51 protein-coding genes and 1 tRNA gene (1 of these 52 cut by a window edge) are annotated in these 55753 nt (G+C 67.8%); 25 read left to right on the forward strand and 27 right to left on the reverse strand.

The genetic code is table 11. The features are described 5' to 3' along the window. The first annotated feature begins 176 nt into the window (after positions 1-176). Positions 177-425: a hypothetical protein gene (locus RQI28_RS16475; RefSeq protein WP_311222384.1), complete on the forward strand. Its 249-nt coding sequence runs from the start codon at positions 177-179 to the stop codon at positions 423-425. Positions 426-534: 109 nt separating this feature from the next. Here RQI28_RS16475 and RQI28_RS16480 read toward each other — a convergent pair whose 3' ends face one another. The 5 genes from RQI28_RS16480 to RQI28_RS16500 form a co-directional block, all read right to left on the reverse strand. Beyond that, on the reverse strand, positions 535-714 hold the full coding sequence (locus tag RQI28_RS16480; protein WP_311222385.1) for a CsbD family protein: 180 nt from the start codon (positions 712-714) through the stop codon (positions 535-537). A 233-nt stretch (positions 715-947) separates the two neighbouring features. Then, a tRNA-Ser gene (locus tag RQI28_RS16485) sits at positions 948-1037 on the reverse strand. 59 nt (positions 1038-1096) lie between these two features. After that, the gene (locus RQI28_RS16490) at positions 1097-1609 is read right to left on the reverse strand and encodes a DUF1993 domain-containing protein (RefSeq protein ID WP_311222386.1); all 513 of its coding nucleotides are present in this window, start codon (positions 1607-1609) and stop codon (positions 1097-1099) included. Positions 1610-1720: 111 nt separating this feature from the next. Beyond that, positions 1721-3037: a serine--tRNA ligase gene (gene serS / locus RQI28_RS16495; RefSeq protein ID WP_311222387.1), complete on the reverse strand. Its 1317-nt coding sequence runs from the start codon at positions 3035-3037 to the stop codon at positions 1721-1723. A 44-nt stretch (positions 3038-3081) separates the two neighbouring features. Continuing rightward, positions 3082-4023: a threonine/serine dehydratase gene (locus RQI28_RS16500; RefSeq protein WP_311222388.1), complete on the reverse strand. Its 942-nt coding sequence runs from the start codon at positions 4021-4023 to the stop codon at positions 3082-3084. Positions 4024-4223: 200 nt separating this feature from the next. Between RQI28_RS16500 and RQI28_RS16505 the strand changes: the two genes are divergently transcribed. Beyond that, the gene (locus RQI28_RS16505; RefSeq protein ID WP_311222389.1) at positions 4224-4901 is read left to right on the forward strand and encodes a CBS domain-containing protein; all 678 of its coding nucleotides are present in this window, start codon (positions 4224-4226) and stop codon (positions 4899-4901) included. An 82-nt stretch (positions 4902-4983) separates the two neighbouring features. On the opposite strand, the gene RQI28_RS16510 is transcribed toward RQI28_RS16505, so the two are convergent. From RQI28_RS16510 to RQI28_RS16520, 3 genes are all read right to left on the reverse strand, one after another. Then, a complete protein-coding gene (locus tag RQI28_RS16510) occupies positions 4984-6339 on the reverse strand; it encodes a hemolysin family protein (protein ID WP_311222390.1) in 1356 nt (451 codons plus the stop codon). 185 nt (positions 6340-6524) lie between these two features. Then, a complete protein-coding gene (gene ispH / locus RQI28_RS16515; RefSeq protein ID WP_311222391.1) occupies positions 6525-7523 on the reverse strand; it encodes a 4-hydroxy-3-methylbut-2-enyl diphosphate reductase in 999 nt (332 codons plus the stop codon). A 4-nt stretch (positions 7524-7527) separates the two neighbouring features. Further along, complete coding sequence (locus tag RQI28_RS16520) at positions 7528-8022, reverse strand: FKBP-type peptidyl-prolyl cis-trans isomerase (protein WP_311222392.1); 495 nt, start codon at positions 8020-8022, stop codon at positions 7528-7530. Positions 8023-8073: 51 nt separating this feature from the next. On the opposite strand from RQI28_RS16520, the gene radC reads away from it, so the two are divergent. From radC to RQI28_RS16535, 3 genes are read left to right on the forward strand one after another with little or no spacing between them, the layout of a single operon-like run. Continuing rightward, entirely contained in the window at positions 8074-8772 is a 699-nt protein-coding gene (gene radC, locus RQI28_RS16525; protein WP_311222393.1) for a DNA repair protein RadC, read from the forward strand. Positions 8773-8783: 11 nt separating this feature from the next. Next, positions 8784-9929, forward strand: a complete 1146-nt coding sequence (locus RQI28_RS16530; RefSeq protein WP_311222640.1) for an esterase-like activity of phytase family protein — start codon at positions 8784-8786, stop codon at positions 9927-9929. 23 nt (positions 9930-9952) lie between these two features. Next, positions 9953-10621 (forward strand): Smr/MutS family protein, encoded by a 669-nt coding sequence (locus tag RQI28_RS16535; RefSeq protein ID WP_311222394.1) that lies wholly within the window; start codon positions 9953-9955, stop codon positions 10619-10621. Positions 10622-10739: 118 nt separating this feature from the next. Here the strand turns inward: RQI28_RS16535 and RQI28_RS16540 are convergent, their stop codons facing one another. The 3 genes from RQI28_RS16540 to RQI28_RS16550 all read right to left on the reverse strand — a co-directional run bounded on the left by RQI28_RS16540 (position 10740) and on the right by RQI28_RS16550 (position 13691). Continuing rightward, positions 10740-12131: a sensor histidine kinase gene (locus tag RQI28_RS16540; RefSeq protein WP_311222395.1), complete on the reverse strand. Its 1392-nt coding sequence runs from the start codon at positions 12129-12131 to the stop codon at positions 10740-10742. Between the two features lie 151 nt (positions 12132-12282). After that, positions 12283-12957, reverse strand: coding sequence for a response regulator transcription factor (locus tag RQI28_RS16545; protein WP_311222396.1), 675 nt, complete (start codon positions 12955-12957; stop codon positions 12283-12285). Next, on the reverse strand, positions 12957-13691 hold the full coding sequence (locus RQI28_RS16550; protein ID WP_311222397.1) for a PepSY domain-containing protein: 735 nt from the start codon (positions 13689-13691) through the stop codon (positions 12957-12959). Before RQI28_RS16550 ends, RQI28_RS16545 begins: the two co-directional genes overlap by 1 nt. Positions 13692-13814: 123 nt before the next feature. Between RQI28_RS16550 and RQI28_RS16555 the strand changes: the two genes are divergently transcribed. Beyond that, positions 13815-14459 carry a PepSY domain-containing protein gene (locus RQI28_RS16555; protein ID WP_311222398.1) on the forward strand — a complete coding sequence of 215 codons (645 nt, stop codon included), beginning with the start codon at positions 13815-13817 and terminating at the stop codon, positions 14457-14459. A gap of 119 nt (positions 14460-14578) precedes the next feature. Here the strand turns inward: RQI28_RS16555 and RQI28_RS16560 are convergent, their stop codons facing one another. Continuing rightward, on the reverse strand, positions 14579-16651 hold the full coding sequence (locus tag RQI28_RS16560) for a bifunctional 2',3'-cyclic-nucleotide 2'-phosphodiesterase/3'-nucleotidase (protein WP_311222399.1): 2073 nt from the start codon (positions 16649-16651) through the stop codon (positions 14579-14581). 134 nt (positions 16652-16785) lie between these two features. Here RQI28_RS16560 and RQI28_RS16565 point away from each other — a divergent pair, with 134 nt between their 5' ends. Both RQI28_RS16565 and RQI28_RS16570 read left to right on the forward strand, forming a co-directional pair. After that, positions 16786-17163 carry a hypothetical protein gene (locus tag RQI28_RS16565; protein ID WP_311222400.1) on the forward strand — a complete coding sequence of 126 codons (378 nt, stop codon included), beginning with the start codon at positions 16786-16788 and terminating at the stop codon, positions 17161-17163. 138 nt (positions 17164-17301) lie between these two features. Beyond that, positions 17302-19473 (forward strand): TonB-dependent siderophore receptor, encoded by a 2172-nt coding sequence (locus RQI28_RS16570; RefSeq protein WP_311222401.1) that lies wholly within the window; start codon positions 17302-17304, stop codon positions 19471-19473. A gap of 36 nt (positions 19474-19509) precedes the next feature. On the opposite strand, the gene RQI28_RS16575 is transcribed toward RQI28_RS16570, so the two are convergent. The 8 genes from RQI28_RS16575 to apbC all read right to left on the reverse strand — a co-directional run bounded on the left by RQI28_RS16575 (position 19510) and on the right by apbC (position 31817). Further along, positions 19510-19917, reverse strand: a complete 408-nt coding sequence (locus RQI28_RS16575; RefSeq protein WP_311222402.1) for a group II truncated hemoglobin — start codon at positions 19915-19917, stop codon at positions 19510-19512. A 107-nt stretch (positions 19918-20024) separates the two neighbouring features. Continuing rightward, positions 20025-22547 carry an FtsX-like permease family protein gene (locus tag RQI28_RS16580; protein WP_311222403.1) on the reverse strand — a complete coding sequence of 841 codons (2523 nt, stop codon included), beginning with the start codon at positions 22545-22547 and terminating at the stop codon, positions 20025-20027. A 99-nt stretch (positions 22548-22646) separates the two neighbouring features. Then, positions 22647-23537, reverse strand: a complete 891-nt coding sequence (gene fdhD / locus RQI28_RS16585; protein ID WP_404976921.1) for a formate dehydrogenase accessory sulfurtransferase FdhD — start codon at positions 23535-23537, stop codon at positions 22647-22649. Positions 23538-23881: 344 nt separating this feature from the next. Further along, a complete protein-coding gene (locus RQI28_RS16590) occupies positions 23882-26215 on the reverse strand; it encodes an FdhF/YdeP family oxidoreductase (RefSeq protein ID WP_311222404.1) in 2334 nt (777 codons plus the stop codon). Between the two features lie 69 nt (positions 26216-26284). After that, the gene (locus RQI28_RS16595; RefSeq protein WP_311222405.1) at positions 26285-27814 is read right to left on the reverse strand and encodes a methyl-accepting chemotaxis protein; all 1530 of its coding nucleotides are present in this window, start codon (positions 27812-27814) and stop codon (positions 26285-26287) included. Between the two features lie 12 nt (positions 27815-27826). After that, a complete protein-coding gene (locus tag RQI28_RS16600) occupies positions 27827-29500 on the reverse strand; it encodes an OFA family MFS transporter (RefSeq protein ID WP_311222406.1) in 1674 nt (557 codons plus the stop codon). Positions 29501-29758: 258 nt separating this feature from the next. Further along, positions 29759-30703: a LysR substrate-binding domain-containing protein gene (locus RQI28_RS16605; protein ID WP_311222407.1), complete on the reverse strand. Its 945-nt coding sequence runs from the start codon at positions 30701-30703 to the stop codon at positions 29759-29761. A 22-nt stretch (positions 30704-30725) separates the two neighbouring features. Further along, positions 30726-31817, reverse strand: a complete 1092-nt coding sequence (gene apbC, locus RQI28_RS16610; protein ID WP_311222408.1) for an iron-sulfur cluster carrier protein ApbC — start codon at positions 31815-31817, stop codon at positions 30726-30728. A gap of 151 nt (positions 31818-31968) precedes the next feature. Between apbC and RQI28_RS16615 the strand changes: the two genes are divergently transcribed. The 3 genes from RQI28_RS16615 to metG all read left to right on the forward strand — a co-directional run bounded on the left by RQI28_RS16615 (position 31969) and on the right by metG (position 35993). After that, entirely contained in the window at positions 31969-32538 is a 570-nt protein-coding gene (locus tag RQI28_RS16615) for a restriction endonuclease (RefSeq protein ID WP_311222642.1), read from the forward strand. A 35-nt stretch (positions 32539-32573) separates the two neighbouring features. After that, a complete protein-coding gene (locus tag RQI28_RS16620; protein WP_311222409.1) occupies positions 32574-33824 on the forward strand; it encodes a patatin-like phospholipase family protein in 1251 nt (416 codons plus the stop codon). 84 nt (positions 33825-33908) lie between these two features. Further along, positions 33909-35993: a methionine--tRNA ligase gene (gene metG / locus RQI28_RS16625; protein ID WP_311222410.1), complete on the forward strand. Its 2085-nt coding sequence runs from the start codon at positions 33909-33911 to the stop codon at positions 35991-35993. Between the two features lie 66 nt (positions 35994-36059). On the opposite strand, the gene RQI28_RS16630 is transcribed toward metG, so the two are convergent. Continuing rightward, positions 36060-36689 (reverse strand): YitT family protein, encoded by a 630-nt coding sequence (locus tag RQI28_RS16630; RefSeq protein ID WP_311222411.1) that lies wholly within the window; start codon positions 36687-36689, stop codon positions 36060-36062. Positions 36690-36788: 99 nt separating this feature from the next. Further along, entirely contained in the window at positions 36789-37283 is a 495-nt protein-coding gene (locus RQI28_RS16635; protein WP_311222412.1) for an outer membrane protein assembly factor BamE, read from the reverse strand. 202 nt (positions 37284-37485) lie between these two features. Between RQI28_RS16635 and RQI28_RS16640 the strand changes: the two genes are divergently transcribed. The 11 genes from RQI28_RS16640 (at position 37486) to RQI28_RS16690 (ending at position 46582) form a co-directional block, all read left to right on the forward strand. Continuing rightward, positions 37486-37689 carry a DUF3460 family protein gene (locus RQI28_RS16640; protein WP_311222413.1) on the forward strand — a complete coding sequence of 68 codons (204 nt, stop codon included), beginning with the start codon at positions 37486-37488 and terminating at the stop codon, positions 37687-37689. Between the two features lie 73 nt (positions 37690-37762). Then, positions 37763-38614, forward strand: a complete 852-nt coding sequence (locus RQI28_RS16645) for a ScpA family protein (protein ID WP_311222414.1) — start codon at positions 37763-37765, stop codon at positions 38612-38614. A gap of 97 nt (positions 38615-38711) precedes the next feature. Beyond that, positions 38712-40325 carry an L-aspartate oxidase gene (gene nadB, locus RQI28_RS16650; RefSeq protein WP_311222415.1) on the forward strand — a complete coding sequence of 538 codons (1614 nt, stop codon included), beginning with the start codon at positions 38712-38714 and terminating at the stop codon, positions 40323-40325. Positions 40326-40355: 30 nt separating this feature from the next. Further along, positions 40356-40736, forward strand: a complete 381-nt coding sequence (panD, locus tag RQI28_RS16655; protein ID WP_311222416.1) for an aspartate 1-decarboxylase — start codon at positions 40356-40358, stop codon at positions 40734-40736. 113 nt (positions 40737-40849) lie between these two features. Continuing rightward, a complete protein-coding gene (gene bioA, locus RQI28_RS16660) occupies positions 40850-42220 on the forward strand; it encodes an adenosylmethionine--8-amino-7-oxononanoate transaminase (protein WP_311222417.1) in 1371 nt (456 codons plus the stop codon). After that, positions 42217-42897, forward strand: coding sequence for a dethiobiotin synthase (gene bioD / locus RQI28_RS16665; RefSeq protein WP_311222418.1), 681 nt, complete (start codon positions 42217-42219; stop codon positions 42895-42897). Before bioA ends, bioD begins: the two co-directional genes overlap by 4 nt. Positions 42898-42899: 2 nt before the next feature. Further along, positions 42900-44150, forward strand: coding sequence for an 8-amino-7-oxononanoate synthase (bioF, locus tag RQI28_RS16670; protein ID WP_311222419.1), 1251 nt, complete (start codon positions 42900-42902; stop codon positions 44148-44150). Continuing rightward, a complete protein-coding gene (gene queE / locus RQI28_RS16675) occupies positions 44147-44785 on the forward strand; it encodes a 7-carboxy-7-deazaguanine synthase (RefSeq protein WP_311222420.1) in 639 nt (212 codons plus the stop codon). The genes bioF and queE overlap by 4 nt, the downstream gene beginning before the upstream one ends. Before the next feature lie 154 nt (positions 44786-44939). Then, positions 44940-45302 (forward strand): 6-carboxytetrahydropterin synthase, encoded by a 363-nt coding sequence (locus RQI28_RS16680; protein ID WP_311222421.1) that lies wholly within the window; start codon positions 44940-44942, stop codon positions 45300-45302. Positions 45303-45348: 46 nt separating this feature from the next. After that, complete coding sequence (locus tag RQI28_RS16685; protein WP_311222422.1) at positions 45349-45708, forward strand: 5-carboxymethyl-2-hydroxymuconate Delta-isomerase; 360 nt, start codon at positions 45349-45351, stop codon at positions 45706-45708. A gap of 196 nt (positions 45709-45904) precedes the next feature. Then, the gene (locus RQI28_RS16690; RefSeq protein ID WP_311222423.1) at positions 45905-46582 is read left to right on the forward strand and encodes a tRNA-uridine aminocarboxypropyltransferase; all 678 of its coding nucleotides are present in this window, start codon (positions 45905-45907) and stop codon (positions 46580-46582) included. Here the strand turns inward: RQI28_RS16690 and RQI28_RS16695 are convergent. The 3 genes from RQI28_RS16695 to nadC form a co-directional block, all read right to left on the reverse strand. Then, complete coding sequence (locus RQI28_RS16695; protein ID WP_311222424.1) at positions 46527-48374, reverse strand: chorismate-binding protein; 1848 nt, start codon at positions 48372-48374, stop codon at positions 46527-46529. The two genes, RQI28_RS16690 and RQI28_RS16695, sit on opposite strands and share 56 nt — an antisense overlap. 59 nt (positions 48375-48433) lie before the next feature. After that, positions 48434-49576 carry a quinolinate synthase NadA gene (gene nadA / locus RQI28_RS16700; RefSeq protein WP_311222425.1) on the reverse strand — a complete coding sequence of 381 codons (1143 nt, stop codon included), beginning with the start codon at positions 49574-49576 and terminating at the stop codon, positions 48434-48436. A gap of 65 nt (positions 49577-49641) precedes the next feature. Then, a complete protein-coding gene (gene nadC, locus RQI28_RS16705; RefSeq protein WP_311222426.1) occupies positions 49642-50535 on the reverse strand; it encodes a carboxylating nicotinate-nucleotide diphosphorylase in 894 nt (297 codons plus the stop codon). A gap of 171 nt (positions 50536-50706) precedes the next feature. On the opposite strand from nadC, the gene RQI28_RS16710 reads away from it, so the two are divergent. From RQI28_RS16710 to panC, 3 genes are read left to right on the forward strand one after another with little or no spacing between them, the layout of a single operon-like run. After that, positions 50707-52434, forward strand: coding sequence for a diguanylate cyclase (locus tag RQI28_RS16710; RefSeq protein WP_311222427.1), 1728 nt, complete (start codon positions 50707-50709; stop codon positions 52432-52434). A gap of 31 nt (positions 52435-52465) precedes the next feature. Beyond that, complete coding sequence (panB, locus tag RQI28_RS16715; RefSeq protein WP_311222428.1) at positions 52466-53350, forward strand: 3-methyl-2-oxobutanoate hydroxymethyltransferase; 885 nt, start codon at positions 52466-52468, stop codon at positions 53348-53350. A 44-nt stretch (positions 53351-53394) separates the two neighbouring features. Beyond that, positions 53395-54267, forward strand: coding sequence for a pantoate--beta-alanine ligase (gene panC, locus RQI28_RS16720; RefSeq protein WP_311222429.1), 873 nt, complete (start codon positions 53395-53397; stop codon positions 54265-54267). A gap of 240 nt (positions 54268-54507) precedes the next feature. Here panC and RQI28_RS16725 read toward each other — a convergent pair whose 3' ends face one another. Continuing rightward, positions 54508-55518, reverse strand: coding sequence for an NAD(P)H-dependent glycerol-3-phosphate dehydrogenase (locus RQI28_RS16725; RefSeq protein ID WP_311222430.1), 1011 nt, complete (start codon positions 55516-55518; stop codon positions 54508-54510). A 62-nt stretch (positions 55519-55580) separates the two neighbouring features. Then, on the reverse strand, positions 55581-55753 hold the 3' portion of the coding sequence (gene secB, locus RQI28_RS16730) for a protein-export chaperone SecB (protein WP_311222431.1). 289 nt of this gene lie beyond the right edge of the window; only the last 173 of its 462 coding nucleotides appear in the window; its start codon lies beyond the right edge, outside the window; the stop codon is at positions 55581-55583.

Here is a 55753-nt window from a genome sequence, read left to right on the forward strand (position 1 = left end):
CACGTCTGTTTGCCCCAGTCCTCATGCCAAGCTGCGGCGCCCTTTTTAAGCGGGCGTTCAATCTGGTCATTGCCATCCTGCCAACTACCAATGGGTGATACTGACAGTTACCAATACCCGATGGCCGGCTACGCCGTTTGAGCGCCCGGTGACTGCAACGTCGCGAATTCCGCGTCATGCACATCGCAGGCGTGAAACTGCTGCATGCCCTGTTCAACTGCAGCGTGGGCGGTCTTGAAAGCGCCTCAGAACACGCCGTAGTGATATGCAAAGAAGAGCGCCGCGAGCGCGCCAAAAACGGAAAGAAAAGTCATCAATTTGACCATGAACCAATTCTTGAACGTGATTTTGAGATAACGGCCAACATAAACACAACCGGAGCTAGCGCTAGCTACTCCTCATTCAACCCGGCATGCGTTGAATAGTCACCTTGTGGTGTTCGCTAAAGATATTCACAAAACAAAGAGCCCCTGCACATCACTGCGCCGGGGCTCTTGTTTCAGCCACTGTTAAAGCGGCTAGTCCAAACACCGATTACTTAGTGGCGTCCTTGATGTTCTCTTTCGCATCACCGTAGCTCTTTTGCGCGGTGCCTTCTACCTGCTTAGCGATTCCCTTGGCTTGCTGCTCTGGGCTGTTGACCAGTTCCCCCGTCTTTTCCTGAACCTTGCCAGCTGCATCCTTCAAAGCGCCCTTGACTTGATCGGTGTTCATATTCTTGACCCTTTCGATTGATGTAGTGTGCGCATGGCAAATAAGCGATGCATCACGGATTCGATCGTAGGCGGCCGAAGAATCAGTACCGGAAAGAAGAAACCCGTTCAAGTAGTAAGCGCGGGACTACAAACGACAGAACGGAAGTGACTTACGCATTCCAGCCAAACGAAACCGCACACCAAAAGAAAAAGCCCCGCGCTATGGTTTAAATAGCATCGGGGCTTTGTCAGTGGCGGAGAGGGTGGGATTCGAACCCACGGTAGTGTTGCCACTACGCCTGATTTCGAGTCAGGTACATTCGACCACTCTGCCACCTCTCCTGTGTGTCGAAGCCGGGATTCTAGCAGGAAGTTCGTCGCTTCCCGCGCTTCCCGATGGCTCAGTACTTCCCCATGTAGTCGCGCTTGCCCAGTTCCACGCCGTTGTGTCGCGCGATGGCGTACGTGGCATTCACGTGGAAGAAAAACTGCGGCAAGCCGTAGTGCAGAAGGTAGTGCTCACCAGAGAACTGCTTCTCGCGCGCCGTGCCGGGCTGCAGCGTGATCTGGCGCGAGGCGGCGTCTTCGAACGCGGCCGCTGGCAGGCCATCCATGAACGCCAGCACAGCGTCGAGCCGCGCTTGCAGATCAGCGAAACCGGGGCGCTCGGCATCGGGCAGCGACGGGACTGCAGCGCCAGCCAGTCGTGCGGCGATGCCTTTGGCGAAGTCGCATGCCACCAGAACCTGCCGCGCCAACGGGAACATGTCAGGGAACAGCCGCGCCTGCAGCAGCGCATCCGCATCGATCTTGCGCGCGGTGACGTGTGCTTCGGTCTTGGAAAGCACGTCTTTCAGCGAGCCGAGCATCTGGCGAAAAACGGGGACGCTGGCGGTGTACATGAAGGCAGTCATTGCGAATCGATTCTGAAAGAAAGGGTGCCGGCAAAAAACCGGCAGAGAACAGGGCGCAGGCAGCACGGAGCGGATGCCTGCGTACGCATTCTGACGAAAGCTTCACAGAGCTCAGGGTGCCAGCACGGCCATGCCGCCCAAATAGGGACGGAGAATTTCCGGAATCACCACACTGCCATCAGCCTGCTGGTAATTCTCCAGCACCGCCACCAGGGTACGGCCCACGGCCAGGCCCGATCCGTTCAGCGTGTGCAGCAATTCGTTCTTGCCTTGCGCATTCTTGAAACGCGCTTGCATGCGGCGCGACTGGAAGGCTTCGCAGTTGCTGATCGAGCTGATCTCGCGGTAGGTGTTCTGCGCGGGCAGCCACACTTCCAGGTCGTAGGTCTTGGCGGCGCCAAAGCCCATGTCGCCGGTGCATAGCAGCATCACGCGGTACGGAAGGCCGAGCTTTTGCAGCACGGCTTCTGCGTGAGAAGTCATCTCTTCCAGCGCGTCGTAGCTCTTGTCGGGGTGCACGATCTGCACCATTTCGACCTTGTCGAACTGGTGCTGGCGGATCATGCCGCGCGTGTCGCGGCCGTAGCTGCCGGCCTCGGAGCGAAAACAGGGCGTGTGCGCCGTGAGCTTGAGGGGCAACTCGGCCTCGGGCACGACCAGGTCGCGCACGAAGTTGGTCAGGGGCACTTCGCTGGTGGGAATGAGGTAGAGCGCTGCGTTGTCTGGCACGGGCTCGCCGTCCTGCCCACCCTTTTTGGCAGCGAACAGGTCGCCCTCGAACTTGGGCAACTGGCCGGTGCCCTTGAGCGAATCGACGTTGACGGCGTAGGGCACGTAGCACTCGGTGTAGCCGTGTTCGCTGGTCTGCACGTCGAGCATGAACTGCGCCAGAGCCCGATGCAGGCGGGCGATGCCGCCCTTCATGACCGTGAAGCGCGAGCCCGACAGCTTCACGCCCATGTCGAAATCCAGCCCCAGCGGCGTGCCCACGTCCACGTGGTCTTTTACGTCGAACTCGAACGTGCCCGGCGTGCCCCAGCGGCGCACTTCGACGTTGCCGTGTTCGTCGCCGCCCACAGGCACGCTGGCATGGGGCAGGTTGGGAACGGCCACCAGCATGGCCTGCAGTTCTGACTGGATCTGCTCCAGGCGGGTGGCGGACTGCTCCAGCTCCACCTTCGACGCTGCGACCTGGGCCTTGGCGGCTTCCGCGCCGTCCTTGTCGCCCCGGCTGATCAGCATGCCGATCTGCTTGGACAACTGGTTGCGCTGGGATTGCAGCTCCTCGGTGCGGGTCTGCAGCGTCTTGCGTTCAGACTCCAGCGACTGGAACGCCTCCACGTTCAAAAAAGCCTGCGGCTTTTTGCGGGTTTCCAGCCGCGCGATGGCGGAATCGAGGTCTTTGCGAAGAAGGAGGATGTCGAGCATAGCCGGCGATTTTAGTGGCCCGCGGCGCCCTGCCCTTCACGGCCTCAGGCAATGCCGGCCGGGTCGCAGTTGGCACCGCACAGGATGAGCGCCACGGTTTCATCGGCGCGCGGGCGATAGGCGCCGCTTTGCAGCGCGGCCAGCCCCAGGGCGGCGGCGGGTTCCACCGCCAGCTTGAGTTCGCGCCACAGCCACTGCTGGGCGGCGCGGATGGATGCATCGGTCAGCAGCAGCGACTGGTGCACATGGCGCTGCGCCACGTGCCAGGCGATGTCGCCGATGCGGCGCGCACCCAGCGAATCGGCGGCAACACCGCCCACCTCGACATCGACGGGCTGCCCTGCGGCACGCGCGCTGTGCAGCGTGGGCGCGCGCTCGGGCTCCAGGGCCACCACTTGCGCGCGGCTGTCGACCCAGGCTGCCACGCCGCCGATGAGGCCGCCGCCGCCAACGCTGACCAGCAGCGTGTCGGGCAGGCCGCCGGCCTGCTCTTCGATTTCCAGGGCGAGTGTGCCGGCGCCCGCGACGACCTCCGGCTGGTCGTAGGCATGCGTCAGCAGCGCGCCAGTGGCCTGCTGGCGTTCCAGGCAGGCTTGCAGCGCCTCGGAATAGGCCGCGCCACGCACCATCACCTCGGCGCCCAGGTCACGCAGCCGGGCGCGTTTGGCCTCGGGCGACACCTCGGGCACGAAGACCTCGCAGCGCACACCCAGCGCGCGGGCAGCGGCCGCCGTGGCAATGCCCGCATTGCCGCCCGACGCAATGATCACGCCGCTCTGCGGCAGCGTATGGGACGCCAACCGGTTCATCATGCCGCGCGCTTTGAAGCTGCCGCCAGTCTGCAGGTGTTCCAGCTTGAGCCACACCTCCTTGCAAGGCACGCCCAATGCGGCGCCGTTGAGCCGCCACAGCGGCGTTGTGCGCAGAAAGTCGGAGTACGACGCCAGCCGTGTTCTGGCGGCAGCAATGGCAGAGCGATCAGACATTCAATCCTTCCTTGGCACTTGAGCGAACCCAGCAGTTTAGAAGACTCGGATCGCCGTCGCAGCCACATCCGCAGCCCCTCTGCAGTGCTTGGCGCACAAGCGGATACACAGGCGTCCTGCAGCGCCGGCCAGGCTGGTCGATAACATGGCTTGAAGCGCTGGCCAGGGCGAGCGCCCTTTTGCCAACCGGAGGTCAGTCGATGTTCTTTGTATTTGGGCCGTCAGGGCAGATGTACCGCGGTGGCCCGGACAAGCTGGGGCAGGTGGCGCCCGTGCGCCGGGTGCAGCGCCCGCAGGCCCTGCGCACGCGCGAGCTGGACGAGCCGATTCCCGACCCGCTGCCAGCATCGGCACACCAGGCTGCCTCCGCCACACCGCCCGTGGGCATGCTGGCGCAGGCGGTCGCCGCCTATGTCCAGACCGAGCAAGGCCCGCAGGAGCCCCGCCAGCCGCTGTCTCGCGTCAAGGATGTGATGACCGAGGGCGCACTGACCGTGCCGCCCGACGTGCGGGTGAACGATGCCTGGCAGACGATGGCCGAGCAGCATGTGGCGCAAGCGCCCGTGGTCAATGCGCAAAAGCAGGTGGTGGGCTTGCTGCTGCGGGCCGACATGGCGCCGCTGGATCTGCTGCCCGAGCCCGGCGCGGTGAAGGACGCCATCGCCTTGGCCCGGCGGCCGGTGCATGAAGTGATGGTGAGCCCCGTGCCCACGGTGTCCGAAGAGACAGACCTGCGCCGCGTGGCGGCCGTGTTGCTCGATACGGGCCTGCCCGGCCTGCCGGTGACTGACGAATACGGCACGCTCAGCGGCTTCATCTCGCGCACCGACATCCTGCGCGCCGTGGCGGCCGACCCGCCGCTGGATCTCTGGAGCTGAAGCGGCAGCGCCGACTCAGCAAGGCCTGCCGGGGCCGGCCGAATCAGCGGCGCGCATCGCCTTCAGTCGGTGTCGGTCGCTCTCAGTCGTTCAGCGCCAGCGAATTCTCGGCAATGTCCATCGTCGGCATCGGGCTGGCCAGCACCTTGTCGATGGTCTTGCCGTCCATGTCCACCACCTCGAACTGCCAACCCTGCCACTGCACGGTGTCGGTCACCTTGGGCAGTTTGCCGGTCAGCAGCATGACCATGCCGCTCAGCGTGTGGTAGCGGCCACGGTCTTCTTCGGGTACGGACGCCAGGTCCAGCCGGTCTTTCAGTTCCGGCACGGGGATGTGGCCGTCCAGCAGCCAGCTGCCGTCTTCGCGCTGCACGGCCCAGGAGGTTTCAGGGTCCCGCGCGTGGAATTCGCCGGTGATGGCTTCGATCAGATCCTGCAGCGTGACGATGCCCTGCACCTCGCCGTATTCGTCGATGACGAAAGCCATGTGCAGGTCGGACTCGCGGAAGTTGTCCAGCAGTTCCATGCCGGTGATGGTTTCCGGCACGTACAGCGCCGCCTGCAGCGGCTGCGCCGACAAATCGCGCCCCTTCGTGTGCGCGTCACCCACGATCACGCCCTGCCCTTCACGCAGGGTGCGCGTCAGCCACTGGCGCGCGTTCAGCACGCCCAGCACGTTCTCCATGCCGCCGCGCACCACCGGAAAGCGGGCGTTGTCGGATTCTTCGATGCGGCGCAGGTTCTCCTCGAACGGCTCTTCCACGTCCAGGTAGGCCACGTCGGCGCGGGGCACCATCAGCGAGCCGATCTGGCGGTCGTCCAGCCGGAACACGTTGCGCACCATCTGGTGTTCATGCGACTCGATCACGCCGGCGCTGGTGCCTTCGGCCAGCACCGCATGGATCTCGGCCTCGGTCACGGCGCTGGCGCCGTTTTCCTTCACGCCCAGAAGGCGCAGCAGCGCCTGGGTAGAGGCGGACAGCAGCCGAACGAAGGGCTTGGTCGCTATCGCCAGCCAGTTGATGGGACGTGCCACCAAACGGGCCAATGTTTCGGGGTAACTCTGGCCCAGGCGCTTGGGCACCAGTTCACCGACGACGATGGAGAAATAAGTGATGACCATCACGACGACGCCGGTGGCCGTGTAGCCGGCGGCCTTGTCGGACAGGCCCAGGGAGCGCAGCCATTCGCCCAGGGGTTCGGCCAATGCGGCCTCGCCGACGATACCGTTGAGCACACCGATCGAGGTGATGCCGATCTGGATGGTGGAGAGAAAACGGGTGGGGTCTTCGCCCAGCTTCACGGCGGCCAGTGCGCCGCTGTCGCCCTCATCTATCAGCTTCTGCAGCCTGGTCTTGCGGGCCGAGATCAGAGCCAGCTCCGACATGGCGAAAAGGCCATTCAGGAGGATGAGGGCGAAAAGTATTGCGATTTCCATAAAGGGGAAGCGAGCGGCTTCCTCGGAGTCAGACAGATGCAAATTGTAAGAAGTCTGACGCCGCCCGGGGTTTTCAAGGGCTCTGCGCCCAGGCGGGCTGTGCGCCGCCTGGCAGCGGAAATACAAGCCAAATAAGGCTGAAGCGCTTATGCATCAAGCGCAAGCAGCTATCATTTATATAGCAATCAGCGTGCAGCCGGCCCGGTTTCTGGTGTGCGCACGCTGATCTCCAGGCCCGTCGCCGCGTCGATCTTCAGGCCCTTGGGCAGCGGGAACTTGATCGACTCCTCGATGCCGTCCATCTTGCGTACCGATACCGCGCCCATGGCCTTGATGCGATCCACCACCTCGCGCACCAGCACTTCCGGGGCCGACGCACCGGCCGTCAGGCCCACGCGCGCCACGCCTTCGAACCACTCGGGGCGCAGTTCGGCGGCGCTGTCGACCATGTAGGCCGACGTGCCCAGCCGCGCGGCCAGCTCGCGCAGGCGGTTGCTATTGGAGCTGGTGGGGCTGCCCACCACGATCACCAGGTCGACCTGGCCGCTGAGCACCTTCACCGCGTCCTGCCGGTTCTGCGTGGCATAGCAAATATCTTGCTGCTTGGGCACGCGCACTTGCGGAAAGCGCGTGCGCACGGCAGCGGTGATCTCGGCCGCGTCGTCCACGGAGAGCGTGGTCTGCGTGACCACGGCCAGCTTCTCGGTTTGCGCCGGCTGCACGCGGGCGACGTCTGCCACGTCCTCCACCAGGTGGATGCCATGGTCCAGCTGGCCCATGGTGCCTTCCACTTCGGGGTGGCCCTTGTGGCCGATCATGATGAATTCGTAGCCTTCGCGGGCCAGCTTGGCCACTTCGACGTGCACCTTGGTCACCAGCGGGCAGGTGGCGTCGAAGATGGAAAAGCCGCGGTCACGGGCTTCTTGCTGCACCGCGCGGCTGACGCCGTGGGCCGAGAACACCAGCGTGGCGCCTGGCGGCACGTCCGCCAGGTCTTCGATGAAGATGGCGCCCTTGGTCTTGAGGTCGTTGACCACATAGGTGTTGTGCACGATCTCGTGGCGCACGTAGATGGGCGCGCCGAACTTCGTGAGCGCGCGCTCCACGATCTCGATGGCGCGGTCGACCCCGGCGCAAAAGCCGCGTGGCTCGGCCAGGATGATTTCGTTGGGCTGCACGGCCATGGCGTCAGAGCACTCCGATGAGTTCGACTTCGAACGTCACCGGCTGGCCGGCGAGCGGGTGGTTGAAGTCAAAGCGCACAGCGCCGTCTTCGCGCACATCCAGCACCACGCCGGCGTATTGCCCCAGGCCGTCGGGCGTGGGGAACTGCACCACGTCGCCCACGGTGTAGCGCTCGTCGGGGTCGCCCAGGTCGGCCATCAGCTTGGCGGCCACCCACTGCTGCATCTCGGGGTTGTGCTCGCCGAATGCCTCGCCTGCGGGCAGCTCGAACGTGGTGCGCGTGCCTTCGGGCAGGCCCAGCAGGCGCTGCTCCACGGCGGGCGACAGCTCGCCCGCGCCCAGCGACAGCGTGGCCGGCTTGCCATCAAAGGTGTTGATCACGTCGCCTGCCGGGCCGGCCAGGCGGTAGTGCAGCGTGAGGAACGATGTCTCCTGCACGGTCGGCACCGTGGGCGCGGCAACATCGGGGGCGGTGGAAGAAGAGGCGGCGAGGGTCATGGGGCGGGTCTCGATAAACTGCCGCCATTGTAGGAAACCGGGCAATCCCCCATGGCCATCAAAGACCTGCCCACCGATTCGCAGCCGCGCGAGAAACTGCTGGCGCGCGGCCCGTCAGCGCTGACGGATGCCGAACTGCTCGCCCTTTTGCTGCGCACCGGCATCCAGGGCAAGGGCGTGCTGCAGATGGCGCAGGAGCTGCTGAGCCCGCCCGATGCAGCTGGTGCCGGCGGGTTCGGCGGCATCGCCGGCCTGCTACACGCCAGCGCCGACGACCTGAAACGCATCAAGGGCCTGGGCCCCGCCAAGCGCGCCGAGCTGGTCGCCGTGCTGGAACTGGCCCGCCGCGCGCTGCACCAGCAGCTGCGTGAACGCGAGGTTTTTGATTCGCCAGATGCGGTCAAGCACTACCTGCAGCTGCACCTGGCCGCCAAGGCGCATGAGGTGTTCGCGGTGCTGTTCCTCGACAGCCAGAACCGCCTGATTGCGCTGGAAGAACTGTTTCGCGGCACGCTCACGCAAACATCGGTCTACCCGCGCGAAGTGGTGCTGCGCGCCCTGCACCACCACGCCGCCGCCGTAGTGCTGGCACACAACCACCCCAGCGGCAGCGTGCAGCCCAGCCGCGCCGACGAGGCCCTGACCCGCACGCTCAAGACCACGCTGGCACTGATCGACGTGCGTGTGCTCGACCATGTGATCGTGGCGCCAAGTGCGGCCATGTCGATGGCGGAGGCGGGGCTGGTGTGAGCGGCGCCGACATGCGCCGTGCGCGCATCGCCGCCCTGCCGGCGCTGTTGCTGGCCCTTGCCGCATGCGCGCCCCTCGGCAAAGCGCCGGTCCCGGCTGCTGAAACGCCTGGCCTGCGCCTGATCGGCACGGCCACCATCGCCCCTGGCACCGAGGTGCTGGGCAGCACCTTCGGCGGCATCTCCGGCATCGACCACGACGCGCCCAGCGGCCGCTGGCTGCTCATCAGCGACGACCGCTCGTTCCTGCAGCCGGCGCGGATCTACACGGCCACGCTGCGTTACACGGCTGGCCGCCTCGATACACCCGCGATCACCGGCGTGGCCACGTTGCGGCATGCGAGCGGCGTGCCGTTTCCATCGCCGCGCAACCCCACGCCCGACATCGACGTGCCCGACGCCGAGGCCGTGCGCTGGCTGCCCGGCGGCGAGCGCTTTCTGTGGGCCAGCGAGGGCGACTTCGCACGCGGCTTCGGCCCGCAGCTGCGCGAAAGCCGCATCGACGGCACGGCGGTGCGCGACCTGCCACTGCCGCCCGCGTTCACGCCGGCGCAGGGCCGCGGGCCGCGCTCCAACGCCACGCTCGAAGGCCTGGCGCTCACACCTGATGGCCACACCGCCTGGCTGGCCATGGAAGCCGCCTGGCTGCAGGACGGCCCGCGCCCCACGCTGGCCGCGCCCGGCGGGCCGTTGCGCATCACCGCCATCGACGTGGCCAGCGGCCAGCCGCAGCGCCAGATCGCCTACGTGCCGGGCGCCATCGCCGCCGCCCGGCGCATCCCGTGGGGGCCGCAGCTGAACGGCGTGAGCGAGATCCTCGCCGACGGCCCGCACCACCTGCTGGTGCTCGAGCGCGGCTACAGCGCCGGCGCCGGCTTTTCCGCGCGCCTGTACCGCATCGACACGCGTGCGGGCAGCGACACGCTGGCGCTGCAGCAACTGGCTGTCGGCAACCACACCGCCGCGCCCAAGACCCTGGTGGCCGACCTGGACCATCTGGGCGCAGGCACGCTCGACAACCTGGAGGGCATTGCCTGGGGGCCACCACTGCCGGGCGGCGGCCGGGTGATCGTCTTCGTCAGCGACGACAACTTCAACCCAGCGCAAATAACGCAATTCATTGCGGCCGAATACCTGGGCGTGCAGGGCGGGCAGTAGGCATCAGGTACAACCAGCGTTCCATGACGCTCAAAGTCCATTCCCTGCAAGACCTGAAGCCGCTGCGCCAGGCGCTGGCCGAAGCCGCCGAGCGCGAGGCGCAGCGCCTGCGCGATCGGCAGGAAGCGGCGCGGCGTGCCCGCGCCGAGCGCATGCTGTTCCAAGACGCGGTCGGCCCCGTGCAGGCGCTGCGCGGCACGGCTGAGCGGCGCTGGCACCAGCTCGCGCCGCCCGAGCCACTGCCTGTGCAGCGCGAACTGGACGAAGAGCGCGTGCTGCTCGAATCCATCAGCGACGAATTCGACGTGAGCACGCTGCTGGACGTGGACGATCAGCTGAGCTTTCGCCGCCCAGGCATCGGCGCGGACGTGACGCACCGGCTGCGCGCCGGGCACTGGACCATTCAGCGCCAGCTGGACCTGCACGGCCTGCGCATTGACGAGGCACGCGAGGCGCTGGGCGAATTCGTGCGCGTGGCCCACCGCACCGGCCTGCGCTGCGTGCGAGTGGTGCATGGCAAAGGGCTGGGCTCGCCGGGCAAGACGCCGGTGCTCAAAGGCCGCGTGCAACGCTGGCTGGTACAGAAAAAGGAAGTGCTGGCCTTTGTGCAGGCCCGGCCGGCCGAAGGCGGCGCGGGGGCGCTGGTGGTGCTACTGCAGCCGAGCCGACGCCGCATGAACCCACCCAGCTAGATTTCAAGCCAAATTGGCCTCTAGCGCTTATCCATCAAGCGCGTCTAGCTATTAATTCAATAGCAATATCATTCAGGGCGCCTTGGTGGATGGTGTCGCCCCGCTGGGCGGCGCCGCCTCAGCCGGCCCGGGTGCGCATGCCCCGCGCCAGGCCCTGCATCTGCAGCCGCACGCCCAGGCCCTTCAGGTCGTCGCTGCGGCGCAGCTCCAGCCGGCCGCCGTAGGCCAGAGCGATCTGGCTCGCAATGGCCAGGCCCAGGCCGCTGCCCTGCACCGATTCGTCAAAGCGCACGCCGCGCTGGCCGGCCGCCTGCAGCTGATCGGCCGTCATGCCGGGGCCGTCGTCCTCGATGTCCAGCAGCAGGCCGGCCTGCTCGGCGGCCCCCTGCACCGACAGCGTCAGCCGCACGCGCGAGGCGGCCCATTTGCCGGCGTTGTCCAGCACGTTGCCCAGCACCTCTTCCAGGTCGGCCCGCTCTCCGCGCCACAGTAAGGGGCCTGGGGCGTGGTCTTGCAGCGACCAGTCCAGCTCTTGCGCGGCATGCAGGCGCTCCATCATGCGCAGCAGCTGCAGCGCGCATTCGCGCACGTCCACCGCCTGCCCCGTGGCGCCGGGGTGGGCGTGCAGCGCATCGCTCAGGGTGCGCGCCTGGTATCGGTCGACCAGCTGGGCCATGGCCTCGACCTGGCTGCGCACCTCGCTGCTGGGCACCTGGCGCTGCGCGCTGGCCTGTGCGCTCAGCAACGCCAAGGGTTTTTTCAGCGCGTGGTTCAGGTCCACCGCATGGGCGCGCGCACGGGCCACCACATGCGCGTTGTGCGCCAGCAGGCCGGCCAGTTCGTTCTGCAGCGGCTGCAGGTCGCGTCCGGTGGGGGCGGCCAGGTGCTCGGCCACGTCGGGCCCGGCGCCCTGCGGCGCGCGCAGGGCTGCCAGCAGCGCTTCGAGCCGGCGCAGCGGCGCCAGGCCCACACGCACCTGCAGCCAGGCCAGCACCCCCGCCAGCGCCATCAACATCAGGCCGGCCAGCACCAGGGTGCGGTCGATCTGCCGCATGCTGCTTTGCAGCTGGTCCGCGGGGCCATAAACCGTCAGCGCCACCGGCACGGGCGGCTGGCCCAGGCTGATCGGCTGGGCCAGCGACAGCAGGGGCTCCTGCAGCGGCCCGGTGGCCAGGTGCAGCCCGGACGAGCGATGCACCGCCTGCGGCTCGACGGCCAGGCTGTCCATGTCCCACAGCGATCGCGAGCGCAGCACCTGGCTGCCGGCCTGCGCGCGCCAGTACCAGCCGGCGTAGATGGCGCTGAATTCGTCGGCGCCGCTGCTGGCCTCGCGCAGCTCGCCCTGCGGGCCCAGGTGCAGGCGCGCACCCACGCGCTGGGCCTTCTCGCGCAGCACCTGCTCGAAGCTGCCCAGCAAACTCTGCTGCATTTGCCCGCGCAGCCACAGCCCGCCGACTGCCACCAGCAGCAGCATGGGCACCAGCGCCAGCAGCGCGATGCGCGTGGCCATGGGCCACTGGGCCAAGGCCAACGCCCATGCAGAAAAGCCCCTGGCAGCCGGCGTGGGAGTCGGCGCAGGGGCTGCGGGTGCCGAATCTGACGAAGCCGCCGCGGCGGCCTGACCCGGTTCGATCTGCGTCATCGCGCACCCCGGCCGGGCATCAGCCTGCCGCCTCGGCCGCCACCAGCCGAAAGCCCTGGCCGCGCTCGGTCACCACTTGCGGCGCCCCGCCCAACTTGCGGCGGATGCGGCCTATCAGCACGTCCAGCGTGTTGGAGTCCGGGTCTAAATCCCGCGCGTACACGTGCTCGCTGATGTCGGCGCGCGTGAGCAGCTTGCCGGGGTGGTGCATGAAGTACGCCAGAATTTTGTGCTCCTGCGCGGTGAGCTGCAGGCTCTGGCCCTGCAGCGAAAAGCGGCCCTGCACCACGTCGTATTCCAGCGGCCCCGCGCGCAGCACGGCAGCGGCCGAGCCGGCCGTGCGGCGCAGCATGGCGCGCAGGCGCAGCACCACTTCGTCCATCAAAAACGGCTTGGTCAGGTAGTCGTCGGCACCGGCGTTGAAGCCGGCCACCTTGTCGCTCCAGCGGTTGCGGGCCGTGAGCACCAGCACCGGCCAACCGCGGCCCGCATCGCGCCAGTCGCGCAGCACACTCAGGCCGTCCTTGCGCGGCAGGCCCAGGTCCAGCACGGCGGCGCTGTAGGCCTCGGCACTGCCGGCAAACGATGCGGCCTCGCCGTCATGCTCCACGTCCACGGCAAAGCCCGCGGCCTCCAGCGCCGCCTGCAACTGCTCGGCCAGCGCCACGTCGTCTTCCACCACCAGGATGCGCATCAGTCGTCCACCTTCTGGCGCGTCACTTCCAGGCTGACGGCATCGACTTCGAGCTCGAGCTTGAAGCCGTTGGGTTGCTGCAATTCCACGCTGTAATACGGGCGGCGGCGGTGGTCGGTTTCCAGCTCCACCTCCAGCACCAGGCCAGAAAAGCGCGGCCGCAGCGATTCGAGCATCACGGCCATCGACTTAGGGTATGCCGTCGCAGCCCCCGCTTCGGGCGGCGTCAACACCTCGCCCGTGTTCACGTCCACCAGCAGCTTCATCTCGCCCGCAGGCTTGTCGGACAGCTTGACCTCGTACACCGCCTTGCCCTGCGCATCGCGCTCGAATTCCGCATTCACCACGCGCGATCCGTACCGCTGTTCCAGCTGCTTGACGTACCGGGCCATCTGCGCCAGCGCCACGGGCTGGGTGGGCCAATCGCGCTCTTGCGCCACCACGGAGCCGGTGGCGGCGTCCACCAGCACCTCCTGCTTGTCGCCCTTGGCGTCGATGATCTTGATCTCGTAGCGCAGTTCGCCCTTGCGGCCGTGCTTGGTCTCCACGTCGATGACGCGGCCGCCATATTGGCGGCCGATGTCCGCAATGATGCTGTTGAGCGGCTTGAGCTGGCCGTTCAGCACGCCGCGCCGCGCGGCATCCTGCTCGGCGGCCGGGGCCTGCGCGCACGCCAGCGCCAACGCAGCGCAGGCCGCGCTGCGCACCCAGCTATTCCAAATCCTTTTTTTCATCGCGAGATTATTGCGGGCGCTGTTAAACGGCCCATGAACGAGCGCTTCATGGTGGGTTTAGGAACGGTTTTGCACACTGCCCCCAGATTTTTTCAACCACCGCCAACCCGGAAGGAAAGCACCATGAAGAAGACCGTTCTGACCCTGACCATCGCCGCCGCAGCCGCTGCATCCGCCCTGCCCTCCATGGCCTGGGCGCTGACCCCGCAGGAAGCCATCAACGTGATCACCCAGCACCAGTACGTGGCGCCGCAAGACCTGCAAAAGCGCTACGGCTACTGGACGGCCGACGCGCTGGCGCTGGACGGCGTGCGCGTGGACGTGCTGGTCAATGACGCGGACGGCAGCCTCACCACCGTGCGCAAGACCGACATCGGCACCGCGCTGCCCAGCGTAGCGCAGGTGGCCGATAAAGTGCGTGCCAGCGGCTACGCCCTGGTGCACGACGTGGAACTGGACGACGGCTTCTGGGAAGCAGAGGCCCGCCAGTCGCCCCAAAGCGCGAAGGTGGAGCTGGTGCTGCACCCCGTCACGCTGGAAGTGCTGAGCCAGGTCGGCCGAGACGGCGGCACGGTCAACAACCAGCCAGCGCTGGGCGCCGACCAGGTGCTGCAGGCCCTGCAGCAGGCCGGCTACACCCGCATCCACGGCATCGAGTTCGACGAAGGCTTCTGGGAAGCCGATGCCGTCAACACCGCCAACCAGGCCGTGGAACTGCGCGTGGACCCCAACACCGGCAAGGTGCTGCGCGAACGTCTGGACGACTGATCAATTCAAGTCAAAATAGCCTCCAGCGCTTATTCATCAAGCGCTGGCAGCTATCATTTTTGACAAAGGCCGATGTCGGGCACAACCCGGCGTCGGCCTTTGCGCACTCAGCCGGCTTACTACTTCGACAGGTCGATCCGGTACTTGGACGTGCCCTTGCCCGTGCCGTCATCGGCCGCCAGCAGCGACACATTCGCCAGGCCTGCCGCCTGCGCCGCTGGCAGGGCACCGGCGCCCGAGCTGAACACCACCCGCCCGGCCGTGGCGACCTGGGTGAAGCGCCAGCTCTTGGCCGCGCCGTTGGCCGTGCGCGTCACGCCGGGGTTCTTGCGGATGAAGTCAATCACCACGTCGCGGTTGGCGTCGGGCGACGCCCAGATGGTGCCGGAGCCGTCGAGCTTGTCGCTGAAGCTCTTGCCGCTGGTGGCGCGGTAGTTGTTGGTGGCGATCACGAATTCCTGCGCCGGGTTGATCGGCTGGCCCTTGTACGCCAGGTTCTTGATGCGGCTGCCGCGTGGCTGGGTCACGTCGATCTCGTACTGCACATCGGGCGTGGTGAACATGTCGAAGTTGTAGCCCGGAAAGGTGCTGATCAACGGCTGTTCGGTCGTGCGCGCCGGATCGATCTGGTTGAAGCGCTGGGCGGCCGCCTCCAGCCAGGTCTTGATGTCGGCTCCGTTCACCTTCACGGCATAGACCGTGTTGGGGTAGAGGTACAGGTCGGCCGCGCTGCTGATGGACAGCGGGCCGGCGGCCACATCGGTGTAGTCGGCGCCGCCCTGAAAGCCCGACTTGAACGGTGCGCTCACCGACAGCACGGGCAGGTCCTTGTACTGCGCCAGGTTGGCCTGGATGTAGGCCGCCACGTAGGCCTGCTGCGCCTGGTTCACGACCTGGATGGCGCCCGGGTCGCCCACGTCGGCGAACAAGGTGCTCATGCGGAAGTCGGTGGTGCCGATGGGCGTCTTCACGTAGGTGATGGCGGCCTGGTGCTGGGTTTCGACCAGCGGCGCAATGGCCGCGTCAGGCGCGACGAACTCGGTGGCGCCGGCGGCGTTCTTCGTCTGGATGTTGCGCAGCTCGCTCTTGGTGGCGGCCTTGTCCACGCTCCACGCCTTGCCGTCCCACTTCAGCGCCATGCGGATCACGCCCAGCGACTTGCCCCACGAGCTGGCCATGACGGCCGGCACGCCGTTGATGGTGCCGGCCTTGTTGTCCACGCCGGCCTGCGTGTAGGCAGGCGTGGCTGCGGTGTCGGGGAACACGCTGTGCTGGTGGCCCATCACCATGGCGTCGATGCCAGCCACCTTCGACAGGTGCAGGCCGGGGTTTTCCATGGTGGGCGAATAGGCCGACGCATCGAGCCCGCCGTGCAGCAGCGCGACGACGATGTCGGCGCCCTTGGCGCGCAGCTCGGGCACGTACTTCTGGGCGGATTCGACGGCGCCTTCTGTGTAGACCTTGCCGTCGAGGTAGCGCTTGTCCCAGTTCAGGATGCCGGGCGTGGTGAAGCCGATCACGCCGATCTTGATGGGCAGCTTGACCTCCTTGCCGTCGGCATCCTTGGCCACCATCGTGCGTTCCAGCACGGTATAGGGCTGCACCAGCGGCTTCTTCGTCTTGCTGCTGTACACGTTGGCCAGCGCCATCGGGTAGCCGTTGCCGGCGCACTTGCGGCTGGCGTCCACGCCCTCCACGTCCAGCCCGCCGCCCAGCACTTGGTTCAGGAACGGCAGGCCGTAATTGAATTCGTGGTTGCCGAGCGTGCCGGCGTCGAAGCCCAGCGCGCCCATGGCCTTGTACATCGACAGCTGCTGCGTGCAGGCGATCGGGTTCACCACGGCTTCGTAGTCGGCCAGCGCCGTGCCCTGGATGGTGTCGCCGTTGTCCACCAGCAGGGTGTTGGCGAATTCGCCCCGGGCCTGGCGCACCAGCGCGGCGGTGCGCTCGAAGCCGTAGGTCTTGTCTTCGGCCAGCTTGAAATAGTCGTAGCTGCGCACGTTGAAGTGCAGGTCGGTCGTCTCCAGCACGGCCAGCGTGGCCGTGGCGGGGCGCACCGCCACTTCGTCGTCGTCATCGCTGCCACCGCAGGCGCTGAGCAATGCGGCGCTGACCACGCCCAGGGCGGCCAGGCGGAAAGAAACGGAGAGCGGTGCGAGATGGGCGTGGCCCGGTCGGTCGAGGTGCGGCATGTGGGGCATTCGTGGATGAAGCAAACCGCCGAGTGTCGGCACCCATGTTGACAGGGGTTTGACAGTCCCGTGACCGTCCGTGTGTTGCGCTCACGCCGATGCACCCACGCCCCTCGGTATGATGGCCGCCCCCCATGCCTGCATACCCGCTTCTGTTACGCCTGCTGCTGTGGGCCGTGTTCTTTCACACGGCCATCGGCATGCCGTTACACGAAGCCCGGCACTTGCGGGGTTTGGTAGCCGAGGTGGCGCAGGCCGAAGGCGATGCCCTGCGTGCATCGACCGACACGGCGCCCGACAGCCATGGCGAAGAAGCCTATGGCCTGTGCGCTTGGTGCCATGCCTACACCCAGGCCGGCGATGGCATGCTGCCGGACTGCGGCCAGGCGGTGGCAGCCAGCGCAGGCAGCAGCGCGGTGGCACCGCACACTGCCGTGGCCTCGGCGCACCCAGGCCACTGGCGCTTTGCCTCGCGCGACCCTCCGCGCGGCGCTGGCGCGGCGTTCGGCTGAAGCCGGCACGCCCGCCCTTTTTTTTACGCACCACGTCGTTTGTCGTATCAGCGCCGGTCCGCCTCCATGCGGAGCGGCTCCGTGTGTTCGCGCGCGGCCAGGCCGGCCGGGCGCCCTCTTTTTTTCATTGGTCTTTCCATGTCCCATCCTTCCTTCCGCACGCCACGTCGCCCGGCCCTGCGCCCGCTGCCGCTCGCACTCGCCCTGGCCGCCTGCTTCGGCGCCCCGGCGCCCGCGCTGGCCCAGACGGCAGTCGAGCCACCCGTGGCCGAGCTGTCCACCATCGACATCGTGGGCCGCACCGAGTCCGGCGCCTACCACGCCGAAGAAGCGGCTGGCGCCAAGACCGACCTGCCGCTGCGCGAGCTGCCGCAGTCGGTGCGCATCGTCACCCGTCAGGCCATTGACGACCTGGGCGCCACCAAACTCGATGACGTGCTCGACTACGTGGGCGGCGTGTCGCGCCAGAACAATTTCGGCGGGCTGTGGGACAACATCGCCATTCGCGGCCTGCCGGGCAACGAGAACACGGGCATGGCCACGCTGCTCAACGGCCTGTCGTCCAACCGGGGCTTCAACGCGCCGCGCGACCTGGCGGGTGTGGAGCGCATCGAATTCCTCAAGGGCACGGCCGCCGCGCTCTACGGCAGCAGCGAGCCGGGCGGCACGCTGAACATCGTCTCCAAGCGCCCGCAGTGGAAGGCCGCCAACGCGGTGGAAGCCTATGCCGGCAGCAACGGCCTCAAGCGCGGCACGCTGGACAGCACCGGCCCCATTGGTGACAACTTCGCCTACCGGCTGAACGTGGCGGTGGAAGACAAGGACAGCTTTCGCGACCATGTGAGCGCCGAGCGCCGCGTGATCGTGCCGGGCTTCACCTGGAAGCTCGGCCGCGACACGCTGCTGGAATACACGGGCGAATTTTTGCGCCACTCCACGCCGCTGGACCGGGGCGTGGTGGCGGTGAACAACCAGCTGGGCGCCGTGCCGGTCAGCCGTTTTCTGGGCGAGCCCGGCGACGGCGACGTGACGGTGGAAAACCAGACGCACCAAGTGCTGCTGAGCCATGAATGGAGCCCCAACTGGCGCAGCCGGCTGGGCCTGTCGTACCGCGAAACGTCCATCGACGGCTTTTCGACCGAGGCCACTGCACTGCGCGCCGACGGCCGCACGCTGACGCGCCAGCGCCGCTATCGCGATTATTCTTCCGACGACACGGCGGTGCAGGCCGAGCTGCAAGGCACGGTGGCCACGGGGGCGGTGGAGCATGAACTGCTGTTCGGCGTGGAGAGCTTTCGCTTCCACATGAATTCTCTGATGCTGCGCGCCAACCCCTCAGCCGCCGCGCCCTATGCCATCGACATCTTCGATCCGGTCTACGGCCAGCCACAGCCCACGCCCGGCCCCAACACCGACACGCGCGAGCAGCAGCGCAACACGGCGTTCTATGTGCAGGATGCGATCAAGCTCGCGCCGCAGTGGCGCCTGGTGGCGGGCCTGCGCATGGACAACTACACGCAGTCGCTGGAGAACCGCCGCACGGCGCGCACCGACCGCCAGACCCCATCGGCCACGTCGCCGCGCATCGGCCTGAGCTGGCTGCCTACGTCGCAGTGGACGGTGTATGCCAACGCGGGCCGCTCGTTCCGCCCGAACGTGGGCTCGGACGTGAACACCGCCGGCTTCGACCCAGAGCGCGGCCGCGCGCTGGAATTGGGCGCCAAGTGGGAAAGCGCCGACCAGCGCATGGGCGCAACCGCCGCGCTCTTTGACATCCGCAAAAGCAACGTGCTGACGGCCGACCCGCTGAACAGCGGTTTTTCGGCAGCCGCAGGCGAAGTGCGCAGCCGGGGCGCCGAATTCGACCTGGCGGGCCAGTTGTCCGCCCGCTGGCGCCTGAATGCCAGCCTGGTGCTGAACGACGTCGAGATCACGCGCGACAACACGCTGGAAGCAGGCGGCCGCCTGCTGAACGTGCCGCGTGTGACCGGCAGCATGCTGGCGATGTACGAGAACGCCCTGGCCAATGGACAGCGCTACGGCGTGGGCGGCGGCGTAACGTACGTGGGCCGGCGGCTGGGCCAGACGCGCACGCAGGCAGAGGCCAACGCGGGCACGCCCGCGTTCGACCTGCCCGCGTACACCACCGCCAAGCTGGTCGCCTACTGGCGCCTGACGCCCGCGCTGCGCCTGACGCTGGACGTGGACAACGTGTTCGACCGCACGCACTACACCAGCTCGTACAGCCGCGTGTGGGTGACGCCGGGCGCGGAGCGCACGGTGACGGTGGGGCTGCAGGCGCGGTTCTGACGGGCTGACCGCCACCGAAAGCGCCGGACTGGAGGCTCAACCGCCGCGGTTGCGCATCCAGTCCGCCGTGCCCATGAAGCTTTCCTTCAGGCGCGCGCGCAGCGCCTCGGGCACGCCCGTTTCCTGCATGGCCTGGTCCATGCATGCCACCCACTCGTCGCGTTCCTTGATGCCGATGGAAAACGGCATGTGCCGCGCGCGCAGCCGGGGGTGGCCGAAGCGGCTCTGGTAATGGTCGGGCCCGCCCAGCCAGCCACACAAAAACCAGAAGAGCTTGTCGCGTGCGTCGGCCAGCGTGCTGCCGTGTGCGGCGCGCAGCGCGGCGTAGGCGGGCTCCAGGTCCATCAGGTCGTAGAAGCGGTCCACCAGCGCGCGCACGGCAGGCTCGCCGCCGATCCATTCAAACGGTGTGGCGGCAGGGGCAGGGGCGTCGGGAGAAGTCATGGCGGTCAGCGCCGATGAGGCCCACCGGCTATATATGAGTCAAATTGGCCTCTAGCGCTTATCCATCAAGCGCTAGTAGCTATTATTTTAATAGCAAATGAATGCTGTCATTCGGCCGCCCGGCGCAGCGTCTGCATGACGGGGCGGCGCAGGATCTCGCGCATGCCCCACCAACCCGCCGCCAGCGCCAGCACGGCGCCCGCCAGCGCACCGGCCAGCGGCACCCACAGCTGCGCCGTCCAGGTGAAGTCGAACACGAAGCGCGCCAGGGCCCAGCCCACGGCCACCGCCACGCTGCTGGCCAGAAAGCCGGCCAGCAGACCCACGCCCGCCAGCTCGGCCCGCTGCACCTGGCGCAGCAGCCGCGCCTGCGCGCCAACGGCCCGCATGATGGCGTATTCCCGCGCGCGCTCCTCCCGCGTGGCGCTGACAGCGGCGAACAGCACCACCAGGCCGGCCGCCAGCGTGAAGCCGAACAGGAATTCGACCGCGCGGATCACCTGCCGCAGCACGTTCTGCACCTGGGCCAGCGTGGCGCTCATGTCCACGTTGGTGATGTTGGGGAAGGCCCGCACCAGCGCGTTGTCGAAGCCCGGCGTATCCGGCGCCCGGTAGGCGGCCAGGTAGGTGATGGGCATCTCGGGCGGCATGCTGGCGGCCGTGTACATCACGAAGAAATTGGCGCGCAGCGAGCCCCAGTCCACCTCGCGCAGGCTGGTGATGCGCGCCTCGCTCAACACGCCGCCCACGTCGAAGCGCAGGGTGTCGCCCAGCTTCAGGCCAAGGGTCTTGGCGATGCCGTCTTCCACGCTGACTTCGTCTGCCGCGCCCGCCGTCCAGCGGCCTGCCACGATCTGGTTGTGCGCCGGCGCATCGGCCGCGTTCGACAGGTTGAATTCGCGGTCCACCAGCCGCTTGGCGCGGTCTTCGGTGTAGTCGTCCAGGCTGGTGGTGCGGCCATTGATGGCCACCAGCCGGCCGCGGATCATCGGGTACCAGTCGTACTGCCGCACGCCGCCGCCCCGCAATGCCTGCTGAAATGCGTCGGCCTGGTCGGGCATGACATTGATGACGAAGCGGTTGGGCGCATCGGCCGGGGTGGCCCGCTGCCAGCTGCTGATGAGGTCGGTGCGCAGCAGCACCAGCAGCACCAGTGCGAGCAGGCCCACCGCGAGGCTGCTGACCTGCACGACCGCGTACACGGGCCGCGCCGAAATCTGCCGCGTGGCCAGCACCAGCCAGCGCGGCGCGGTAGCTTCGTTCACGCTGCGCCGCAAGAGCTTGACGGCGCCCCAGGCCAGGCCGGCGAAGAGCACGACCGCGCCGGCAAAGCCGCCCACCGCGATCAGCCCCAGCTTCAGGTCGCTGCTGACAGCCAGCAACAGCGCGGCGAACCCCGCCACGCCCACGCCCAGCACCGCCAGCGATGCGGGCTTGAGGCCGCCTAAGTCGCGGCGGATGACGCGCAGTGGCGGCACCTGCGCCAGTTGCAGCACCGGCGGCAGGCCGAAGGCGAACAGCAGGGTCAGGCCCATGCCGAGCCCGAAAGCCACCGGCCACAGGCTGGCGGCGGGCAGCGCGGTTTCCACCAGCCCGGCCAGCAGCAGCACGAACACGTGGTGCACGGCAAACCCCAGGGCCACGCCCAGCGCGCTGGCGAAGAGGCCGATGAGCGTGAATTCGACGATGTAGCTGCCGGCGATGGCGCGCTGGCTCTGGCCCAGCACGCGCAGCAGCGCAGCCGCATCCAGGTGGTCGTTGGCAAAGCCACGCGCGGCCAGAGCCACGGCCACGGCCGACAGCAGCGCGGCCAGCAGCGCGACCAGACTGAGAAAGTTCTGCGCCCGCTCCAGCGTCTGGCGCATCTCGGGGCGGCCGCTGTCCAGCGATTCGACCCGCACGCCATGCACGTCAGGAAGGTGCACGGCCTTGTCCGCCCATTCGCTGAACTGGCGCACGGCAGCGGCGTCGCCCGCCACCGCGAACCGATAAGTCAGCCGGCTGGCGGGCTGCACCAGGCCGCTGGCCGGCAGGTCTGCGGCGTTGACCATCACACGTGGCGCGAAGCTCATGAAGCCACCGCCTCGGTCCGGCTCCAGCGTGATGATGCGGGCGATGCGCAACGTGGCATCGCCCAGCCACAGCCGGTCGCCCATGGCCAGGCCCAGCGATTCCAGCACCGGGGCGTCGACCCAGACCTCGCCAGGCGCGGGAATGCCTTGCGTCGCCTGGCCCGGCTGGCCGGGTGCGTCGGCCGTGCGCATCTGCCCACGCAGCGGGTAGCCCGCCTCCACGCTTTTCAGCGCCACCAGCCGGCTGGCGCCACCCTGCGCGTCGTCCGCCCGGCCCATGGTGGGAAACCCCAGCGTGGTGGCCGCCGACAGCCCCAGCGCCTTGGCGCGCTCGGCAAAGGCGGCCGGCGTGGGGTTGTCGCTGACGATGACGGCGTCGCCCCCCAGCAATTGCAGGGCGTCGCGCTTCAAGCCGCCCTGCAGCCGGTCGGCAAAGAACCCGACGGATGTGAGCGCGGCCACGGCCAGCGTGACGGCCACGATGAGCAGGCGCAGCTCGCCCGCACGCAGATCGCGCCACAGGGTTCGCCAGCCGACGCGGATAAATGAAAATTGCATGGCGGCGACGTTATCGCAAATGCCGTGCCGGGGCGGCGCCAGGGGGCAATGCGTGGTGCACCTTGAACCGCCGACCACGCCCGCCGCGCGACAAGGCGATCAGCGAACGGCGCCAGGAACCGGTAGCGCCCCGCCCGTGGCGTACAGCACGCCGCGCGGCGCGCGCACCAGGCCCCAGAGCCGCAAACCGGCCAGCTCGGCCACCTGCACACCGGTAGCAGTGGGCGCCGAGATGGTCGCCAGGGCCCCGATGCCGACACGGGCGCATTTGCGCACCAGCTCATGGCTGCCCCGGCTGCTCAGCAAAACGAAGCCGGGCTCGTTCAACCGCCCCGCCCGGGCCAGCCCGCCGATGAGCTTGTCGAGCGCGTTGTGCCGTCCCACGTCTTCGCAGACTTCGACAAGCCGCCCGTCCAGACCCGCCCAGCCGGCGGCGTGCAGCGAGCCGGAATGCGCGTTGTGCGGCTGCAGTGCGCTCAGGCTGGAAAAGGCGGCCAGCACCATCGGAAGGTCAATGCGCGCGACCCAGTCACGGGTGGGCAGCCGCGCTGGCTCCAGGTCGAGCGCGGCAAAGCTCTCCACCCCGCAGACTCCGCAGCCGGTGCGCCCCGCCATGCTGCGCCGCCTGTGGCGAAGCCGCTCGAAGCAGCGGGCAGAAATCTCAAGGTGCACCTCGATGCCCGGCACGCCCGCAGGCAGATGGGCCACTTCGCCATCGACCGCCTGCAGCGTGATGCCACGGCAGTCCTGCGCGCTGTCCAGAATGCCCTCGCTCAACGCAAAACCCAGTGCGAAGTCTTCCAGCCGTTCGGGCGTGGCCATCATCACGGCATGGGAAATGCCGTTGAACACCAGCGCGACGGGAATCTCGGTCGCCAGCGTGTCGTCGCGCTCAACGCCCTCAGCGGGAGCGCCGGCCTCGCCGAACACCCGCACGGTGTGCCGGGCCAGCGGCCACCAGTCGGCCTCCGGTGCGTCGGCCTGCGCCACCGAGTCAGCCGCCTGCGCCGAGATGGCATCACGGCCCGCGCTGGTGATGTGCGCCGTCCACCGGCCATCGCCCTGCACCAAGCGCGTCCAGCCCGGCCCGGGCAGCCCGCCGATCACCGCGTCGCCCATCTGGCTGAGCTGGCGCATCAGCACGCTGGCGCCCTGGCCCAGGCGCTTGCCCAGCCGAGGCAGCGACACGCCGGAGGCGGCATCGTCTTCGGCAAGCATGCGCAGAATGGCCATCTGCAGAGACTCGGGCGGCGGCACGCCGGGCGCTGCGCCCGCATCGGCAGGCACCGCCTGGGCGGAGCCTTCTCCGCCGGCTTCACGCATCGACAACGGCATCAGGCGACTACGCCGCTCAAGGTGTGCTGGTGGTCAGCATCGGACCGGGGCACCACATGCGGCAGCAGCAGCACGGGAATGGACTTGGACGTTGGCGTGCCTGCCGCGTCCGCCACGGCAGACAGCGGCACCAGCGGGTTGGTTTCGGGGTAGTACGCGGCCAGGTTGCCGCGCGGAATGTCGTAGGCCACCAGTTTGAAGCGGTCGGCGCGGCGCTCCTGCCCGTCGGACCACACGGTCTGGATATCCACCCAGTCGCCATCCTTCATTCCCAGCGCGCGAATGTCCTTGTCGTTGATGAACACCACGCGGCGCTGGCCGAACACGCCGCGGTAGCGGTCGTCCATGCCGTAGATGGTGGTGTTGTACTGGTCGTGCGAGCGCGTGGTGAGCAGCGTGAACACGATGGAGTCCTTGAACCGCTCGCGCGCCTTGTGCGAGGGCGTGTCCTGCGGCACCACGGGCGAGTGGAAGCTGGCCTTGCCCGATGCGGTGGCCCACACGCGTTCGCTGGCCGTGTTGCGCAGGCGGAACCCGCCGGGCACCGCCACACGCTGGTTGAAGTCCTTGAAGTCGGGAAACACCTTCTCGATCTGGTCGCGGATGCGCGAATAGTCTTCGATCAGCCACAGCCACGGAATATCGCTGCGCCCGGCCAGCGTGGCCGCTGCCAGCCGCGCGACGATGGCCGGCTCGGACAGCAACTGATCGGACGCGGGCGGGTTGATGCCCACCGAGATATGAACCATGCTCATCGAGTCTTCCACCGTCACGCCCTGCGGGCCGCCGGCCTGCATGTCGATCTCGGTGCGGCCCAGGCAGGGCAGGATCAAAGCCTCCTTGCCGTGCACGATGTGGCTGCGGTTGAGCTTCGTGGTCACGTGCACCGTCAGGTCGCAGCGCTGCAGCGCCTTCCAGGTCTCGTAAGTGTCGGGCGTGGCTGCGGCAAAGTTGCCGCCCAGCGCGAAGAACACCTTGCCCTTGCCGTCCAGCATGTGGCGGATGGCCTCCACGGTGTCGACGCCGTTCTCGCGCGGGGGCTCGAAGCCGAACACGTCGCGCAGCTTGTCCAGCAGGGCCGCGGGCGGCTTTTCCCAGATGCCCATGGTGCGGTCGCCCTGCACGTTGCTGTGGCCACGCACCGGGCAAGGGCCGGCACCTTCGCGGCCGATGTTGCCGCGCAGCATGAGCCAGCTGACCATGGCCTGGATGGTGTCCACCGCGTGCTTGTGCTGGGTAATGCCCATGCCCCAGCAGGCGATCACTTTCTTGGCGCCGATGTAAATGTCTGCCGCAGAGCGGATCTGCGCCTCCGTCAGGCCCGACTCCCGTTCCAGCAGCGCCCAGGATTCGCTGCGCAGGTTCTCCACCAGAACCTCGAAACCCGTGGTGTGCTCGGCGATGAAGGCCTTGTCGAGCACGCCGCCGCGCGCTTCTTCCTGCTCCAGCACATGCTTCATCATGCCTTTGACGGCCGGAAGATCGCCGCCCACGCGCAGCTGGAAGTAGTGCGTGCTGATGGGCGTGGAGCCGAAGGTCGCCATCTCCAGCTTGTCTTGCGGGTCGGCAAAGCGCTCCAGGCCGCGCTCGCGCAGCGGGTTGAAGCTCACGATGCGGGCGCCGCGCTTGTGCGCCTCACGCAGCTCGCCCAGCATGCGCGGATGGTTGGTGCCCGGGTTCTGCCCGAAGATGAAAATCGCGTCCGCATGCTCGAAGTCTTCCAGCGTCACGGTGCCCTTGCCCACGCCGATCTGCGGGCGCATGCCGCTGCCGCTGGGCTCGTGGCACATGTTGGAGCAGTCGGGGAAGTTATTGGTGCCGTACTGGCGCACGAACAGCTGGTAGAGGAAGGCGGCTTCGTTACTGGCACGCCCCGACGTGTAGAAAATCGCCTGGTTCGGGTCAGGCAGCGCACGCAGGTGGCGCGCGATCAGCCCAAAGGCATCGTCCCATGAGATGGGCCGGTAGCGGTCGCTGGTGGCGTCATACGCCATGGGGTGCGTCAGGCGGCCCTGGTCTTCCAGCCAGAAATCACTTTGCGCCGCCAGTTCGGCCACGGTGAACCGCTCGAACAATTCAGGGCCGGCACGCCGGGCGGTAGCTTCTGCCGCCACGGCCTTCACGCCGTTTTCGCAGAACTCGAAGGTGGAGGCATGGTTGCGGTCAGGCCAAGCGCAGCCCGGGCAGTCGAAGCCATCGGGCTGGTTGGCGGACAGCAGCGTTTTCGCGCCCTTGATCGGAATGTCCTGCCGCAGCAGCGTGTTCTTCACGCTGTTGAGCGCACCCCAACCGCCCGCAGGCCCTTTGTAGAACTCGATTTTTTCCTGTTTCATCATGGTCTCCTGGACGAGGGCTGCCGGTTGGACTTCGCTGCACCTGCGGCGTTCCCCAGCCGGCACCCTTTAAGTGGGTGTCTTGAAAGTGGCCGCAGCGTCGGCCAGCGATGCAGCCTGTTCGCGCATGCGCAGGGCAGCCGCTGCTGCTTCCTCCACCAGCGCGGCGTTCTGCTGCGTCATCTGCTCGATGCGTTCCACGCTGTGGTGGATGTCTTCGATGCCACTGCTTTGCTGGCCGCTGGCCGTGGCGATGCCTTCGATGAGGCGGGTGACCTCGCCGATCGAATGGGTGATGCCCTGCATGGAGGCGCGCGCCTCCTGCACCAAGCCACCGCCTGCGTCCACCCGATCCACCGAGGCGGAAATCAGGCCGCGTATCTCACGCGCAGCATCGGCCGAGCGGGTGGCCAGGCCCCGCACTTCAGAGGCCACCACGGCGAAGCCTCGGCCCTGCTCGCCCGCACGAGCCGCCTCCACCGCTGCATTCAGCGCGAGGATGTTGGTCTGGAAGGCAATCGAATCGATGATGCCGATGATGTCCTGGATGCGGTGCGCACCCTCGCGGATCTCGGCCATGGTGGTCACCACGCGTTCCACGGCTGCGCTGCTCTGTCCGGTGGACGTGGCCACGGCGCTCATCAGCCCGTTGACGCGCCGCACATGTTCGGCGTTCTGCGCGACGGTCGCAGTGAGCTGCTCCAGCGCGGATGCGGTGGTGTTCACCTCGCCGGCTTGCTGTTCGGTGCGCGTGGCCAGGTCGTTGTTGCCGTCTGCGATCTCGCTGGTGGACAGGCGCAGCCCCTCGGCACCGCGCCGCACATTGCCCACCAAACCTGCCAGCCCCACGCCAATGCCGTTGATGGCCTGCAGCATCTGCCCCACCTCGTCGCGCTGCGCCACATGCATCTGGGTGGTGAGGTCGCCCGCAGACAGCCGCTGCGCGGCCTGGCGCCCTTGCTTCACCGGGCCAGAAATGCCGTGCTGCACCATGGCGTACACCAGCGCCGCCACTACCAGCGGCTGGCAGATGGCGAAAGCGATCCAGATGGGCAGCAACGATGGCAACGCCAGCCACGCCAGCGCCCACAACGCATATTGCCCGCCCAGCAGCCAGAGCGCCAAGCGCCCGGCCATGCCCAATGAAGGTATTTCGCTTACGTCGAGTCCCACATACAGCACCCCCACCACTTCGGCGCCGGCATTGCGCACCGGGTCGTAGCGGGTCATGTTCTGCCGGCCGAAGACCGTCGCGTAGCCCTCATACGAATGGCCCGCCAGAAGCTTGCGGTAGGCGGGGTGAGAACGATCGAGCAGCGTGCCCACGGCACGCTCGCCGTCCTGCTTGCGCACCGACGTGGCAATGCGCACGAAGTCGTCACCCTGCCGTGCGAACACGGTGGCCCGCACGCCTGTCTGCGCAGTGAAACGATCTGCTGGCGCAAAGTCGCCATTGAGCGCCCGCCCGCCGCACAGCAGCGTGGGCGCCTGCCCTGGCGCCGCGGGTGCCGTCAGGCTGAACGCGCCGCTGTGCTCGGCCGCAAAGCGCGCTGCGGCAGCATGGATCCGGCGCTTCAGCGAGCCAGGCAGCATCAGCATGTGAGCGGCCCTTTACTGGAAGAACTTGGCAGCGCTGCCCAGCGTCTTGTAGATGCCCCAGATCAGCGGAATACCCACGGCCGCCCAGGCAAAAGCCACCAGCGCCGGGCTGGTCGTGCCGCCCGCGCCAGTGCCGCCGCCCACTTCAGCGGCCACGCTCTTTTCATGCGCCAGCTTCTTTTCGTGCGCCAGTTCTGCGTCGCTCATGAACCACTTGTCGGCGAGCGGACGCACCAGCAGGTTGGCGATGAGGCCGATGACCAGCATGCCCACCAGGATGTACATGGTCTGGTTGTAGACCTGCTCGCGCGGCAGGCCCAGGCCCAGCTGATATTCGCGCATGTAGTTCACGACCACCGGGCCCAGGATGCCGGCCGTGGCCCATGCGGTGAGCAGGCGGCCATGGATGGCGCCCACGAACTGCGTGCCGAACAGGTCGGCCAGATAGGCCGGCACCGTGGCGAAGCCACCACCGTACATCGACAGGATCACGCAGAACGCACCCACGAACAGCAGCTTGCTGCCGGCGCTGGCAGAGCTTGGAATGCTGGCGTACATCAACGCGCCCAGCACGAAGAAGATCACATACGTCATCTTGCGGCCGAACTTGTCGGACAGGCTCGCCCAGAAGAAGCGGCCACCGATGTTGAACAGCGACAGCAGCGCCGTGAAGCCGCCCGCCACGGCCGCGATCGCGGCCAGCTGGGTCTTGTCGAGCTCGCCGAACTTCTGCGGCACACCGATCAGGCCCCCGCCGAACACTTCCTGCAGCATGGGAGAAGCCATGCCGATCACGCCGATGCCGGCACTCACGTTCATGCACAGCACGACCCAGATCAACCAGAACTGTGGAATGCCCCAGACGCGCTTCACATGCACGTGGCGCTGCGTGATCATGGTGTTGGCCGAAGGCGGCGGCGGCGTCCAGCCGGCTGGCTTCCAGCCCGTGGCGGGCACGCGATAACCCAGAGCGCCAGCCATCATGAACACAAAGTACACCAGCGCCATGACCACGAAGGTCTGCGTCACGCCCACGTCGGTGGGGCTCGAGAAGTGCTTCATCAGGTCGACCGCCAGCGGCGATCCGATCATCGCGCCGCCGCCGAAGCCCATGATGGCCATGCCGGTGGCCATGCCGCGCCGGTCAGGGAACCACTTGATCAGCGTGGACACGGGGGAGATGTAGCCCAGCCCCAGCCCGATGCCCCCGATCACGCCGGAGCCGAGGATCATCAGCCAGAACTGGTGCAGGTGAATGCCCAGCGCCGACAGCAGCATGCCGCCGCACCAGCACACGGCCGACACGACACCCGCCTTGCGCGGGCCGGCGCGTTCCAGCCAGCCGCCCCAGATGGCGGCCGAGCAGCCCAGAAACACGAAGAACAGCGTATACATCCAGCCCAGCGTGGCCACTCGCCAGTCGCAGCCGGAGGCAAACAGCTCGGCGAAGAAGCTCATGTCCTTGGCGCAGGCAGCGCCCGTGCCGGCCGTGGACAGCGCCTTGGACAGCGGCAGCCAGAACACCGAGAAGCCGTAGGCCATGCCGATGCACAGGTGGATCGCCAATGCGGCCGGTGGCACCAGCCACCGGTTGAAACCCGGACCGGCAATGATCCGTTCCTTGTCCAGAAAGCCCGGAGCGCTCGAAGCTCCAGCCGTGCCCATCCCCACCGATGAATCAGCCATTCGTACGCTCTCTCTCTTTTTAAGTCGAGGTGCATCGACGAGCACCCCGGTTGTAAAAAATTGACACAAATCAATGCACCGAGGCGGAGTGTCTGGAGGGATGCGCAAAAACGTCAAATGGAATCGGCGCATGCGACGATTCAAAAAATGAATGAATGTATGAAACGACAGCCTTGCCATGGCGCCGTAACGTGGAGTTGGTAGCAACTCAAAGACCCTATGGCCGGGACGGCGCCTCACCTCTGCGTCGATAAAGGGTCAGAGGTCGAGCGATCCGCTGGAAGCCGCGACTTCGTCACGCCACGCCGCCTCTTCGAGCAAGGCGATGGCCGCCTCCAGCGCGCGGGATGTGCGTGGGCCGCGCTGCGTCATGAACCCGATGGGGGTGCGAATATCTGGCGAGATCAGCGGCAGCGCCTCCAGCGCCCGCTCCTGCCGGGCGGCAGCAACCATGGCACCGGGCAACACGCTGCAGACGTCGCCCGACAGCACGCTGAGCACCAGCGTGAGCACCGAGTTCGTCTCGATGGCTGGCAAAAGCTCCACGCCGGCCTCGCGCAAGGCCTCGTCCACGATGAAGCGGTTGAACATGTCGGGGGTCAGCAGGCACAGGGGCAGTCGACCAGCCTCGGCCCAGCTGACAGGCGCGCCGATGCGCATGCGGTCCGGCGCAGATTCGGCGGCGCAGCGCAAAAGGTAGTAGCGCTCGGTGCATTGCGGCCACGAACGCAGTTGCGCCCGCTGTGCCTGCATGCGCTCGCTGTAGCCCAGCGCCAGATCGAGCGACAGGTCTTCCAGCCCGCGTTCAAGCTCCATGGAACTCATGGACAGCACCACCGGCTGAATGCCCGGATGGCGCGTGCGCAATTGCACGGCAAAGCGCGACAGCAAGGGAATGGCAGTGGGCGTGGCGGCCATGCGCAGGCGGCCCTGGGGTGCATCCTGGGTGCTGCGCAATTCCTGCCGCAGCACTTCGCTGTCGCGCAGCATGCGCCGTGCGGTGGCCAGCACGGCGTCGCCCTCGTGCGTCAGGCCGGCGAACGAGCGCCCTCGCTGCACGATCACCACGCCGAACTCCTGCTCCAGCGCGCGCAGCGCGTTCGACAGCGCCGGCTGCGTGATATGGCAGGCCTGCGCAGCACGGCCGAAATGGCGGTGCTCGTCCAGCGAGACCAGATAGCGCATGGCAGCCAGCAGGTTCATCGCGCGGATTCCTTCAGAGGGCTCAGGTGTCCTTGCTGATGGAGATGGTGGGAAACTTTGCCGAGAAATCCTTCGCCTGTTGGGCGACCTTCACGGCCACGTCGCGCGCCACCTTCTTGTAGATCTGCGCCACCTCGCCATCGGGGTCGGCCACCACCGTGGGCGTGCCGCTGTCGGCCTGCAGGCGAATGGCCATGTCCAGCGGCAGCGCGCCCAGGTAATCCATGCCGTACTCGGCAGCCATCTTCTTGCCGCCGTCGGCTCCGAAGATGTGCTCCACATGGCCGCACTGGCTGCACACGTGGGCGGCCATGTTCTCCACGATGCCGAGAATGGGCACGCCCACCTTCTCGAACATCTTGATGCCCTTCTTGGCGTCGAGCAGGGCGATGTCCTGCGGCGTGGTGACGATCACCGCGCCCGTCATGGGCACGCGCTGGGACAGGGTGAGCTGGATGTCGCCGGTGCCGGGCGGCATGTCGATGATGAGGTAGTCCAGATCCTTCCAGTTGGTCTGGCGCAGCAACTGCTCCAGCGCCTGCGTGGCCATCGGGCCGCGCCAGATCATGGCTTCGTCCTGGTTGACGAGAAAGCCGATGGACATCACCTGCACGCCGTGGTTTTCCATCGGCTCCATGGTCTTGCCGTCGGCGCTCTCGGGCCGGCCGCTGATGCCCAGCATCATGGGCTGGCTGGGGCCGTAGATGTCGGCGTCCAGCACGCCCACGCTCGCGCCCTCGGCGGCCAGTGCCAGCGCCAGGTTGGCGGCCGTGGTGCTCTTGCCGACGCCGCCCTTGCCCGATGCCACGGCGATGATGTTCTTCACTTGGGGCAGCAACTGCACGCCGCGCTGCACGGCATGCGCCGTGACCTTGCTGGTGATCTGCACCGACACGTTCTCCACGCCGGGCACCGTGCGGGCAGCCGCCGCGAACTGGCGTTGCAGCTCGGGCACCAGGCTTTTGGCGGGGTAGCCCAGTTCCACGTCGAAGGCTACGTCGCCGCCGCTGATCTGCACATTGCGCAGGGCGCGGGTGCTGACGAAATCCTTGCCCGTGTGAGGGTCGCACACCTGTGCGAGGGCCGCCAAGAGGCCCTGTTCTGTGACTGCCATGCTTGTGATAACTCCTGTGGAGCGGGTAGTCTATCGAAGGCCCCCGACCCCTCCGTTTCGCGGGACAATGCGCCCGCGCGCTGCCGGGCACCCTGGCACTGCACCCCTCATTTCCAGACTCTCTCCGACAAGGCCCCCCGTGAAACTGAAGATGGCCCCGAACTCCTTGTTCGCGATTTTGCTGCGCTCGCCGTGGTGGATCAGCATGGCGGCTGCCGGCGGCATTGCGTTGCTGTGCGGCGCCCTGCTGCCTGCGCACCTGGCGCCTTTCGCGGCCGTGGGTGCGCTGCCGATCGCCGTAGTGGGCTGCATGGCGGCGTGGCGGCAGTGGAAGGCGCCGAGCGCGGCGAAGGTTGAAGCGGTGCTCGCCTCGGCCGCCGCGATGTCCTGGCGCGACTTCTCTGCCGCACTGGAACGGGCCTGGCAGGCTGAAGGCCACACGGTGCAGCGCCTGAACGGCCAGCCCGCCGACCTGCGCCTGGAGCGCGGCAGCCAGGTGCTGCTGGTGAGCGCGCGCCGCTGGAAGGCCGCCACCCATGGCGCCGAGCCGCTGCGCGAGCTGCAGGCCGCCGTGCAGGCGCAGCAGGCCAGCGCCGGCGTCTACATCGCGCTGCAGGGCAGCGTGAGCGACAACGCCCGTGACTTCGCGCGCGACAACGGCCTCATCCTGATGGAAGGCGACGCGCTCGCCGTGCTGCTGCTCAATCACCCGGCCGCCTGAGGTCGCCCCGCACCAGACGCCCTGCACCACACGCCATGTCTACACCGCCCCAGCCCCATGCCTATGCGCCCGCCCCGGTGGTCGGCCTGGTACTGACCGGCGGTGGTGCCCGCGCGGCCTATCAGGTGGGCGTGCTGGAAGCCATCTCCGACCTGCGCCTGGCCTGTGGCGCGGGGCGCGATCCCAACCCCTTCCCCATCATCACCGGCACCTCGGCCGGGGCGATCAATGCCGCGGCCCTGGCCTGCGGCGCCGACCACTTCGACCGGGCGGTGCGGCGCATCGCCCGCGTATGGCGCCATTTCCATGCCGCGCAGGTCTACCGGGCCGACTCGCTGAGCGTGATGCGCAGCGGCGCGCGCTGGCTCACCCTGCTGTCGATGGGCTGGATGCTCACCCGCTGGCGCCGCATGCGGCCGCGCTCGCTGCTGGACAACGCTCCGCTGGCCGAACTGCTGCAGCGCATGGTGCCGCTGGCGCGCCTGCCGCGCCTGATTCGCCAGGGGCACGTGCGCGCGCTGGCCGTCACGGCCTCCAGCTACAGCTCGGGCGAACACGTCACGTTCTTCGAGGCGTCGGACACCGCCCGGCCCTGGGTGCGTTCGCAGCGCAAGGCCGCCGCCGGGCGCATCAGCCATGCGCACCTGCTGGCGTCGTCGGCCATTCCCTTCGTCTTTCCGGCCACGGCGCTGGAGATGGAAGGCCGCACCGGCTACTACGGCGACGGCTCCATGCGCCAGTCGGCTCCCATCGCGCCCGCCATCCACCTGGGTGCTGAACGCATTCTGGTGATCGGCGCCGGCCGCATGCACGAGCCTGCCGGCGAGGCGGCGACCCAAGCGGCGCCCGACTATCCGTCGCTGGCCCAGGTGGCCGGCCATGCGCTGTCCAACATCTTCCTGGATGCCCTGTCGGTGGACGTGGAACGCGCCCAGCGCATCAACCAGACCCTGTCGCTGATTCCGCCCGAAGCCCGCACGCGCAGCACGCTGCGCCCGTTGGAGCTGCTGGTGATCGCCCCCTCGCAGCGGCTGGACGCCATGGCCGCCCGCCACGTGGGCGACCTGCCGGGCCCCATCCGCACCCTGCTGGGCGGGCTGGGCGTGAGCGCGCAACCCGACGACGTGCGCGGCGCCGCCCTGGCCAGCTACCTGCTGTTCGAGTCGGGCTACACCCGTGAACTGATGGCCCTGGGCCGCGCCGATGCGCTGGCGCGGCGCGCCGAGATCTGCGCCTTCTTCGGCTGGAAAGACACCGGCAACGCGGTGCGCGCACCGGCGCGCTGAGCCAACCGGCGCAGCCTCTTAAAATCCTGCCTTTCCGCCCGGCCCTTTCCGCCCGGGCCGCGACCCTCAGAAAGCCCGCACCCGATGCCAGCACGCCAGATCTTCGTCACCACCGCCCTGCCTTACGCCAACGGCAACTTCCACATCGGCCACATCATGGAATACATCCAGGCCGACATCTGGGTGCGGTTCCAGCGCATGCGGGGCCACGCGGTGAACTTCGTGGGCGCGGACGACACGCACGGCGCGCCGATCATGATTGCCGCCGAAAAGGCCGGCAAGACGCCCCAGCAGTTCGTGGCAGGCATTGCCGCCGGCCGCAAGCAGTACCTGGACGGCTTTCACATCAGCTTCGACAACTGGCACAGCACCGACGCGCCCGAGAACCACGACCTAGCCCGCCAGATCTACCGCGACCTGCGCGACCGCGCCGACGGCAGCCTGATCGAGGTGCGCACCATCGAGCAGTTCTTCGACCCCGAGAAGAACATGTTCCTGCCCGACCGCTACATCAAGGGCGAATGCCCTAAATGCCACGCGAAAGACCAGTACGGCGACAACTGCGAGGTCTGCGGCTCGGTCTACGCGCCCACCGACCTGATCGATCCGTTCTCGGCCCTGTCGGGCGCACGGCCCGAGCTGAAAAGCTCCGAGCATTTCTTCTTCAAGCTGTCCGATCCGCGCTGCGTGGAGTTTCTGGAAAAGTGGACGCAGGACGGCAAGCTGCAGCCCGAAGTGGCCAACAAGATCAAGGAATGGTTCACCGTTCGCACCAACCCCGACGGCACCACCAGCGAAGGCCTGGGCGACTGGGACATCAGCCGCGACGCGCCCTACTTCGGCATCGAGATTCCTGACGCACCCGGCAAATACTTCTACGTGTGGCTCGATGCCCCCGTGGGCTACCTGGCCTCGCTCAAGAACCTGCTGGAAAAGCGCGGTGAGAGCTACGACGCCTACATGGCCGACCCGACGCTGGAGCAGTACCACTTCATCGGCAAGGACATCGTCACCTTCCACACGCTGTTCTGGCCCGCCATGCTGCATTTCAGCGGCCGCAAGACGCCCGACAACGTGTTCGTGCACGGCTTTCTCACCGTGAACAACGGCGAGAAGATGAGCAAGAGCCGCGGCACCGGCCTGGACCCGCTCAAGTACCTGAAGCTGGACATGAACGCCGAGTGGCTGCGCTACTACCTGGCCGCCAAACTGTCGGCGCGCAATGAAGACATCGACTTCAATGCCGAAGACTTCATGCTGCGTGTGAACAGCGATCTGATCGGCAAGTACGTCAACATCGCCAGCCGGGCCGCGGGCTTTCTGACCAAGCGGTTCGAGGGCCGGCTGACGAGCAAATTCGGCGCCACGGGCGCAGCCTTGCTGGCGGACATTCGCACTGCCGGCGACGCACTGGCCGCGCTGTACGAAGCGCGCGAATACAGCAAGGTGACGCGCGAGATCATGCTGCTGGCCGACAAGGTCAACGCCTATGTCGACCAGAACAAGCCCTGGGATCTGGCCAAGGACCCGGGCAACAACGAAGCTCTGCACCAGGTGTGTTCGGTGCTCATCAACACCTTCGCGGCGCTCACGCGCTACCTCGCTCCGGTGTTGCCGGGCCTGGCGCTGTCGGTAGAGAAGTTCCTGGGTGTGAACCTGCAGCAGTGGCACGTGGCGGGAGATGTGCAGGCCATCGCCCCTTACCAACACCTGATGCAACGCGTCACCCCAGAGCAGCTTGAGGCATTGTTTGAGCCTCCAGCGCCCGTGGAATCAGCGCCAGCAGCTACAAAAACAGTAGCAGAACCCGGTGGCGAAGCATTGACCCCCACCATCACCATCGACGACTTCGCCAAGATCGACCTGCGCATCGCGCTGATCGTGAACTGCGAGCCGGTCGAAGGCTCCACCAAGCTGCTGCGCCTGACGCTGGACGTGGGCGAGGGAAAGACCCGCAACGTGTTCAGCGGCATCGCCAGCGCCTACCAGCCGGCCGACCTGATCGGCAAGCACACGGTGATGGTCGCCAACCTGGCGCCGCGCAAGATGAAGTTCGGCCTCAGCGAAGGCATGGTGCTGGCCGCCAGCCACGGCGACGAGAAGGCCCAGCCGGGCATCTACGTGCTGGAACCCCTGCCCGGCGCCACGCCCGGCATGCGGGTGCGCTAATCCAGCCAAAGCAAGCGATTGACCAAGAAAGGCCCTGCGGGGCCTTTCTTGCTGCCTGCCCGTAGGTCAGTGCCCCACGTACCGCCCCGGCCGGTGGCTGATCCACAGGAACCCGCTCATCACCAGCACGGCCAGCACCGAATACGCCACACGGTCGGGCGGCACCACGAAGAGCGCCAGCAGCACCACCACGCAGTCAATCGCCATCTGCACCTTGCCGGCGCGAATGCCGTGGCTTTGCTGCAGATAGAGCGACAGGATGGTCGCGCCGCCCAGGCTGGAGCGGTGGCGCGCCAGAAACAAGCACCCCGTTCCCAGCAGCAGCCCGCCCAGCACGGCGGCAAACAGCGGGTTCAGGTAGTCCACATGCATCACGTGGGGAAACAGCTCGGTCAGCACCGACAGCAGCGCGATCGACAGGAAGGTCTTGATCGTGAACTCGCGCCCCATGCGGGTCCAGGCGAACCAGTAGAACGGCAGGTTGATGACGAAAAACAGCTTGCCGAACGAGATGTCGGTCACGTAGTGCAGCAAAAACGCCACGCCCGCGGTGCTGCCGATGAGCAACCCCGCCTGGCCGAACAGCATCAGTGCCATGGCCACGAACAGCGTGCCGGCAAAAAGTGCCTGCGCGTCTTCGTAATACCCATGGCGCAGCGAGACGGTGGGAGGCAGCGGGGGCGCGGGGTCGTTCATGGTGCGGGCAAGAAAGGGGACCGGCGAGGGGCGCAGGTCATGGGAGCATACGTATGCAAGCCGCGCGCCAGCGGCCCGCAGCACCGATGCAGGCCGCGTTCAACGCCCGTCCTGGTTCATCTCCACCACGCTGCCGGTGCGCAGCACCTGGCCGTTGCTGCCGAAGGTGGCGGTGAAGATCATCGGCTGCGTGCCGCCGTCGTTCCAGCGCCAGTCCCACGCGGTTTCGCCCTTGAGGGTGTAGCTCATCACCTTCATGGGCTTGCCCAGGCGGCGGCGCACCTCGTCCACCGTCATGCCCGGCGTGATCTGTGCGAATTCGGCCGGCGTGAGCACCTGGCGCAGCGCAGTCATGCGGCCTTCGGGGCCAATGGTGATCATGTAGTTGACCGCGCCGGCCGGCTGGCGGTTGTATTCGAAGGTGCGGGCGCCGCCGGGCTCGTCCCATACGCGTTCGGGCTCGCCGAAGCGCGCGCGCACGTCGGCCTCGGTCGAGGCGCCCACCTGCAACTCGCTGATGCTCTGCAGATCGCAGCCACCCAGCAGCGACAGCGCCAATGCGGCCGCAGCCACGCCCCAGAGACGAAACACCATGAAAGCTTCCTTTGCCGGCAACCGCCTGCACGGCGGCGAAGCACACACTCTAGTCCACGGCCCGGTGGGTGCTGCAGGCCGGGAGGCGCGGCCAGGCGTCGGACGGCACCCATGGCGTGCCATTCGAGCGCGGGAATATGCCCCGGCGCGCAGGCCCGCTAAAATCGCCGGCTCCCACAGTGCTCCCCACCCCCACGCCGCCATGTCCTTCTTCCGCCGCCCCGACTATCAGTCCGACGTCACCCAGTTCATCAACAAGCTCAAGACGGACAAGCCGGAGCTGGACGTGCAGCAACGCGAAGGCCGGGCCCTGCTGTGGGACAAGCAGGTCGATCACCGCGCCTGGAAGGAATACGACGAGGCGCAAATGGCGCAGCAGCCCTACGTGTACCAGACACGATCCTGAACTTGATACTCAAATTGGCCGCCAGCGCTTGACCAGCAAGCGCAAGCTGCTATTAATACCATAGCAAACGGCCATGTCCCGCGCAGCCCCCCGCCCCCACGACGATGACCGCCCCGCGGCCGGCGGCATGCCCGACGTGGTCGATCAGGTGGCGCTGGCGCGCCTCTACGGCGAGCCGCTCTTCGCGCTGCCGCAAGACCTCTACATTCCGCCCGACGCGCTGGAAGTGTTCCTGGAGGCCTTCGAGGGGCCGCTCGATCTGCTGCTGTACCTGATTCGCCGGCAGAACTTCAACATCCTCGACATCCCGATGGTCGGCGTGACGCGCCAGTACCTGGCCTATGTGGACGAGATCCGCAACCACAACCTGGAACTGGCGGCCGAATACCTGCTGATGGCGGCCATGCTGATCGAGATCAAGTCGCGCATGCTGCTGCCGCCCAAGAAGCAGGAGGGCGAAGGTGAAGTCGAAGACCCGCGCGCCGAGCTGGTGCGCCGCCTGCTCGAATACGAGCAGATGAAGCTGGCCGCCGCCGGCCTGGGCCAGCTGCCGCAGTACGGGCGCGACTTTCTCAAGGCGCAGGTGCACATCGAGCAAAGCCTGGTGCAGCGCTTTCCCGACGTGCACGTGGTCGACCTGCAGGAAGCCTGGCGCGACATCATCCGCCGCGCCCGGCTGGTGCAGCACCACCGCATCACACGCGAGGAGCTGTCGGTGCGCGAATACATGAGCCACGTGCTCAAGGCGCTGCAGGGCCGCCGCTTCGTCGAATTCGAAGACCTGTTCGACCCCGAGCAGGGCAGCACCGTGCTGGTGGTGACCTTCATCGCGCTGCTGGAGCTGGCCAAGGAAACGCTGATCGAGATCACCCAGGCCGAGGCCTTCGCACCCGTCTACGTCCGCCTCGCATATGTCCCGGCATGACACTCCCTGAGTCGGGGAGGCCACCGGTGGCCTGGCAAAGCCAGTCCCACGGCGGCCCTGGACCGCAGGAGTGCCCGTTTTTAGGCCCTTGAACCCCATGCCATCGCACGACTTCGACGTTCTCATCATCGGCAGCGGCCTGGCGGGCCTCAGCGCCGCCCTGCACCTGGCGCCCACGCACCGCGTGGCCGTGGTCACCAAGCGCCAGCTGCATGACGGCGCCAGCGGCTGGGCGCAGGGCGGCATCGCGGCCGTGCTGGCCGAGGGCGACAGCGTGGACGCCCATGTGCAGGACACGCTGGTCGCCGGCGCGGGCCTGTGCGACCTGGCGGCGACGCGCTTCGTGGTCGAGAACGCACCGGATGCCATCCGTTGGCTGCAGCAGCTGGGCGTGCCGTTTTCGCTGGACGAAGCGAGCGGCGCTCTGCACCTGACGCGCGAGGGCGGCCACGGCGCGCGCCGCATCGTGCATGCAGCCGACGCCACGGGCGCAGCCGTGCAGCGCACGCTGATCGACACCGTGCGCGCCACGCCCGGCATCACGCTGTTCGAGCAACACACGCTGGTGGACGTGATCAGTGCGGGCAAGCTGGGCCTGGCGGGCGGCACCCAGGGCGCAGGCGGCCAGCGCTGCCTGGGCGCCTACGTGCTCGACGAAGGCGCGGACGAGGTGCTGACCTTCCGCGCGCCGCACACCATCCTGGCCACGGGCGGCGCGGGCAAGGTGTATCTCTACACCACCAACCCCGACACGGCCACCGGCGACGGCATTGCCGCCGCCTGGCGTGCGGGCTGCCGCGTGGCGAACCTGGAATTCATCCAGTTCCACCCGACGTGCCTTTACCACCCGCATGCCAAATCCTTTTTGATCAGCGAAGCGGTGCGTGGCGAAGGTGGCCAGCTCAAGCTGCCCGCATCGGCCGGCGGTGCGCGCTTCATGCCCCGGCACGACGAGCGCGCCGAACTCGCCCCGCGCGACGTGGTGGCCCGCGCCATCGACTTCGAGATGAAGACGCACGGGCTGGACTGCGTGCACCTGGACATCTCGCACCAGAGCCCGGCCTTTCTGCAAGAGCACTTTCCGAACATCCTGGCGCGCTGCGCGGAACTGGGCATCGACATCACCCGCGAGCCCATTCCCGTGGTGCCCGCGGCGCACTACACCTGTGGCGGCGTGCTGACCGACCTGGCCGGCCGCACCGACCTGCCTGGCCTCTACGCCATTGGTGAAACCGCCTGCACCGGCCTGCACGGCGCTAATCGCCTGGCCAGCAACTCGCTGGTCGAATGCATGGTGTTCGCGCGCGCCGCTGCGCAGCACATCGCCGCCGCCGCGCCCCAGCCCGTGCCTGCGCTGCCTGCGTGGGACGACAGCCGCGTGACCGACGCCGACGAGTGCGTCGTCATCTCCCACAACTGGGACGAGCTGCGCCGCTTCATGTGGGACTACGTGGGCATCGTGCGCACCAACAAGCGGCTGGAGCGCGCGGCGCACCGCATCACGCTGCTGCAGGCCGAGATCGCAGAGTTCTACGCCAACTTCCACGTTTCGCGCGACCTGCTGGAGCTGCGCAACCTGGTGCAGGTGGCCGAGCTGATCGTGCGCTCGGCCCAGATGCGGCACGAAAGCCGGGGGCTGCACTACAGCCGCGACTGGCCCGAACGCGCCGCACCGGCCGCGCCCACCATCCTCGTGCCCGGCGCACGCTGATCCCCTGTTCCTGAACCTGAGGCGACACCCATGTTCCGCACCCTGCTCAAGTCCAAGATCCACCGCGTAGCTGCCACGCACTGCGAGCTGCACTACGAAGGCTCATGCGCCATCGACGAAGACCTGCTTGACGCAGCGAACATCGCCGAGAACGAACAGGTGCACATCTGGAACATCAACAATGGCGAGCGCTTCATCACCTACGCCATCAAGGGGCAGCGGGGCAGCGGCATGATCTCGGTGAACGGCTCGGCCGCACGCCGTGCCAGCGTGGGCGACCTGCTCATCATCGCGGCCTTCGCGCAGGTGCATGAAGACCAGCTGCCCACGCACCAGCCGCAGCTTGTGTTCGTCGATGCGCGCAATCGCCAGACCGAGCTGCGCCACGCCGTTGCCACCCAAGCCCTGTGACCCGTTTGTTTTCAAAAATACCAACAACCGTTCATGCTGAGCTTGTCGAAGCGCCGCGCGAGGCTGCGACAAGCTCAGCCCGAACGGTATTGAATGATTGAACTCAAACTCGTATGAGCTCGCCCCTGCATCTTCCGACCGACGCCCTCCCCGCCCGCAGCCTCGCCAGCGTCTGGCACCCGTGCACGCAGATGAAGCGGCACGAGGCCGAGCCGCCCGTGGCCATCGCGCGGGCCGCAGGGCCGTGGCTGTACGCCGCAGATGGGCAGCGGTACCTGGACGGCATCAGCTCATGGTGGGTCAACCTGTTCGGGCACAGCCACCCGCGCATCCAGGCGGCCCTGGTCGATCAACTCACCAAGCTCGACCACGTGATGCTGGCCGGCTTCACCCATGCGCCGGTGGTGGAATTGTCGGAACGCCTGGCCGCGCTGACCGGCCTGGGCCACGCTTTCTACGGCAGCGACGGCGCCGCCGCCACCGAGATCGCCCTGAAGATGAGCGCGCACTTCTGGCGCAACCAGGGCCGCCCGGAAAAGAGCCGCTTCGTGGGCCTGGCCGGCGGCTACCACGGCGAGACCGTGGGCGCGCTGGCCGTTACCGACATCGCGCTGTTCCGCGAGGCCTACGCCCCGCTGGTGCGCCTGGCCGATGTGGCGCCCAGCCCCGACGCGCGCGGCGCCCGGCCCGGCGAGAGCGCAGCCGACGTGGCCCGCCGCGCCGCCGCCGCGCTGGAGGGCTGGCTGGCCGAACACCACGCCACCACTGCCGCGCTCATCCTGGAGCCGCTGTCGCAGTGCGCGGCCGGCATGGCGTTTCACGATGCCGAATACCTGCGCCTGGCCCGCGCGCTGTGCGACCGCTACGAGGTGCACCTGGTGGCGGACGAAATCGCCGTCGGCTTCGGCCGCACCGGCACGATGTTCGCGCACCAGCAGGCGGGCATCACGCCCGACTTCATCTGCCTGTCCAAGGGCCTGACCGGCGGCACGCTGCCGCTGTCGGCCGTGCTGACCACCGACGCCATCTACGCTGCCTTCTACGACGACGACGTGGCGCGCGGCTTTCTGCATTCGCATTCGTACACCGGCAATCCGCTGGCCTGCCGCGCCGCGCTGGCCACGCTCGATTTGTTCGAAGAAACCGACGCACTGGCCGCCAATCTGCGCCTGGCCGCCGCTATCGACGCCGCCTGCGCGCCTATCGCTGCACACCCGCGTGTGCGCCACGCCCGCCGGCTGGGCATGATCTGGGCGTGGGACGTAGACACCACCCTGCCCGACTTCGCCCGCCGCTTGCACCGCCACGCCATGGCGCGCGGGCTGCTGCTGCGGCCCATCGGCAACACGCTATACGCCATGCCGCCCTACGTGCTGGGCGAGGCCGAGGTGCAGCACCTGGCCACGCAGGCGCTGGCCGCGCTGCAGGCCACGCTGGCCGAAGAAGACACCGCTGACGGCGCACTGCAGGAGCGCCTTCCATGAGCTTCGGCTGCTTCGTCACCGGCACCGACACCGGCGTGGGCAAGAGCCTGGCCAGCGCCGCGCTGCTGCACGCGCTGGCGGGCCACCATGCGCGCGTGGTGGGCATGAAGCCCGTGGCGGCAGGGGCAGAACTGTGGGGTGGCGTGCTGGCCAACGAAGACGCCGTCGCGCTGCGAGCCGCCTCCACCGTCGCCGTGCCGCCCGAACTCGACAACCCGGTGCTGCTACCCCATCCCCTCTCGCCGCACATCGCCGCACAGCGGGCCGGCGTGCGCATCGACATCGCCGCCATCGTGCGCAGCTACCGGCAACTGGCCGAGCGCGCCGATGCGGTGGTGGTGGAAGGCGCGGGTGGCTGGCACGTGCCGCTGTCTGATAGCACCACCGGCGCCGACCTGGCCCAGGCGCTGGGCCTGCCCGTCATCCTGGTGGTGGGCCTGCGGCTGGGGTGCCTGAGCCACGCCGCGCTGACGGCCGAGGCAGTGCGCGCAAGCGGGCTGCCGCTGGCCGGCTGGGTGGTGAGCCGGATCGATCCGCACATGCTGGCGCCAGAAGACAACATCGCCTGGCTGCGCCAGCACCTGAACGCGCCGCTGCTGGCCGACCTGCCGCACCAGAGCGCACCCGACGCACGCGCCCTGGCCGCGTGCTACCAACTGCCTACCGAATGGACCTGACCATGCCCGCTACCTCATCGGCGCACTCGACCGCGCCTGCCGAAGGCTCCTGGCTGGACGAATTTCCGGCGCGCATCGCCGCGCTGGACGCCGCCCATTTGCGCCGCAAGCGCCGCGCCGTGCGCCCGCTGCAGGGCGCGCATCTGGACGTGGACGGCCAGCCCATGCTGGCCTTCTGCAGCAACGACTATCTGGGCCTGGCCAGCCACACCGCGCTGGCGCTGGCCGCCTGCGACGGCGTGCGCGAATACGGCGTGGGCTCTGGCGCCTCGCCCCTGGTCAGCGGCCACAGCGTGGCCAATGCCGCGCTGGAATCCGACCTGGCCCACTTCACGCAACTGCCGCGCGCGCTGTATTTCAGCGCTGGCTACTCCACCAACACCGGAATCGTGCCCGCGCTGGTCGGTGACGGCGACGCGCTTTTTTCCGATGCGCTGAACCACGCCTGCCTGATCGACGGCGCCCGCCTCTCGCGCGCCAGCGTGCACCGCTACCCGCATGCCGACCTGGCAGCGCTGGGCGAACTGCTGGCGGCCAGCACGGCGCGCCGCAAGCTGGTCATCACCGACGCCGTCTTCAGCATGGACGGCGACGTGGCCGACGTGCGCGCGCTGCTGGCGCTGTGCGAGCGGCACGACGCGCTGCTGCTGCTGGACGACTCGCACGGCTTTGGCGTGTTGGGTCCGCAAGGGCGCGGCGTGCTGGCCGAGGCCGGCTTGAGCGGACGCAACGCATCGCCGCGCGTGCTGTACATGGCATCGCTGGGCAAGGCCGCGGGCGGAGCCGGCGGCTTCGTGGCGGGCAGCGACGTGCTGATCGAATGGCTGCTGCAGAAGACCCGCAGCTACATCTTCGCCACCGCAGCACCCGCTTTGCTGGCACGCGCCATGCAGGCGGGGCTCGACCAGATCGAGCGCGGCGGCGCGCTGCGCGCCCGGCTGCAGGAACGCATCGCGCAGCTGCGTGACGGCCTGGCGCCCGTGCTGCACGGCACGCACTGGCAGCTGGGCGCATCGCGCACCGCGATCCAGCCGCTGGTCATCGGCGGCAACGACGAGGCCCTGGCCGTGATGGAGGCGCTGCGCGCGCGCGGCCTCTGGGTGCCGGCCATTCGCCCGCCCACCGTGCCGGAAGGCACCGCCCGCCTGCGCATCGCCCTGTCGGCCGCGCACACCGAGGCCGACATCGCCCAGCTGGTAACGGCGCTGGCCGAACTGGCCCCTGCCCACGCCCCATCGAAAGCCTTTGCATGACCTACAGCGTCAAGGAAATCTTCTACACGCTGCAGGGCGAAGGCGGCCAGGCCGGCACGCCCGCGGTGTTCTGCCGCTTTGCCGGCTGCAACCTGTGGAGCGGGCGTGAAGAAGACCGCGACACCGCCATCTGCCGCTTCTGCGACACCGACTTCGTCGGCATCGACGGCACGCTGGGCGGCAAGTTCACCACCGCCGATGCGCTGGCCGACCAGATCGCCGCGCAGTGGCCCGCGCACGACGCAGCGCACCGCCTGGTCGTGCTGACCGGCGGCGAGCCGCTCTTGCAGGTAGACACAGCCCTCATCGACGCGCTACATGCGCGGCACTTCCGCATCGCCGTGGAAAGCAACGGCACCGTCAAGGCGCCCGAGGGCATCGACTGGCTGTGCATCAGCCCCAAGGCGGGCGCACCCTGGGTGCAGCGCGAAGGGCAGGAGCTCAAGCTGGTCTGGCCGCAGCCAGGGTTCGACCTGCAGGCGCTGGAGACACAGACCCGCTTTGCGCACCGCTTTCTGCAGCCGATGGACGGGCCAGAGCAGTCCGAGAACATCGGCCGCTGCATCGACGCCTGCCTGGAAAGACCGGCTTGGCGACTGAGCCTGCAAACCCACAAACTCACCGGCATCCGATAAGAGCGACTGACAGAACCCTTCTGGCGTTGTTGCCGCATCTTGTCGTACTACACGTACTGCCTGCGATGCGGCGCCTAGCCGGAACCGCTTCGCTGGGTTCTGCCAGCCGCTCTACCAACGTCTTTCCTTTTTGTTTTCCCTGGTTCTTCGCACCATGCAGTTCACCGTCCACCAACGCTTTTTCTTCGACGCCGCGCACACGCTGCAGCGCGAGATCGAAACCGAAGGCAGCCGTCGCATCCACGGCCACACCTACCATGCCGAGATCTCAGTCACCGGGCCGCGCCATCCGCAGACGGGCATGGTGATCGACCTAGGCCACCTGCGCGCGCGCTGCGCGCAGCTGCGCGAGCAACTCGACCACCACCTGCTCGACGAAGTGCCGGGCTTAGGCCCCGCCACGCTGGAGAACCTGTGCGTCTTCATCGCCCGCGCCCTGGCCGACCTGCAGCCCGCCCCCAGCCGCGTGCGCGTGTGGCGCGAGGGCGTGGGCGACGGCTGCGTGCTCGACCTCTGATTTCCGCTCATTTCTTTTTTTGCCAACCACGTTCAGGAGCCTTTCCATGCCGCATCTCACCATCGAATACAGCAACAACCTGCCCGACTTTCCTGAAGCGCAGGCGCTGACCGCGCTCAACGCCAGCCTGACCACCAGCCCCGAGATCCTGGACGAGGCCGACCTGAAGACCCGTTTCGTGCGCACCGGCAATTTCGAGATCGGCACCGCGCCCGCGCACCGCGCCTTCATCCACGCGCAACTGCGCCTGCTGGCCGGCCGTGGCCCCGAGGCCAAGAAAGACCTGGCCGGCCGCATCGCCGACGTGCTGCGCCCCTTGAGCCCTCGCCCCGAAGGCGTGCTGGTGCAGCTGAGCGTGGAGATCATCGACATGGACCGGCCCTCGTATGTGAAAGAACGGCTCTGAGCCCAGCGCCATTCAGTGAAGAAGAATCCGTTCGGGCTGAGCCTGTCGAAGCCAGGGCACGTGATTGCATAAGCCCTCGGGCAGGCACAGGGGAAACGGTTTAACTGACCGGCATTGGGCGCTGAACAAAATTCAAGCAAAAAGTGCCTCTAGCGCTTGATGGATAAGCGCCATTAGCTATGCTTTTAATAGCAAAATGATGTCGAGCACCAGGCGCCTGCGGTGCGTTGCCTGCCTGCGGCCTGGCGCCACCTGCCTGTGCGACGTGGCCGCGCCCGTCGCTCACCAAGCTGAGGTGCTGATCCTGCAGCACCCGCTGGAGTCCAGCCACGCCAAGGGGACGGCGCGCCTGCTGCACCTGTGCCTGCCGCGCAGCCGGCTGGAAGTGGGCGAGGTGTTCGACGTCGAATCGCTGCAGCGCTGGCTGGCAGCGCCCTGGGACGGCGCGGCGCTCGACACACCGCCCGATATCGGGCAGCGCACCGTGTTGCTGTACCCGCCCTCACCGCCCGACCCGGCCCTGCCTTTGATCGCCCCGCCCCCGCTACCCCCCGCATGGCTGGCCGGCGACCCCGCCGCGCTGCGGTTGGTGGTACTGGACGGCACCTGGCGCAAGAGCCGCAAGATGCTCTACCTCAATCCGCTTTTGCAGCAACTGCCCCGCCTGCTGCTGCCCGACTTGCCCGCACCCCGCTACCGTATCCGCCGCGCGCACGCGCCGCACCAGCTATCGACGCTGGAAGCCACCTGCACCGCGCTGGCGCATGTCGAAGGTAGTGCAGACCGCTATGCGCCCGTGCTGGATGCGCTGGAGGTTTTCATGGCACGGCAATCGGCGCGAGTTCCGCCGGCAGCCAGCCCCGCAAACTGTTGACGAACGCCCAGCCCTGCACGCGCGGCAGGTCGGGCAAACGCAGCACTTCTTCCGTCACGCGGCCTTCGCGCAGGGCCACCGCACGGCCCACACCGGGCAGCAGCCCACAGGCCAGCGGTGGCGTGATCCAGCGGCCGTCTTCCAACTGCGCGGCGATGTTGCCGAAGGTGGTTTCGGTGATTTCGCCCTGCGGGTTGTAGAGCAGCGTGTCGAACATGCCTGAGCCCGACGCGGGCGCGAAGGCGGCGTAGTGCGCGCGGCGCGTGGTTTTGTGCCGCACGAATTCGGTGTGGGCTTCCATCAGCGGACTGCCGGCGAGCGCCAGCCGCACCGGGCCGCCAGCGCCCGGTAGCAGCGTGAAGGCTTCGGCGCGCGGCTCGCCATCGGCGCGCAGCAGCAGCCGCGCGCGCCATGCACCCAGCGGGTGGGCCGCAGCCAATGCTTGCAGGCAGGCGTCGATGCGGCCGGCATGCCACGGCACGTTGAAGTGCGCGGCAGATGCCGCCATGCGGGCCAGGTGGTCGGCGCGGTGGCGAAAGGCGCCGTCCTGCAGGGCCAGGGTTTCCAACAAGTCGAAGGGCTCGCTGGCGCGCACGAGGAAGGCGCGCTTGTGGCGCCATTCCTGCCATTCGGCGTCGGCGCGGGCGCCGTGGGTAATGCCGCTGCCGATGCCGCAGCGGGCGTTGTCACCATGCAGCTCCACGGTGCGGATCGGTACGTTGAATGTGGCGGCCAGGCCGCCGCCCGGGCGCGGGCGCACCACGCCTAAGGCGCCGCAGTACCAGCCGCGCGGCGCGGGCTCCAGCGCGTGGATGGCCTGCATGGCGCGCACCTTGGGCGCGCCGGTGATGGAGCCGCAGGGGAAGAGCGCGCCGAACACGTCGGCCAGCGTAGTGCCTGCGGGTGTCTCGGCCTGCACGTCGGACGTCATCTGCCACACCGCCGGCAACGCCTGGGTGGCAAAGAGCGCCGGCACGCGCACGCTGTGCGGCGTGGCAATGCGCGAGAGATCGTTGCGCAGCAAGTCCACGATCATCACGTTCTCGGCGCGCTCCTTCGGGCTGGCGCGCAGGGCGGCGGCGGCGGCGGCGTCCTCGTTGGGCGTGGAGCCGCGCGGAGCCGTGCCTTTCATGGGACGGGCCAGCAGCTGGCCGCCGCCGTGGGCCATGCCACCGTCCTGCCAGTCGAAGAACAGCTCGGGCGAGACCGACAGCACCTGTTCCGCGCCCATGTCCAGGTAGAGCGCGTAGCCGCCCGGCTGGGCACGCTGCAGCGCCGCGAACAGCGCCTGCGCTGTGCCGGCGGCATCGGCCGCATCGGCGCCGGGGGCGGCCTGCACGCTGCCGTGCAGTGCGTCGGTGAGATTGACCTGGTAGTACTCGCCCGCCGCAATGCCTGCGTGCAGGGCAGCCATGGCGGCGTCGAACGGCGCGCGTTGCGGCTCGGTGTGCCATTGCACGGTGGGCTCGTGCGCGACCGGCGGCAGATTTGCTGGTGCGGGCCAGGGCTCGGGCGCGTCGAACACGGCGAACCACGCGAGCGGCTCGCCGGCAGGCACGGGGTGCGTGCGCAGTGCGGCGTCGAATGCGGCGGCGGCTTCGTAGCGCAAGCCGCCCACGCACCAAGCGCCTGCGCGCGCGGCGGCGTCCACTTCGCGCAGCACGGCGGGCACATCGGCCAAGGTGTGGGCCACCAGCGTGCGGCGCGGTGTGGCGGTGAAGGCGTGCCGCAGCCGCGCACCGGCCGCTGCGCCCTGCGGTTGGGTGAAGTCGAGCAGCACTTTTAAGGTCAAATCAGGCTCCAGCGCTTACCCATCAAGCGCAAGCAGCTATTATTTTTATAGCAAATGAATTATGCGGCGCCGATGTGCCGCACCAGCGTGCCGGCAGGCTGCCCGCTTTTCAGCGCGGCGGTGAAGGCCAGCATGCGGTCGATGGGGTGGCGCGCGCGCGGAATCAGGGCGGGCTCCACGTGCACGGCGTTGGCGCCGGTTTCCAGCACGCGCGCCACGTCGGTCAGGCCGTTCATCGCCATCCAGGGGCAGTGTGCGCAGCTTTTGCAGGTGGCGCTGTTGCCGGCGGTGGGCGCTTCGTAGAAGGTTTTGCCGGGGTTGAGCGTGCGCAGCTTGTGCATCATGCCGTTGTCGGTGGCGACGATGAATTCGGTGGCATCCAGCTCACGCGCGGCTTTCAAGATGGCGCTGGTGGAGCCCACGGCGTCGGCCAGCGCCACCACGTCGGCGGGGCTTTCGGGGTGCACCAGCACCTTGGCGTGCGGATGTTCGCGCTTGAGCGCTTCCAACTCCAGCGCCTTGAATTCGTCGTGCACGATGCAGGCGCCGTTCCAGAACAGCATGTCGGCGCCGGTCTCGCGCTGGATGTAGCCGCCCAGATGGCGGTCGGGCGCCCACAGAATCTTGTGTCCGGCGGCATGCAGCGCGCCCACGATCTCCAGCGCGCAGCTCGACGTGACGAGCCAGTCGGCGCGCGCCTTCACCGCCGCGCTGGTGTTGGCGTACACCACCACCGTGCGGTCGGGGTGCTGGTCGCAAAAGGCGCTGAAGGCGTCTTCGGGGCAGCCCAGATCCAGCGAACAGGTGGCGTCCAGGTCGGGCATGAGCACGGTCTTTTCGGGCGACAAAATCTTCGCCGTCTCGCCCATGAAGCGCACGCCCGAGACGATCAGCGTCTGCGCGGCGTGGTCACGCCCGAAGCGCGCCATCTCCAGCGAATCGCTGACGATGCCGCCGGTTTCCTCGGCCAGGTCCTGCAGGTCGGGGTGCACGTAGTAGTGCGACACCATCACGGCATTGCGCTCTTTCAGCAACTGGCGGATGCGGCCCTTCAGCGCCACGCGCTCGGCCGGCGCCGGCTCGGGCGGCACACGCGCCCAGGCGTGGTGGGTGGAGCAGGCCGCGCCTTGCGCGCCGTCCGCGCCTACGGCGGGCTGCTCGTATTCGACTGCCCTGACGACGATGGCGATGGGGTGGGTCATGGGGTGCGCCAGCGGCGGGGCCGGCTTGTTTTTTTATGAGCGAATCAGCGCGGGGCCGGCAGATGTCAACCCAGTTCCTGCACGCGCATGGAAAAGTCGGTCGCCTTCACGTCTTTGGTCAGCGTGCCGATGGAGATGCGGTCCACGCCGGTTTCAGCCAGCGCGCGCAGGCCTTCGAGCGTGACGCCGCCGGAAATTTCCAGAATCGCCCCGCCCGCCGGGTGCGCAGCGTTGATGCGCACGGCCTCATGGAGCAGCGGCAGGGGCATGTTGTCCAGCAGCACCATCTTGGCACCGGCCTGCAGGGCTTCGCGCAACTGCTCCAGCGTCTCGACCTCGATCTCTATGAATTGCGCCTGCGCGGCCACAGCCTGCGCGGCGCGCAACACGGCGGTGACGCCACCGGCCGCGGCGATGTGGTTCTCCTTGATCAGCACCGCGTCGTGCAGGCCGATGCGGTGGTTGGTGCCGCCGCCGGTGCGCACGGCGTATTTCTGCGCCAGGCGCAGGCCGGGCAAGGTCTTGCGCGTGTCGACGATCTGCGCGCGCGTGCCGGCGACTGCATCCACATAGCGGCGGGTCTTGGTGGCCACGGCCGACAGCAGTTGCACAAAGTTGAGCGCGGTGCGTTCAGCGCTCAGCAACGCGCGTGCCTGGCCTTCGATCTGCAGCACCACCTGGTCGGCCGTGCAGCGCTGGCCCTCCTGCACGTGCCAGGTCAGCTGTACGCCCGGGTCCAGCGCACGCAGGGCGGCTTCGGCCCAGGGCGCGCCGCAGATCACGGCGGCTTCGCGGGCCAGGATGCGGGCGCGCATGCGGCGGGCGGGGTCGATGAGGGCAGCGGTCAGGTCGCCGGAGCCCACGTCTTCTTCGAGGGCGCGGGCCACGTCGGCCTGCACCAGGGCTTGCAATGCGGCATCACCAGCGTTGTGGGCCGCTGTCTGTAACAGATTCGTCATGGGCCGCGAGCATACCGGCAACCCGGGCGCGGCAAAGGCCAGGCCGGGCGATCTTCTACACTGCCGCATCGTGACAATACGTAACCATTTCCAACGTTCACTATCGGCACCTGCATGCCGATGCGGCTTGGAGTTTTTCGCCTGGAGTTGCCGCAGCTCATGCGCTGGCTTGTGACCCTCGCAAAACGCTGGTCGGCCATCGCCCTGTGGCTGCTGGCCTGCCTGCCCGCGCACGCAGCTAGTCCGCTGCGTTTGCAGCCAGACGCTGGCGTGCTCAATGCCTGGAACGCCATCACTGTGCTGGGCGATGCCTCGCGCGAGCTGACGGTGCAGGACGTGCTGGGCCGGCTGAATGATTTCGAGCCGGCAGCGCGCACCGGCGGATCGCTGGGCGTGCGCCAGGAAGCCATGTGGCTGCGCATTCCGCTGGCGGTGGAGCAGGCGCCCATCGACCCGTGGGTGGTCGCACTGGACTACAGCTCGCTGCTGGAGGTGGACATCTACCTGACGCAGAACGGCCAGGTGCTTGCGCAGTCGCTGCTGGGCTATCAGCGCCCGCCGACCCAGGCCTCCCTGGCCAGCCGCACGCCGGAAATGCGGCTGAACCTGGTCGCGGGCGAGCGCTATGACGTGCTGATCCGCGTGCGCACGCTGGGCCCGATGATTTTGCCGATCACCGTGAGCGAACTGCCCGTACGGGCCCGGGTGGCTCTGCGCGAGCAGTTGCTGCAGGGCTTGCTCAACGGGCTGGCGTTCGGCTTGCTGATCTACAGCCTGCTGCAATGGGTGGGCCAGCGGGAGAAGCTTTTCGGGTACTACGCCCTGGTGGTGCTGGGCAGCGCCGGGTTCTCGCTGCAGTTCTTCGGCATCGGCGCGCAATTCCTGTGGCCTGGCAACCGCTGGCTGGAGGGGCACTTCGCCATCGCATCGGGTCTGGTCGCGCTGACGGGCTCGTTCCTTTTCCTCAGCCACGCGCTGGCGCCCGATGCGCCCCACGGGCGGTATGCGCGCGCCATGAAGGCTGGCGCGGCGCTGATGGCGCTGGCAGCCGTGGCCTTCGTGCTGGACATTCTGAGCGTGCGGGCCGCCACCATCATCGTGAGCCTGTTCGGCCTGGTGCCCTCGCTCATCAGCCTGCCGCTGGCGCTGCGGCGCACCCGCCAGCGCGACCCGATCGGCGCCACGCTGCTGGTGGGCTGGACCATCTACGCCGCAGCCGCCGCCATGATGGTGTGCCTGGTGCAGGGCTGGGTGCCGGCCAACTTCTGGACGCTGCACTCGTTCCAGTTCGGCGCGACGGCGGACATGCTGATCTTCCTGCGCGTGCTGGGCCTGCGCTCGGACGCCCTGCGGCGCGCCACGCACGAAGCCCTGGTCGAGCGCGACACCATGCGGTCGCTGGCCCACACCGATGCGCTGACCGGCTTGCTCAATCGCCGCAGCATGCATCTGGCGCTGCAATCGGCGCTGGAGCAGTGCTCGCCCACGCGGCTGGTGGCGGTGTACCTGCTCGACCTGGATGGGTTCAAGCCCGTGAACGACCTGCATGGGCATGACGTGGGCGACGAGTTGCTGGTGGCCGTGGGGCAGCGGCTGCGCGACACGGTGCGGCAGGCCGACGTGGTGGCCCGGCCCGGAGGGGACGAATTTCTGATCCTCGCACCCGACATCCACCAGCCCGACCAGGCACAGGCGTTGGGCCTGGCGCTGCTGCAGGCCTTTCTGGAGCCCTTCGCGCTGCGCCAGCGCCGGCTGCAGGTGGGCCTCACCATCGGCTATGCCCTCGCGCCGCTCGACGGTACCGACGCGCAGGAGCTCATCAGCCTGGCCGACGTAGCCATGTACCGGGGCAAGCAGGCGGGCAAGCACAGCCTGCACCGCAGCGAGAGCCCCGGATAGACTCGTGGCTCCTTTGTGACCCGAGGATTGCATGACCACGCCAACGCCCTCCCACACCGCCACGCCCTACGGCACCCTGCCGCCCGCATCGCCCTTGCCGCAGCGCCGGCCCGTCAGCCTGCCGCGCCTGGCGCAGATGCGCGAAGCGGGCGAGAAGATCGCCATGCTGACCGCCTACGACGCCACCTTTGCCGCGGTGGCCGACGCGGCGGGCGTGGAATGCATCCTGGTGGGCGATTCGCTGGGCATGGTCTGCCAGGGCCTGCCCAGCACGGTGGGCGTGTCGCTGGAGACCATGGCGTACCACACGGCCAGCGTGGCGCGCGGCCTGCACCGGGTGCAGGGCACCGCCTGGCTGATCGCCGACCTGCCCTACGGCAGCTATTCGGAAGGCCCGGAGCAGGCCATGCGCAGCGCCTGCGCGCTGATGCAGGCGGGCGCCCACATGGTCAAGCTCGAAGGCGGCGGCTGGACGGCGCCCACCGTGCGCTTTCTGGTCGAGCGCGGCGTGCCGGTCTGCGCCCACCTGGGCCTGACCCCGCAAACCGTGCATGCCCTGGGCGGCTACCGCGTGCAAGGCCGCAGCGACGAGGCCGCGCGCACGCTGCGCAGCCAGGCGAGCGAGCTGCAGGACGCTGGCGCCGCCATGCTGGTGCTGGAGATGGTGCCCGCGCTGCTGGCGCGCGAAGTCACCGACGCCCTGCCGCACTGCCACACCATCGGCATCGGCGCGGGCAGCGGCACGGCGGGCCAGGTGCTGGTGCTGCACGACATGCTGGGCGTGAACCTGGGCAAGAACCCCAAGTTCGTGCACGACTTCATGCAGCAGGCCGGCAGCGTGCGCGGCGCCATCGAGGCCTATGTGCAGGCGGTCAAACAGGGGCGATTTCCCGACGACGCGCTGCACGCCTGGTAACCCCACGGCCCATCTTTTCGCTCAGCTTTTCTTCTGCTTCTCGCATGATCATTGCCCATTCCATCGCCGATCTGCGCGCCGCCCTGGCCGGGCGCGGCCGCCCCGCCTTCGTGCCCACCATGGGCAACCTGCATGCCGGCCACATCGCGCTGGTACGGCAGGCCCAGCCGCTGGGCGACGTCACCGTGGCCAGCATCTTCGTGAACCGGCTGCAGTTTCTGCCGCATGAAGATTTCGACAGCTACCCACGCACTTGGGACAGCGACTGCGCCCAGCTGGCCGCCGCCGGTTGTGACGTGCTGTTCGCACCGCGCGAGGCCGATCTGTATCCCGAGCCGCAGACCTTCAAGGTGGTGCCCGATGCCGCCCTGGCCGACCTGCTGGAAGGCCACTTTCGCCCAGGATTTTTCACGGGTGTGTGCACCGTGGTGATGAAGCTGTTTTCTGCCGTGTTCTTCGGCAGCAGTGCGGGCGGGGGCGCCGGCATCGGCACGGCCGTCTTCGGCAAGAAGGACTACCAGCAGCTGATGGTCATCCGCCGGATGGTGGAGCAATTCGCACTGCCCGTCGACGTGGTGGCGGGCGACACGGCGCGGGCGGGCGACGGCCTGGCGCTGAGCTCGCGCAATGGCTACCTGAGCGCGGAGGATCGCCTGCGCGCCGTGCAGCTGTCGCAGGCGCTACGGTCATTGGCAGATGCCGTGGGTTCTTCATCTGACGCTGCCTCGCTGGCGCAGCTCGAAGCACAGGCACAGGAGCGTTTGCGCGCGCTGGGCTGGGAGCCCGACTACCTCACCGTGCGCCAGCGCCATGACCTGCAAGCACCCGCCGATGCATCAGCGCTGCGCGGCCCGCTGGTGGCATTGGGCGCAGCGCGGCTGGCCAGCACCCGCCTGATCGACAACCTGGAGTTTTGAAACAGCAGCCTTGCCAGCGGGACTCACGCCCCGCATAGGCCACCGCCTACAGCACGCCCGCACCCTGTCGCACAGTCCAGGCGAGTCTCCCCCGATAACGTTGAGCCATCCCTTCAACCCATTGATCAGGAGTACTTCATGCCCATCATCGCTTGGCTTCTCGGCGTCCCACTGTCTGTTGTTCTGCTGCTGATGCTGTTTGGCGTGTTTTGACAGACACCCATCGGTTCGCGGAGAAAATCAGGGCTGTTCCACAGCCGGGTCTCTTCCCATCAATGCGGCCACCGCTTCGGTAGGCCGCATTTTTGCGTCCAGCAGGTCCACAACGGCCTGCGTGATCGGCATGTCGATGCCCAGCGCCGCCGCCCGGTGCGCCACCGTCCGCGCGCTGTAGACGCCCTCGGCCACATGGCCCAGCGATGCGACGACTTCTTGCAGCGTCTGGCCCTGCGCCAGCAACAGTCCGACACGGCGGTTGCGCGACAGGTCACCGGTTGCGGTCAGCACCAGATCGCCCAGGCCCGACAGGCCCATGAAAGTGTCCAGCCGCGCACCCAGCGCCACGCCCAGGCGGGTCATCTCGGCCAGGCCGCGCGTGACCAGAGCGGCACGCGCGTTCAGGCCCAGGTTCAATCCGTCGCACAGGCCCGTGGCAATCGCCAGGACGTTCTTCACCGCTCCACCTACTTCGACACCTACGATGTCGTCGTTGGCATAGACCCGCAGGCTGGGGCTATGAAACGCTTGCACCAGCACATCGCGCACGGTGGCATGTTCGCTGGCGGCCACCAGCGCGGTGGGTTGCGAGCGGGCCACCTCCTGCGCAAAGCTCGGGCCGCTAAGCGCGCCTGACAGCAGCGTCGGGGCGGCTTGGGCACAGACTTCATGGGCCATCAACCCCGCGGCGCCACTGCCCGCTTCAGGCGCCTCAAAGCCTTTGCACAGCCAGGCGACAGGCGCCGTCACACCGGCCAACGCCGAAAGCGTCGCCCGCAGCGCAGCCATGGGCGTGGCGACCACGACCAGATCGGCCCGAGCCGCGAGCCTCAGAACGTCGCCGGAAGTCACCGCCAAGGAGTCAGGAAAAGGAAGGCCGGGCAGATAGCGCGAGTTTTCGCGCGCGGCCGCCATGGCGGCAGCCTGTGCGGCATCACGCGCCCAGAGCGTGACGGCATGCCCGGCGGGATGCGACGCGGCGCTCATGGCCATCGCTGTTCCCCAGGCGCCGGCGCCAATTACTATTAATTTCATAGCTATCAGCGCTTGATGGACAAGCGCCAGAGGCCAAAAAGACCTCTAAACGCCAGTTGAACTTACTGCGTCAGGATGGACGAAGGTTCGCCCGCAGCCTGCGCTTGCTGCTGTTCGTACATCGCCTGGAAGTTGATTTCCGCCAGGTGCACGGGCGGAAAGCCAGCGCGGGTGATCAGGTCGGCCACGTTGCCACGCAGGTAGGGGTACACGATCTGCGGGCAGGCGATCCCCA

The sequence above is a fragment of the Acidovorax sp. WCS2018Noco2-16 genome, assembly GCF_031843945.1.
Taxonomy (GTDB): Bacteria; Pseudomonadota; Gammaproteobacteria; order Burkholderiales; family Burkholderiaceae_C; genus Paracidovorax.

What these genes read in the sequence shown, in the direction of transcription:
- RQI28_RS16475 (WP_311222384.1), top strand. Translation starts at nt 177, where the DNA reads ATGCACATCGCAGGCGTGAAACTGCTGCATGCCCTGTTCAACTGCAGC.
- RQI28_RS16480 (WP_311222385.1), bottom strand. Translation starts at nt 714, where the DNA reads ATGAACACCGATCAAGTCAAGGGCGCTTTGAAGGATGCAGCTGGCAAG.
- RQI28_RS16490 (WP_311222386.1), bottom strand. Translation starts at nt 1,609, where the DNA reads ATGACTGCCTTCATGTACACCGCCAGCGTCCCCGTTTTTCGCCAGATG.
- serS (WP_311222387.1), bottom strand. Translation starts at nt 3,037, where the DNA reads ATGCTCGACATCCTCCTTCTTCGCAAAGACCTCGATTCCGCCATCGCG.
- RQI28_RS16500 (WP_311222388.1), bottom strand. Translation starts at nt 4,023, where the DNA reads ATGTCTGATCGCTCTGCCATTGCTGCCGCCAGAACACGGCTGGCGTCG.
- RQI28_RS16505 (WP_311222389.1), top strand. Translation starts at nt 4,224, where the DNA reads ATGTTCTTTGTATTTGGGCCGTCAGGGCAGATGTACCGCGGTGGCCCG.
- RQI28_RS16510 (WP_311222390.1), bottom strand. Translation starts at nt 6,339, where the DNA reads ATGGAAATCGCAATACTTTTCGCCCTCATCCTCCTGAATGGCCTTTTC.
- ispH (WP_311222391.1), bottom strand. Translation starts at nt 7,523, where the DNA reads ATGGCCGTGCAGCCCAACGAAATCATCCTGGCCGAGCCACGCGGCTTT.
- RQI28_RS16520 (WP_311222392.1), bottom strand. Translation starts at nt 8,022, where the DNA reads ATGACCCTCGCCGCCTCTTCTTCCACCGCCCCCGATGTTGCCGCGCCC.
- radC (WP_311222393.1), top strand. Translation starts at nt 8,074, where the DNA reads ATGGCCATCAAAGACCTGCCCACCGATTCGCAGCCGCGCGAGAAACTG.
- RQI28_RS16530 (WP_311222640.1), top strand. Translation starts at nt 8,784, where the DNA reads ATGCGCCGTGCGCGCATCGCCGCCCTGCCGGCGCTGTTGCTGGCCCTT.
- RQI28_RS16535 (WP_311222394.1), top strand. Translation starts at nt 9,953, where the DNA reads ATGACGCTCAAAGTCCATTCCCTGCAAGACCTGAAGCCGCTGCGCCAG.
- RQI28_RS16540 (WP_311222395.1), bottom strand. Translation starts at nt 12,131, where the DNA reads ATGGCCACGCGCATCGCGCTGCTGGCGCTGGTGCCCATGCTGCTGCTG.
- RQI28_RS16545 (WP_311222396.1), bottom strand. Translation starts at nt 12,957, where the DNA reads ATGCGCATCCTGGTGGTGGAAGACGACGTGGCGCTGGCCGAGCAGTTG.
- RQI28_RS16550 (WP_311222397.1), bottom strand. Translation starts at nt 13,691, where the DNA reads ATGAAAAAAAGGATTTGGAATAGCTGGGTGCGCAGCGCGGCCTGCGCT.
- RQI28_RS16555 (WP_311222398.1), top strand. Translation starts at nt 13,815, where the DNA reads ATGAAGAAGACCGTTCTGACCCTGACCATCGCCGCCGCAGCCGCTGCA.
- RQI28_RS16560 (WP_311222399.1), bottom strand. Translation starts at nt 16,651, where the DNA reads ATGCCGCACCTCGACCGACCGGGCCACGCCCATCTCGCACCGCTCTCC.
- RQI28_RS16565 (WP_311222400.1), top strand. Translation starts at nt 16,786, where the DNA reads ATGCCTGCATACCCGCTTCTGTTACGCCTGCTGCTGTGGGCCGTGTTC.
- RQI28_RS16570 (WP_311222401.1), top strand. Translation starts at nt 17,302, where the DNA reads ATGTCCCATCCTTCCTTCCGCACGCCACGTCGCCCGGCCCTGCGCCCG.
- RQI28_RS16575 (WP_311222402.1), bottom strand. Translation starts at nt 19,917, where the DNA reads ATGACTTCTCCCGACGCCCCTGCCCCTGCCGCCACACCGTTTGAATGG.
- RQI28_RS16580 (WP_311222403.1), bottom strand. Translation starts at nt 22,547, where the DNA reads ATGCAATTTTCATTTATCCGCGTCGGCTGGCGAACCCTGTGGCGCGAT.
- RQI28_RS16590 (WP_311222404.1), bottom strand. Translation starts at nt 26,215, where the DNA reads ATGAAACAGGAAAAAATCGAGTTCTACAAAGGGCCTGCGGGCGGTTGG.
- RQI28_RS16595 (WP_311222405.1), bottom strand. Translation starts at nt 27,814, where the DNA reads ATGCTGATGCTGCCTGGCTCGCTGAAGCGCCGGATCCATGCTGCCGCA.
- RQI28_RS16600 (WP_311222406.1), bottom strand. Translation starts at nt 29,500, where the DNA reads ATGGCTGATTCATCGGTGGGGATGGGCACGGCTGGAGCTTCGAGCGCT.
- RQI28_RS16605 (WP_311222407.1), bottom strand. Translation starts at nt 30,703, where the DNA reads ATGAACCTGCTGGCTGCCATGCGCTATCTGGTCTCGCTGGACGAGCAC.
- apbC (WP_311222408.1), bottom strand. Translation starts at nt 31,817, where the DNA reads ATGGCAGTCACAGAACAGGGCCTCTTGGCGGCCCTCGCACAGGTGTGC.
- RQI28_RS16615 (WP_311222642.1), top strand. Translation starts at nt 31,969, where the DNA reads ATGGCCCCGAACTCCTTGTTCGCGATTTTGCTGCGCTCGCCGTGGTGG.
- RQI28_RS16620 (WP_311222409.1), top strand. Translation starts at nt 32,574, where the DNA reads ATGTCTACACCGCCCCAGCCCCATGCCTATGCGCCCGCCCCGGTGGTC.
- metG (WP_311222410.1), top strand. Translation starts at nt 33,909, where the DNA reads ATGCCAGCACGCCAGATCTTCGTCACCACCGCCCTGCCTTACGCCAAC.
- RQI28_RS16630 (WP_311222411.1), bottom strand. Translation starts at nt 36,689, where the DNA reads ATGAACGACCCCGCGCCCCCGCTGCCTCCCACCGTCTCGCTGCGCCAT.
- RQI28_RS16635 (WP_311222412.1), bottom strand. Translation starts at nt 37,283, where the DNA reads ATGGTGTTTCGTCTCTGGGGCGTGGCTGCGGCCGCATTGGCGCTGTCG.
- RQI28_RS16640 (WP_311222413.1), top strand. Translation starts at nt 37,486, where the DNA reads ATGTCCTTCTTCCGCCGCCCCGACTATCAGTCCGACGTCACCCAGTTC.
- RQI28_RS16645 (WP_311222414.1), top strand. Translation starts at nt 37,763, where the DNA reads ATGTCCCGCGCAGCCCCCCGCCCCCACGACGATGACCGCCCCGCGGCC.
- nadB (WP_311222415.1), top strand. Translation starts at nt 38,712, where the DNA reads ATGCCATCGCACGACTTCGACGTTCTCATCATCGGCAGCGGCCTGGCG.
- panD (WP_311222416.1), top strand. Translation starts at nt 40,356, where the DNA reads ATGTTCCGCACCCTGCTCAAGTCCAAGATCCACCGCGTAGCTGCCACG.
- bioA (WP_311222417.1), top strand. Translation starts at nt 40,850, where the DNA reads ATGAGCTCGCCCCTGCATCTTCCGACCGACGCCCTCCCCGCCCGCAGC.
- bioD (WP_311222418.1), top strand. Translation starts at nt 42,217, where the DNA reads ATGAGCTTCGGCTGCTTCGTCACCGGCACCGACACCGGCGTGGGCAAG.
- bioF (WP_311222419.1), top strand. Translation starts at nt 42,900, where the DNA reads ATGCCCGCTACCTCATCGGCGCACTCGACCGCGCCTGCCGAAGGCTCC.
- queE (WP_311222420.1), top strand. Translation starts at nt 44,147, where the DNA reads ATGACCTACAGCGTCAAGGAAATCTTCTACACGCTGCAGGGCGAAGGC.
- RQI28_RS16680 (WP_311222421.1), top strand. Translation starts at nt 44,940, where the DNA reads ATGCAGTTCACCGTCCACCAACGCTTTTTCTTCGACGCCGCGCACACG.
- RQI28_RS16685 (WP_311222422.1), top strand. Translation starts at nt 45,349, where the DNA reads ATGCCGCATCTCACCATCGAATACAGCAACAACCTGCCCGACTTTCCT.
- RQI28_RS16690 (WP_311222423.1), top strand. Translation starts at nt 45,905, where the DNA reads ATGATGTCGAGCACCAGGCGCCTGCGGTGCGTTGCCTGCCTGCGGCCT.
- nadA (WP_311222425.1), bottom strand. Translation starts at nt 49,576, where the DNA reads ATGACCCACCCCATCGCCATCGTCGTCAGGGCAGTCGAATACGAGCAG.
- nadC (WP_311222426.1), bottom strand. Translation starts at nt 50,535, where the DNA reads ATGACGAATCTGTTACAGACAGCGGCCCACAACGCTGGTGATGCCGCA.
- panB (WP_311222428.1), top strand. Translation starts at nt 52,466, where the DNA reads ATGACCACGCCAACGCCCTCCCACACCGCCACGCCCTACGGCACCCTG.
- panC (WP_311222429.1), top strand. Translation starts at nt 53,395, where the DNA reads ATGATCATTGCCCATTCCATCGCCGATCTGCGCGCCGCCCTGGCCGGG.
- RQI28_RS16725 (WP_311222430.1), bottom strand. Translation starts at nt 55,518, where the DNA reads ATGAAATTAATAGTAATTGGCGCCGGCGCCTGGGGAACAGCGATGGCC.